The 57,671-nt window shown below is 38.7% G+C and carries 51 protein-coding genes, 17 tRNA genes and 3 rRNA genes (1 of these 71 only partly in view); 13 read left to right on the top strand and 58 right to left on the bottom strand.

Annotation, left to right across the window (positions count from 1 at the left end):
* The 12 genes from NIZ91_03005 to queG all read right to left on the bottom strand — a co-directional run.
* On the bottom strand, positions 1-234 hold the 5' portion of the coding sequence (locus NIZ91_03005) for a VanZ family protein (protein ID USY55652.1). 207 nt of this gene lie to the left of the window's left edge; the window shows 234 of its 441 coding nt (coding positions 1-234); it begins with the start codon at positions 232-234; its stop codon lies off the left edge, out of view.
* Between the two features lie 351 nt (positions 235-585).
* Positions 586-1,698 carry a Ger(x)C family spore germination protein gene (locus tag NIZ91_03000; GenBank protein USY55651.1) on the bottom strand — a complete coding sequence of 371 codons (1,113 nt, stop codon included), beginning with the start codon at positions 1,696-1,698 and terminating at the stop codon, positions 586-588.
* The gene (locus NIZ91_02995) at positions 1,695-2,786 is read right to left on the bottom strand and encodes a spore germination protein (protein USY55650.1); all 1,092 of its coding nucleotides are present in this window, start codon (positions 2,784-2,786) and stop codon (positions 1,695-1,697) included. Before NIZ91_02995 ends, NIZ91_03000 begins: the two co-directional genes overlap by 4 nt.
* A complete protein-coding gene (locus NIZ91_02990) occupies positions 2,779-4,302 on the bottom strand; it encodes a spore germination protein (GenBank protein ID USY55649.1) in 1,524 nt (507 codons plus the stop codon). Before NIZ91_02990 ends, NIZ91_02995 begins: the two co-directional genes overlap by 8 nt.
* A 92-nt stretch (positions 4,303-4,394) precedes the next feature.
* On the bottom strand, positions 4,395-5,243 hold the full coding sequence (asd, locus tag NIZ91_02985) for an archaetidylserine decarboxylase (GenBank protein USY55648.1): 849 nt from the start codon (positions 5,241-5,243) through the stop codon (positions 4,395-4,397).
* 17 nt (positions 5,244-5,260) lie between these two features.
* The gene (locus NIZ91_02980) at positions 5,261-5,818 is read right to left on the bottom strand and encodes a VTT domain-containing protein (protein ID USY57076.1); all 558 of its coding nucleotides are present in this window, start codon (positions 5,816-5,818) and stop codon (positions 5,261-5,263) included.
* A gap of 8 nt (positions 5,819-5,826) precedes the next feature.
* Positions 5,827-6,270, bottom strand: a complete 444-nt coding sequence (locus NIZ91_02975) for a MarR family transcriptional regulator (protein USY55647.1) — start codon at positions 6,268-6,270, stop codon at positions 5,827-5,829.
* Positions 6,271-6,390: 120 nt separating this feature from the next.
* Positions 6,391-7,569 (bottom strand): sporulation protein YhbH, encoded by a 1,179-nt coding sequence (gene yhbH / locus NIZ91_02970; protein ID USY55646.1) that lies wholly within the window; start codon positions 7,567-7,569, stop codon positions 6,391-6,393.
* A gap of 228 nt (positions 7,570-7,797) precedes the next feature.
* Entirely contained in the window at positions 7,798-9,693 is a 1,896-nt protein-coding gene (locus NIZ91_02965) for a PrkA family serine protein kinase (GenBank protein USY55645.1), read from the bottom strand.
* Positions 9,694-10,025: 332 nt separating this feature from the next.
* Positions 10,026-10,526: a tRNA (uridine(34)/cytosine(34)/5-carboxymethylaminomethyluridine(34)-2'-O)-methyltransferase TrmL gene (trmL, locus tag NIZ91_02960; GenBank protein ID USY57075.1), complete on the bottom strand. Its 501-nt coding sequence runs from the start codon at positions 10,524-10,526 to the stop codon at positions 10,026-10,028.
* Between the two features lie 58 nt (positions 10,527-10,584).
* Positions 10,585-11,475 (bottom strand): amidase domain-containing protein, encoded by an 891-nt coding sequence (locus NIZ91_02955; protein USY55644.1) that lies wholly within the window; start codon positions 11,473-11,475, stop codon positions 10,585-10,587.
* Positions 11,476-11,550: 75 nt separating this feature from the next.
* Entirely contained in the window at positions 11,551-12,687 is a 1,137-nt protein-coding gene (gene queG, locus NIZ91_02950) for a tRNA epoxyqueuosine(34) reductase QueG (protein USY55643.1), read from the bottom strand.
* A gap of 110 nt (positions 12,688-12,797) precedes the next feature.
* Here queG and NIZ91_02945 point away from each other — a divergent pair, with 110 nt between their 5' ends.
* Positions 12,798-13,463 carry a phenylalanine--tRNA ligase beta subunit-related protein gene (locus tag NIZ91_02945; protein USY55642.1) on the top strand — a complete coding sequence of 222 codons (666 nt, stop codon included), beginning with the start codon at positions 12,798-12,800 and terminating at the stop codon, positions 13,461-13,463.
* Positions 13,464-13,586: 123 nt separating this feature from the next.
* On the opposite strand, the gene NIZ91_02940 is transcribed toward NIZ91_02945, so the two are convergent.
* The 22 genes from NIZ91_02940 to NIZ91_02835 form a co-directional block, all read right to left on the bottom strand.
* Positions 13,587-13,660: transfer RNA gene (locus tag NIZ91_02940), tRNA-Gly, on the bottom strand.
* Between the two features lie 151 nt (positions 13,661-13,811).
* On the bottom strand, positions 13,812-15,740 hold the full coding sequence (locus NIZ91_02935; protein ID USY55641.1) for a fructose-1,6-bisphosphatase: 1,929 nt from the start codon (positions 15,738-15,740) through the stop codon (positions 13,812-13,814).
* Between the two features lie 258 nt (positions 15,741-15,998).
* A tRNA-Leu gene (locus NIZ91_02930) sits at positions 15,999-16,080 on the bottom strand.
* A gap of 29 nt (positions 16,081-16,109) precedes the next feature.
* Positions 16,110-16,198: transfer RNA gene (locus NIZ91_02925), tRNA-Leu, on the bottom strand.
* Positions 16,199-16,216: 18 nt separating this feature from the next.
* Positions 16,217-16,290: transfer RNA gene (locus tag NIZ91_02920), tRNA-Cys, on the bottom strand.
* A 15-nt stretch (positions 16,291-16,305) separates the two neighbouring features.
* A tRNA-Gly gene (locus NIZ91_02915) sits at positions 16,306-16,380 on the bottom strand.
* Positions 16,381-16,388: 8 nt separating this feature from the next.
* Positions 16,389-16,463: transfer RNA gene (locus tag NIZ91_02910), tRNA-Gln, on the bottom strand.
* Between the two features lie 7 nt (positions 16,464-16,470).
* Positions 16,471-16,546, bottom strand: a tRNA-His gene (locus NIZ91_02905).
* A gap of 9 nt (positions 16,547-16,555) precedes the next feature.
* Positions 16,556-16,629: transfer RNA gene (locus NIZ91_02900), tRNA-Trp, on the bottom strand.
* A gap of 6 nt (positions 16,630-16,635) precedes the next feature.
* Positions 16,636-16,719, bottom strand: a tRNA-Tyr gene (locus NIZ91_02895).
* A 9-nt stretch (positions 16,720-16,728) separates the two neighbouring features.
* A tRNA-Thr gene (locus NIZ91_02890) sits at positions 16,729-16,804 on the bottom strand.
* Positions 16,805-16,818: 14 nt separating this feature from the next.
* Positions 16,819-16,894 (bottom strand) — tRNA-Phe (locus tag NIZ91_02885).
* Between the two features lie 9 nt (positions 16,895-16,903).
* Positions 16,904-16,979 (bottom strand) — tRNA-Asp (locus tag NIZ91_02880).
* A 4-nt stretch (positions 16,980-16,983) separates the two neighbouring features.
* Positions 16,984-17,060, bottom strand: a tRNA-Met gene (locus NIZ91_02875).
* Positions 17,061-17,076: 16 nt separating this feature from the next.
* Positions 17,077-17,152, bottom strand: a tRNA-Val gene (locus NIZ91_02870).
* 18 nt (positions 17,153-17,170) lie between these two features.
* Positions 17,171-17,245, bottom strand: a tRNA-Glu gene (locus NIZ91_02865).
* 14 nt (positions 17,246-17,259) lie between these two features.
* Positions 17,260-17,351 (bottom strand) — tRNA-Ser (locus NIZ91_02860).
* A 3-nt stretch (positions 17,352-17,354) separates the two neighbouring features.
* Positions 17,355-17,429: transfer RNA gene (locus NIZ91_02855), tRNA-Asn, on the bottom strand.
* Between the two features lie 10 nt (positions 17,430-17,439).
* Positions 17,440-17,555 (bottom strand): 5S ribosomal RNA (gene rrf, locus NIZ91_02850).
* Positions 17,556-17,774: 219 nt separating this feature from the next.
* A 23S ribosomal RNA gene (locus NIZ91_02845) occupies positions 17,775-20,709 on the bottom strand.
* A 224-nt stretch (positions 20,710-20,933) separates the two neighbouring features.
* A 16S ribosomal RNA gene (locus NIZ91_02840) occupies positions 20,934-22,486 on the bottom strand.
* Together the 16S, 23S and 5S rRNA genes with 16 tRNA genes alongside form the textbook arrangement of a ribosomal RNA operon.
* Before the next feature lie 277 nt (positions 22,487-22,763).
* Positions 22,764-23,633 carry a nucleotidyltransferase-like protein gene (locus tag NIZ91_02835; protein USY55640.1) on the bottom strand — a complete coding sequence of 290 codons (870 nt, stop codon included), beginning with the start codon at positions 23,631-23,633 and terminating at the stop codon, positions 22,764-22,766.
* 220 nt (positions 23,634-23,853) lie between these two features.
* Between NIZ91_02835 and NIZ91_02830 the strand changes: the two genes are divergently transcribed.
* Positions 23,854-24,225 (top strand): YgzB family protein, encoded by a 372-nt coding sequence (locus NIZ91_02830; GenBank protein USY55639.1) that lies wholly within the window; start codon positions 23,854-23,856, stop codon positions 24,223-24,225.
* A gap of 11 nt (positions 24,226-24,236) precedes the next feature.
* Here NIZ91_02830 and perR read toward each other — a convergent pair whose 3' ends face one another.
* The 6 genes from perR to NIZ91_02800 all read right to left on the bottom strand — a co-directional run bounded on the left by perR (position 24,237) and on the right by NIZ91_02800 (position 28,540).
* Positions 24,237-24,641 carry a peroxide-responsive transcriptional repressor PerR gene (gene perR, locus NIZ91_02825; GenBank protein USY57074.1) on the bottom strand — a complete coding sequence of 135 codons (405 nt, stop codon included), beginning with the start codon at positions 24,639-24,641 and terminating at the stop codon, positions 24,237-24,239.
* A 279-nt stretch (positions 24,642-24,920) separates the two neighbouring features.
* Positions 24,921-25,391 (bottom strand): thioredoxin-dependent thiol peroxidase, encoded by a 471-nt coding sequence (gene bcp, locus NIZ91_02820; GenBank protein USY55638.1) that lies wholly within the window; start codon positions 25,389-25,391, stop codon positions 24,921-24,923.
* 68 nt (positions 25,392-25,459) lie between these two features.
* Positions 25,460-25,861, bottom strand: a complete 402-nt coding sequence (locus NIZ91_02815; protein USY55637.1) for a potassium channel family protein — start codon at positions 25,859-25,861, stop codon at positions 25,460-25,462.
* 92 nt (positions 25,862-25,953) lie between these two features.
* Positions 25,954-26,739 (bottom strand): ABC-2 family transporter protein, encoded by a 786-nt coding sequence (locus tag NIZ91_02810; protein ID USY55636.1) that lies wholly within the window; start codon positions 26,737-26,739, stop codon positions 25,954-25,956.
* A gap of 3 nt (positions 26,740-26,742) precedes the next feature.
* Positions 26,743-27,534 carry an ABC-2 family transporter protein gene (locus NIZ91_02805; protein ID USY55635.1) on the bottom strand — a complete coding sequence of 264 codons (792 nt, stop codon included), beginning with the start codon at positions 27,532-27,534 and terminating at the stop codon, positions 26,743-26,745.
* Complete coding sequence (locus NIZ91_02800) at positions 27,527-28,540, bottom strand: ATP-binding cassette domain-containing protein (GenBank protein USY55634.1); 1,014 nt, start codon at positions 28,538-28,540, stop codon at positions 27,527-27,529. The genes NIZ91_02805 and NIZ91_02800 overlap by 8 nt, the downstream gene beginning before the upstream one ends.
* A 148-nt stretch (positions 28,541-28,688) precedes the next feature.
* Here NIZ91_02800 and NIZ91_02795 point away from each other — a divergent pair, with 148 nt between their 5' ends.
* Both NIZ91_02795 and NIZ91_02790 read left to right on the top strand, forming a co-directional pair.
* Positions 28,689-29,987, top strand: coding sequence for a glutamate-1-semialdehyde 2,1-aminomutase (locus NIZ91_02795; GenBank protein ID USY55633.1), 1,299 nt, complete (start codon positions 28,689-28,691; stop codon positions 29,985-29,987).
* Positions 29,988-30,201: 214 nt separating this feature from the next.
* Positions 30,202-31,290 carry an aromatic acid exporter family protein gene (locus NIZ91_02790; protein ID USY55632.1) on the top strand — a complete coding sequence of 363 codons (1,089 nt, stop codon included), beginning with the start codon at positions 30,202-30,204 and terminating at the stop codon, positions 31,288-31,290.
* Positions 31,291-31,317: 27 nt separating this feature from the next.
* Here NIZ91_02790 and NIZ91_02785 read toward each other — a convergent pair whose 3' ends face one another.
* From NIZ91_02785 to fabL, 5 genes are all read right to left on the bottom strand, one after another.
* The gene (locus tag NIZ91_02785) at positions 31,318-33,066 is read right to left on the bottom strand and encodes an ABC transporter ATP-binding protein/permease (GenBank protein USY55631.1); all 1,749 of its coding nucleotides are present in this window, start codon (positions 33,064-33,066) and stop codon (positions 31,318-31,320) included.
* Positions 33,067-33,225: 159 nt separating this feature from the next.
* Positions 33,226-33,759 (bottom strand): DUF402 domain-containing protein, encoded by a 534-nt coding sequence (locus NIZ91_02780; protein ID USY55630.1) that lies wholly within the window; start codon positions 33,757-33,759, stop codon positions 33,226-33,228.
* Between the two features lie 303 nt (positions 33,760-34,062).
* On the bottom strand, positions 34,063-34,323 hold the full coding sequence (locus NIZ91_02775) for a hypothetical protein (protein ID USY55629.1): 261 nt from the start codon (positions 34,321-34,323) through the stop codon (positions 34,063-34,065).
* 240 nt (positions 34,324-34,563) lie between these two features.
* Positions 34,564-34,740 (bottom strand): gamma-type small acid-soluble spore protein, encoded by a 177-nt coding sequence (locus NIZ91_02770; protein ID USY55628.1) that lies wholly within the window; start codon positions 34,738-34,740, stop codon positions 34,564-34,566.
* 72 nt (positions 34,741-34,812) lie between these two features.
* Positions 34,813-35,562, bottom strand: coding sequence for an enoyl-[acyl-carrier-protein] reductase FabL (fabL, locus tag NIZ91_02765; protein USY55627.1), 750 nt, complete (start codon positions 35,560-35,562; stop codon positions 34,813-34,815).
* Positions 35,563-35,710: 148 nt separating this feature from the next.
* Between fabL and NIZ91_02760 the strand changes: the two genes are divergently transcribed.
* Positions 35,711-35,935 carry a hypothetical protein gene (locus tag NIZ91_02760; GenBank protein USY55626.1) on the top strand — a complete coding sequence of 75 codons (225 nt, stop codon included), beginning with the start codon at positions 35,711-35,713 and terminating at the stop codon, positions 35,933-35,935.
* A 43-nt stretch (positions 35,936-35,978) separates the two neighbouring features.
* On the opposite strand, the gene mutY is transcribed toward NIZ91_02760, so the two are convergent.
* The gene (gene mutY / locus NIZ91_02755) at positions 35,979-37,073 is read right to left on the bottom strand and encodes an A/G-specific adenine glycosylase (protein USY55625.1); all 1,095 of its coding nucleotides are present in this window, start codon (positions 37,071-37,073) and stop codon (positions 35,979-35,981) included.
* A 139-nt stretch (positions 37,074-37,212) separates the two neighbouring features.
* On the opposite strand from mutY, the gene NIZ91_02750 reads away from it, so the two are divergent.
* Positions 37,213-38,193 (top strand): metal-dependent hydrolase, encoded by a 981-nt coding sequence (locus tag NIZ91_02750; GenBank protein USY55624.1) that lies wholly within the window; start codon positions 37,213-37,215, stop codon positions 38,191-38,193.
* A gap of 57 nt (positions 38,194-38,250) precedes the next feature.
* Here NIZ91_02750 and NIZ91_02745 read toward each other — a convergent pair whose 3' ends face one another.
* Entirely contained in the window at positions 38,251-38,520 is a 270-nt protein-coding gene (locus tag NIZ91_02745) for a YfhJ family protein (GenBank protein USY55623.1), read from the bottom strand.
* Between the two features lie 172 nt (positions 38,521-38,692).
* Between NIZ91_02745 and NIZ91_02740 the strand changes: the two genes are divergently transcribed.
* The gene (locus NIZ91_02740; GenBank protein ID USY55622.1) at positions 38,693-38,851 is read left to right on the top strand and encodes a small, acid-soluble spore protein K; all 159 of its coding nucleotides are present in this window, start codon (positions 38,693-38,695) and stop codon (positions 38,849-38,851) included.
* A 44-nt stretch (positions 38,852-38,895) separates the two neighbouring features.
* Here the strand turns inward: NIZ91_02740 and NIZ91_02735 are convergent, their stop codons facing one another.
* Positions 38,896-39,216: a YfhH family protein gene (locus NIZ91_02735; GenBank protein ID USY55621.1), complete on the bottom strand. Its 321-nt coding sequence runs from the start codon at positions 39,214-39,216 to the stop codon at positions 38,896-38,898.
* An 81-nt stretch (positions 39,217-39,297) separates the two neighbouring features.
* Between NIZ91_02735 and NIZ91_02730 the strand changes: the two genes are divergently transcribed.
* On the top strand, positions 39,298-39,957 hold the full coding sequence (locus NIZ91_02730) for an SDR family NAD(P)-dependent oxidoreductase (GenBank protein USY55620.1): 660 nt from the start codon (positions 39,298-39,300) through the stop codon (positions 39,955-39,957).
* Positions 39,958-39,988: 31 nt separating this feature from the next.
* Here NIZ91_02730 and recX read toward each other — a convergent pair whose 3' ends face one another.
* The 6 genes from recX to NIZ91_02700 all read right to left on the bottom strand — a co-directional run bounded on the left by recX (position 39,989) and on the right by NIZ91_02700 (position 46,545).
* Entirely contained in the window at positions 39,989-40,798 is an 810-nt protein-coding gene (recX, locus tag NIZ91_02725; GenBank protein USY55619.1) for a recombination regulator RecX, read from the bottom strand.
* Positions 40,799-40,881: 83 nt separating this feature from the next.
* The gene (locus NIZ91_02720; protein ID USY55618.1) at positions 40,882-42,219 is read right to left on the bottom strand and encodes a GH1 family beta-glucosidase; all 1,338 of its coding nucleotides are present in this window, start codon (positions 42,217-42,219) and stop codon (positions 40,882-40,884) included.
* 12 nt (positions 42,220-42,231) lie between these two features.
* Positions 42,232-43,137, bottom strand: coding sequence for a carbohydrate ABC transporter permease (locus NIZ91_02715; protein USY55617.1), 906 nt, complete (start codon positions 43,135-43,137; stop codon positions 42,232-42,234).
* Positions 43,138-43,140: 3 nt separating this feature from the next.
* Entirely contained in the window at positions 43,141-44,040 is a 900-nt protein-coding gene (locus NIZ91_02710; protein USY55616.1) for a sugar ABC transporter permease, read from the bottom strand.
* A 66-nt stretch (positions 44,041-44,106) separates the two neighbouring features.
* A complete protein-coding gene (locus tag NIZ91_02705) occupies positions 44,107-45,411 on the bottom strand; it encodes an ABC transporter substrate-binding protein (GenBank protein USY55615.1) in 1,305 nt (434 codons plus the stop codon).
* A gap of 108 nt (positions 45,412-45,519) precedes the next feature.
* Complete coding sequence (locus NIZ91_02700) at positions 45,520-46,545, bottom strand: LacI family transcriptional regulator (protein ID USY55614.1); 1,026 nt, start codon at positions 46,543-46,545, stop codon at positions 45,520-45,522.
* A 291-nt stretch (positions 46,546-46,836) separates the two neighbouring features.
* Between NIZ91_02700 and NIZ91_02695 the strand changes: the two genes are divergently transcribed.
* The 4 genes from NIZ91_02695 (at position 46,837) to NIZ91_02680 (ending at position 49,953) form a co-directional block, all read left to right on the top strand.
* Entirely contained in the window at positions 46,837-47,739 is a 903-nt protein-coding gene (locus NIZ91_02695; GenBank protein USY55613.1) for a TIGR01777 family oxidoreductase, read from the top strand.
* A gap of 33 nt (positions 47,740-47,772) precedes the next feature.
* The gene (locus NIZ91_02690) at positions 47,773-48,900 is read left to right on the top strand and encodes an amidohydrolase (GenBank protein USY55612.1); all 1,128 of its coding nucleotides are present in this window, start codon (positions 47,773-47,775) and stop codon (positions 48,898-48,900) included.
* Between the two features lie 252 nt (positions 48,901-49,152).
* The gene (locus NIZ91_02685; protein USY55611.1) at positions 49,153-49,713 is read left to right on the top strand and encodes a GNAT family N-acetyltransferase; all 561 of its coding nucleotides are present in this window, start codon (positions 49,153-49,155) and stop codon (positions 49,711-49,713) included.
* A gap of 111 nt (positions 49,714-49,824) precedes the next feature.
* Positions 49,825-49,953 carry a YfhE family protein gene (locus NIZ91_02680; protein ID USY55610.1) on the top strand — a complete coding sequence of 43 codons (129 nt, stop codon included), beginning with the start codon at positions 49,825-49,827 and terminating at the stop codon, positions 49,951-49,953.
* 418 nt (positions 49,954-50,371) lie between these two features.
* Here NIZ91_02680 and NIZ91_02675 read toward each other — a convergent pair whose 3' ends face one another.
* The 3 genes from NIZ91_02675 to NIZ91_02665 all read right to left on the bottom strand — a co-directional run bounded on the left by NIZ91_02675 (position 50,372) and on the right by NIZ91_02665 (position 55,907).
* Positions 50,372-53,161: a GTPase domain-containing protein gene (locus tag NIZ91_02675; protein USY55609.1), complete on the bottom strand. Its 2,790-nt coding sequence runs from the start codon at positions 53,159-53,161 to the stop codon at positions 50,372-50,374.
* A 193-nt stretch (positions 53,162-53,354) separates the two neighbouring features.
* Positions 53,355-54,869 (bottom strand): BCCT family transporter, encoded by a 1,515-nt coding sequence (locus NIZ91_02670; GenBank protein USY55608.1) that lies wholly within the window; start codon positions 54,867-54,869, stop codon positions 53,355-53,357.
* 429 nt (positions 54,870-55,298) lie between these two features.
* A complete protein-coding gene (locus NIZ91_02665) occupies positions 55,299-55,907 on the bottom strand; it encodes an SAM-dependent methyltransferase (GenBank protein ID USY55607.1) in 609 nt (202 codons plus the stop codon).
* Between the two features lie 159 nt (positions 55,908-56,066).
* On the opposite strand from NIZ91_02665, the gene NIZ91_02660 reads away from it, so the two are divergent.
* A complete protein-coding gene (locus tag NIZ91_02660) occupies positions 56,067-56,987 on the top strand; it encodes a methyl-accepting chemotaxis protein (protein USY55606.1) in 921 nt (306 codons plus the stop codon).
* Between the two features lie 51 nt (positions 56,988-57,038).
* Here NIZ91_02660 and NIZ91_02655 read toward each other — a convergent pair whose 3' ends face one another.
* Entirely contained in the window at positions 57,039-57,668 is a 630-nt protein-coding gene (locus NIZ91_02655) for a nitroreductase family protein (GenBank protein ID USY55605.1), read from the bottom strand.
* Between the last annotated feature and the right edge of the window lie 3 nt (positions 57,669-57,671).

The raw sequence follows: 57,671 nt of genomic DNA, 5'->3' as shown, positions 1-57,671 counted from the left end.
AAACATTCCAATTGGAGCAAACATTACAATATTCCCTATTACGTTCACGAATGCTAGCTCAAGATTTCCACTGGCCCACATGAGCTTAATTGTACTAAATAAGCTTAAGTTCATGGCTTGCCCATATACTTGCTCGTTTTCTTTAATGAGCGTGACGTAAATAAGTGTCACACCATATATAATAAACAAGAAAAGCAATCCTTGTTTTACTTTTTTCTTTGTATTATCCGTCATGTTTTTCCACACCTTCTCTGTCCTTACCGTCTGCTTTTACTTCTATCATATTGTACATGCTATGTATTTATGAAACATTCAGCTTACCTTATCCTATCACGTTACCTCTTTTTCTGGATACCAAACTTTAAAAATAAAAGAGACTGGGACACAATGAAATGATTCCTTCTCAAAGGCGAATCATTACTTTGTTATAATAGCTAGGTTGTAAGCACAAGTTCGTTCCCTTACGCTAGTTTTTTGAATTTGTTTTTGAACCAACAAAAAAATACCCAAGCTATCAAAAGCAGTTAACTCGTGATAGTTGGGGTATATCATTGTTTGAAGCACTTATGTCTCAACCTCTTGTAATTAATTAATGATTCCTCGATGAATCACTTCAACAGTTACGTCTGGTTTAATATCGATTTGAGCATAATCTTTTTTCCATTCTAATTCTTTCCATACATCGGGGTGGTAAGCCATTAGTTCTCTTCCTACCTCTAAGAAATCACAGTTTGCTTTTTGAAGCTTTTCGACAACTTTCTCAGCTTTATTTTGAACATTTTTGTTAATCGTATTTTCAATTTTTTTAATAAGATCATCTGATCCAACTTCTCCATACGTAAACTCAGTAATACTAACTTTTAGTGAAACAGGGACTTTTACTTCTAACTGGTGATTAGAACGTACTTTTATCTTCAGTTTTGATTTTGCTTTTGCCACTTCATAAGAAACAATATATTCTTTTCCATTCATCTTTACCTTATCTGTCATCGTCATATATTTGTTTTTTTTATTTGATAGTAATAATAATGCTTTTGCTTCCTCATCTTTTAACGTTATTCCCGAAAATTTTTCCCCATTAAATAACGCAATTCCCTTTATTTCTACAGACATGTTTTCCTTATTAAATTTTGCATAAGGTAGAGCTAACCCTTTTCCTTCATCAAATAACAATGTACAAATCGTTTGAAGAGTCTCTACTGGTACGAGTGATTGCTTTTCAGCCGTTAAAATAACGCCAGATAAATATTCTCCAATCAGCTCTTCCCCCACTTGCTTCATATTAATAATTTCGTTTGGTTTTCCGTCGATTATTACATATCGAGCGATAAGCGGGCTTTCAGGTGTTCGGTACAATACATCACTTAGCTGGATAATCCCTTTTTTTGCTAAATCGTCCTCAATTAAAAACACACGATTTTTAGCCGTCATTAACGTTCCAGAAAGCTGTTCGTTTAGCTGAACTCGACCGCTTCGAGGCGAACTAGCCGTTGCGTGATATATTTTACTAACAGGCGCTTCTTGGTTTGAAATATAGGAATGTACCGCTATTGCTCCATCAATTCTTCCATCCGGCGCTATCTGATACGACGCTGCAGACATAAAGATCGTATCCTTAAGCATCTTTTGATCCCAACATCCAGTTAATAAAGCTAGCGTACTGCTAAGTAACACCCACATTTTCCACTGTTTCTTCATGTTGTCCTCTTCCTCTTTTTAAATAATGAAAGAATAAAAAGTAAAGTTGGAATGATAAAAATAAAGATATACACCAAGTAATTGGTTATTTTTGACAATACAGCTGTTAAATCATCACTCTTTGAATAGTAAATCGATAAGATAGCAGCACAAAATACAATGATAGGGACAAAGGGTCTATGCGTTTTCTTTTTAAAACACGTCTTCATACCGACACTCGCAATATAAACATACATAATTAAAGACGTAATAACTGAAATAATCCAGAACGCTAAAAATACTAAGTCGATTCGTTCAATGACAGAGTTTTGAGTTGCTTTTAAAATATATAAAACAGGTTCTGGTACAAGCGGCATTTCATCTGGACTAAAAAATAATAAGCAAGCTAATGTGACATAGACATAAATCATGGTTGCTGCAAAGTTGCTAAACACCACCATTTTTAACGTGGTAGTTTTACTCTGGGCTCTTACAAACGGTGCTAAAATTAAGACTGCTTCAAATCCAAGCATGGAAATGGTGCCTTCTTTTGCACCGAGCATAATTTTTTGAATTCCAGCTTCTCCAATAGGAAAGATATACCGGATATCAGCATACTTAAATGCACTTGCCACGAGGAGGATAATTACAATTAATAAAACTGACACCATTACATAGAAGCGTGCAATGTTTACAATATTTTCCTTTGCAAAATAAAGAGCGATAATAGCTAATAACAATACCAATATATAAGCAGGAGTAATATGGTAAACCCACCTTTGTAAAACATTTACATATAAAACCATAATAACGCTTGAAATGACAATATAATATCCTATGTAGCCTATGTTTAATACCTTCCCCAAAAAAGTGCCTAGCAACGTATTTCCCATACTATATACAGTTTCACCCGGTAAGCGGTACGTGAGACCCCAGTGAATAAGAGTAATAACTTGTACAATAGCTCCGCTAATAATGAGCGATAACCATCCATCTGTTTCAGCGATTTTAAATAAGTTATAGGGAAGTGATAAAATTCCAATACCAATCTGTGTCTGAAGGATAATAAAAAATAATTGTGTTGAAGTAATTTTTTTAGCTTCACTCATTTTTTTGCCAATCCCTTAATGCTCGCTGTCTTCTGCGCTTTAGAGGCTTTGGGCCTACCGGACGATCGTTCATATACATTTGATTGACCCGAACAAAGACATCCTTTAAATCTGCCACACGCAATGGAGCAATTGGTATTAAATAAGGTTTCCCTACAGATTCTAGTGTTACCAGATGCATAATAATAAGGGTCAGCACAAAGATAATGCCTAAATAACCGAATAATGCTGCTCCTACCATCATTGGAAAGCTTAAAATCCGTAACGTCGTACTCATTTCATTTGTTGGTACCACAAATGAAGCAATGGCCGTAAGAGCAATAACAATAATCATTATATTGGAAACAAGATTTGCTTCTACAATCGCTGTCCCGATAACTAACCCTCCCACTACGCCAATTGTTTGCGCAATGGACGATGGTAATCGAATTGCTGCTTCTTTTAGAAGCTCTAAAATAAGAACCATAATAAACGCTTCGGCTATCGGCGGAAAAGGCACGTTATCAACAGAGCTTTTCACCGTTAAAATTAAATCAACAGGGATAAGCTCATAGTGGAATGAAATCGTAGCAATATATAACGCTGGTAGACTGATTGCAACAAAAAAACTAAAAATCCTCAACAAGCGAAAGAAAGATCCGTACAAAGAGCGGGTATTATAATCTTCTGGCGATTGATAGAACGTAAAAAAGCAGGAAGGCGCAACAATCGTGGATGAGTTTCCAGCTGTCATAATCGCAATTCGCCCTTCCAATAGATTCCCCATCACTCGATCTGGTCTTTCTGTATTAAGTAGCTGTGGAAAAGGTGAAAACGGTGAATTTTCAAGAGCTTCTTCAATAATACTCCCGCTTTCCACCGCATCCACGTCAATTGATTCTAATCGTCGAAATACTTCTTCATAGTATTCTGGATTTGAAATTCCTTTAAGGTATAAAACAGCTACTCTCGTACGCGAAATCGTACCGACTTCAAGGTATTTAACGATTAAGCTTCCATCTAAAAAGCGCTGGCGCATTAAGTTTATGTTTTTATCTAGATTTTCAACAAACCCTTCGTGAGAACCGCGCACAACTTTTTCATCAATTGCTTGACTAACTTCCCTAGATGCAGGAAGCGTAGCATCAATTATATATAAGGTTGAAACGTCTTCAAGAAATAAAATGGTCCCACCTCGACAAAGCAACGTAATCACTTCATGTAGATCTTGTGATTCGTTCACAGAACCAATCTGAATAACCTCTTTTGGGTCCCCTTTTTTCTCTAGTAGCATTGGTTTAATAACATGTTCGTTTAGTTTTACCGAATCCATAAGCGGCACAAAATACATTAATAGCGCTTTTTTACCGTTAAACGTAAGCCAACGCTCACCTAAATCATTCGTGTAATCCAAGTACTCTTGAAGATACTTTTTATTTTCTTCAATTGTTGTTTTTAGTGGAATGTTGATGGATGCTGGATCTTGTTTTGGCTCACTTTTTTGCTTTTTCTTTTTTGAATGACGTTTAATCAGCATCAAATCCACCTCGGTTCTAAATAGTTATACTTTCAGTGTTTCTATATTTAGAAAGATTATGTAATGTAAACATAAAAAAGAAGATTTGGTTTTTATACCAAATCTTCTGAATCATAGGTTCCAATTGCTTCCCCGTATTTTAATTTCGTTCCATTCTGCAACGTTTTTGCTAACTTTACTCTATCTTTTTCAAATAAAAGAACTACCGTCGAACCAAATTCAAACAGCCCTACCTCTTCACCTTTTTCATAAAAGGCATTATTAACAGATGTTGTATAATATTTTCCATACTTTACATTGGTCGTATGATTTCCATATGGTACTTGGACACTTCCAACAATAAAAGCACCTACTTTCACAAGTGCCACCTGCCCAGCTTTGGTATCTATATATGTGACAAGTCGTTCATTTTTTGTGAATAGCCCAGGAACATGTTCAACACCAATACGATTAACTGGGAACAATCGACCTGGTATATATGTTGCTTTTGTCACTTCTCCGGCAAGTGGCATATGAATTCGATGATAATCGCTAGGACTTAAGTAAATCGTTAAAAAGGTTCCACCGTCAAACTTTTCAGCTTCTTCTTTCGTACACCCAAGCAGCTGCTCTACTCGATAGTCGATGCCTTTTGCTTGAATAAGCGTTCCTTCTTTAATGTCACCATATTCCGCTACCTTTCCATCTACCGGACTAGCAAGCGTATACGGATTAGGTGCTACTTGTCGGGCTTCTGCTTTCAACGTTCGCGTAAAAAATGCCGTGAAATTAGGATAAGAGTCTAGAGGTTGATTCATTTCATCTAAATTAATCCTATAAATTTTACTATATGGTTTAATAATACGCCTACTAATAGAAGAACGTCCAAAAACTCCTACCCCACGCGAAATCGTATTTTGCGGTAATAATTCAATGATCTTCTTTACTACTTGATTAATCATATCCTATAACATTCCTTTCATATGGCAGACCTTGCATAAAGTTTTCGAACTACAAGTATGATAAGTACGCAGCCTATGAAAGAAATCAATACCTTCCCAGTACTTGTCCAGTTCATGACTTGATAAACAGAATAGCCTTCAATAAGAATTGAAGGAAGCTTTCCAATTGAGCTTGCTAAAATAAAAATCCCTAAAGAAGTTTTTCCAATGGCCGCAATAAATGTAACAAGGCCTGAAGGGACAAAAGGTAATAGTCTCAAAGAAAGAATAAGTAGAAAAGCTTCCTTTCCTTTTGCATGTAAAAGTCGTTGAATTTTAGGAGCAGACAAACTCTTATGAGCAGTTAATTTTCGAAAGCCTTTTCGATACAACCAAAACGAAACAACTGCTCCAACGGATTCGCCAATAAACGAAATAATCATTCCTTCCCAAAAACCAAAGACAGCTAAATTAGCTGCTGTTAGAAATACGCTTGGCAAAACACCAGCAATGCTAATGAGTAGGTTCAACAAGATACTCAATACCAATGCGATACTTTCATAGCTTTCAAATAGCTGAATAATAAACTCTTTTATATCCGCATTCATTTAGCGTTTGTTTCTCCCATTACAACTTCATAAAGCTTATTGGCAATCTCTCTTAGCTGCTGTGTTTCTTGCAGAGATAGACGAGAATAGTATTGTTCTATAATGAGTTGGTCAATTCGCTCATACTCATTAAAATACTCCTGTCCTTTAGGCCCAAGCGTTAACAAAATTTCTCGACGATTTTCGGGGTTAAGCTCTCGATGTAGATAATTTTCTTTTTCAAGCTTTGTAATGAGCTGACTAACTGAACTCATGGATAAATGATACTTTTTCGCAATCGTTTGCACATTTACAGGCTGCATTTCATAAACTGACTTCAGAATAATGAACTGCTTCGGCGTAATATCATTATTCAATGAAGAAAAATGCGTGTTCATTAAATGGTTATTGACTTCATTAAATAATGAAATAGCTTCTTTTAAATTATCTGCTTGTTTCATCTCTCCACCTCTAGTTTATCAACTTAAACAGTTTAACTAGATAAAATATATAATAGAGATATCTAGCTGTCAATTAAAAAAAAGCCTCTTCTCGTATAGAAGCGGCTTCTTAAGTGATACCTATGCATATTTGGTTCCTTCTGGCTCTTTTCTAAAAAAGCTTTTCATCGCATGAAATACATCTGCTTTTTGCTTAAGAATAAAATGGCGGAACTGTTCATCCTGAATGTTCTTATACGCAGACATTAAAGTTGAATGACGATTATATTGATTTACTTCTCCATATCCAAACATATTTGAAACCTTCATTAGTTCATTTACAAGCTTAACGCATCTTGCATTATCGGATGTTAAATTGTCGCCATCTGAAAAATGAAATGGATAAATATTATAACGGCTAGGATCGTACTTTTTGTTAATCAATTCAAGCGCTTTACGATAAGCAGATGAACAAATAGTTCCCCCGCTTTCTCCTTTAGAGAAAAAGTCTTCTTCTGAAACAACTTTGGCTTCTGTATGATGGGCAATAAATTCAATTTCAACAGTTTCGTACTTTGTTCGTAAAAAGCGAGTCATCCAAAAGAAAAAGCTTCTCGCCATATACTTTTCCCAAATTCCCATAGATCCACTTGTATCCATCATCGCAAGCACAACAGCTTTTGATTCAGGCTTTGTCACTTCATTCCACGTCTTAAACTTTAAATCTTCAGGAAAAATAGGATGAAATGCAGGCTTTCCGGTCATTGCATTGCGCTTATATGCAGACATCATCGTACGCTTTTTATCAATATTCCCCATCAAGCCAGTGCGTCGAATATCATTAAATTCAATGTGTTCAACAACGATATTATCAGATTCTTTGCGCTGTAAATTCGGCAATTCAAGCTGTGCAAACAGTGCTTCTTGTAGCTCCATAAGCGATACTTCTGCTTCAAAGTAATCTTCTCCTGCTTGATCACCTGCGCCTTGACCTTTACCAGCACCTTTTTTTCCATCACCGCCAGATCCATCTCTGGCTACAACATCTCCTACTTTACTTTCACCATCCCCTTGCCCTACGTGTTTATTCTTATCATAGTTGTAGCGAATTCTGTACTCATCTAATGAACGAATTGGAATCTTAACAACGTCTCTCCCATTTGACATGACAATGTTTTCTTCTGTAATTAAATCCGGTAAGTTATTCTTTATCGCTTCTTGGATTTTTTCTTGGTGTCGCTTCTGATCGTCATGACCTTTACGGTGGAGGGACCAGTCTTCCTTGGAAATCGCAAAACTCTTATCAATCTCTTTACCCACGTATTTCCCCTCCTTGTTCAAGCTGCTTTTGAAAGGTTGTTTATTCTATCCTATGTCTTAAAATGATATACTTGCTAATTAATTTAGCTTCGGCTTTTAAAAAGCCCGGCTGTACACTATCATATGAAAAAGCATCTACTGTGAATGAGATAAATGCCTATTTTGCTAATATAAAAAGATAAAGAAAACATGGCACATATCAGCGGTGCCATGTTTTTTTATCATTCTTTATCGATTCAATAAGCTTCCTACATAGCGTAAAAGTTCATTCGCTGAGACTGAATTGTAGCCGTGCTCATCAATTAAGCGAGCAACCACCTCATTTACTTTTTTCAGCTGCTGTTCGTCTGGCGTTTTCGTCGATGTGGTAATTTTCACTACATCTTTTAAATCTGCAAATAATTTTTTCTGAATAGCTTCACGTAAACGCTCGTGCGAATTATAGTCAAAGCGTTTCCCTTTGCGAGCATATGCAGAAATACGGATTAAAATTTCTTCACGGAACGCTTTCTTCGCATTTTCCGAAATACCAATTTGCTCTTCAATTGAGCGCATTAACTTTTCATCTGGATTCATTTCTTCGCCTGTTAACGGATCGCGCAACTTGTTTTTATTGCAGTACGCTTCAACGTTATCCAAGTAGTTATCCATAAGCGTTTTCGCTGATTCTTCATATGAATATACAAATGCTTTTTGAACTTCTTTTTTCGCGATTTCATCATATTCTTTACGTGCTAATGAAATGTAGTTTAAATAGCGTTCACGATCTTCAGCTGAAATGGATGCATGCTGATCTAATCCCTCTTTTAGCGAACGCAATACATCTAATGCATTAATTGATTTAATATCTTTTCGAATAATGGTTGATGAAATTCGGTTAATGACATAACGCGGATCAATTCCACTCATGCCTTCATCCGAATGTTCTTTCTTCAACTCTTCCACGTCTGCATCATTATAGCCTTCAACAGATTGGCCATCATATAATCTCATTTTCTTTAATAAATCAATATCGCCTTTTTTCGGTTCTTTTAGTCTGGTTAGCGTTGTAAAGATGGAAGCAATGCGCAGCGTATGTGGTGCGATATGCACGTCGGATACGTCACTTTCTCGAATCATTTTTTCGTAGATTTTCTCTTCTTCACTAACCTTTAAGTTATATGGAACCGGCATAACAATAATACGTGAATGCAAGGCTTCATTTTTCTTATTCGAGATAAAGGAGCGATACTCCGTTTCATTTGTATGTGCGACGATTAATTCATCTGCACTAATTAAAGCAAATCGTCCTGCTTTAAAGTTCCCTTCTTGGGTAAGAGATAGTAGATGCCATAAAAACTTTTCATCACACTTTAACATCTCTTGGAACTCCATCATTCCTCGGTTGGCTTTATTTAGCTCTCCGTCAAATCGATATGCCCGTGGATCTGATTCTGATCCGTATTCGGCAATAGTTGAAAAGTCAATGCTTCCTGTTAAGTCAGCAATATCCTGAGACTTTGGATCAGATGGACTGAATGTACCAATCCCCGTACGCTTATCTTCAGAGAAGAAGATTCTTTCTACAATGACGTCTTCAATTCTGCCGCCATATTCTTCTTCTAATCTCATTGTATTTAAAGGTGATAAGTTGCCTTCAACTCGAATGCCGTACTCTTCATAGAAGTCTCGACGCAGATGATGTGGAATTAAATGAAGCGGATCTTCATGCATTGGGCATCCTTTGATGGCATAAACAGCTCCACGATCCGTTAACGAATACGCTTCTAACCCTCTTTTTAGCATTGTAACAAGCGTTGATTTCCCGCCACTAACTGGCCCCATAAGTAATAAAATACGCTTCCGGACATCTAACCGTTTCGCTGCAGGATGGAAGTACTCTTCAACCAGCCTTTCAAGCGATTCTTCTAGACCAAACATTTGTTCACTGAAAAATTTATATTGCTTTTTCCCATTGACATCTTCAATTCCTGCATCTTTAATCATATTGTAGACCCTTGAATGCGCTGGCTGAGCAATTAAAGGCTCATCTTTAATTAGTTTTAAATATTCTTCAAATGTACCTTCCCATTTAAGTCGATTCTCTGCTTCACGGTATTTTTCAATTTTCTTTAATATATCCATTAAAGGACCTCCCCTACTAGTTCTGGTGCTAGTGAACAAGATTAATACAATCTATGCAGTAAAATGTTTGAACATGCTTTTTAAATTAAGAAATTCAGAATTTTGTCTACATTAAAGATTCACAGTATCCCGTGAATTAGCTATAATAATTAGTAGGAGCATGAAAGAAAAATAAAGGAGGCTCTATCGATGAGGTTACTATTAGTTTTAGGTGTATCACTTGCTTTTTTATCAGCAATTTTTACGGCTGGTTACAATGACAAGCCTGGAGTAAAGCGCAAATAGGATTAACCTACATAGAACAGTCATCCTTGTAAAAAAAAGAAATCCCCTTAATCAAGGGGATTTTCTCTTAATAAGTCGCCATATTCTTGTTGTCGTAGTGCTTCATAAATTAAAATAGCTGCCGTATTTGATAAATTTAAAGAACGAACGTTTTTCGTCATTGGCAAACGCAAACATCTATCCATATTCGCTTCAATAATTTCATCAGGTAAGCCACTTGTTTCGCGCCCAAACACAAAGAAGTGATCGTTTTCCACATTGCTATAGTCAAATGATGAATGCGGCTTCTTTCCGAATTTGGTAATGAAGTAAAATGCTGCTTCTGGATACTTTTCAAAAATTTCTTCTAGCGAATCATGATAGACAACCTCAACATAGTCCCAATAATCTAAGCCTGCGCGCTTTAACATTTTATCATCCGTAGAGAAGCCTAGTGGACGAACTAAATGTAAAGTTGTGTTCGTTGCTGCACAAGTTCTCGCAATATTACCAGTGTTAGCTGGAATTTCTGGTTGATATAAAACAACATGTAGTCCCAAAATAGTCACCTCTAAATACAAATCTATTCATCATTATACCATTAACTTTTCAAAACAAAAGAGCTATTTATTGATCGGTAATGTGGAAGAAAGCATACTTTATATTTGGCGTATAGGCCGTCGAATCCTCATAAGCCCAATAGCGCATGCGGCTATTATACGTATTAGCATTAACTAAAGGCATCCCGTCCGCATCCTTTGCCACCACAATTGTCGTGTGGTTCCACCTGCCATCGCCTTCAAAATCATAGCAAATGACATCTCCCATTGCTAGCTCTTTAACTGAGCTTTTTTTAATGGCCCGCAGTCCTTGTTTTGAGCTTTGAAGATAACTATGCATCGAATGTGCCACTGCCCAGCTATAGCTCCAATTATCTTTACTAAGCCACCAGCCTTTGCTTCGATTATGTTGCCCCCTCATTGGTGCTTTTCCTGCTCGTAAACACTGAGAGATATAATTCGTACAGTTTACCTCGAAGTATTTATAAGCTGGATTAGGCGTATTCCAATATGTTTCTGCATACTGTACTGCTGCTAGACGATTATAATATCCATTTCGATTAGCTACCTCTTCCTTATCATCAATAATGAATTCTAAATCATCTATTTCATCTATATGAATAGGAAGCAATTTATCATGAATAAGCGTATCTTTATAAAATAATGCGCATCGCTCTTCTATGTCTTCTTCTACATAAAATAAATCATCTTGCTTACATAGAAATCGTTTGTGTACGTGATACGTAACAGTTGTTTCCTCGTTTTCGTTCTGAACATTATGAATAGCTCCTTTAACCGTACACTTCACAACTTCTACTTTTCTTTTTCTCAGTAAAGACTGCTTAAGCTCGTATTCATGTTCAATAAAAGGCTTAAAGTCCTCGCTGATTACTTGATTCACGTAGCCGTTTGCTTTGGCTTTCATCAATGTATATAGAACATTTTTCTTTGCTAGCATCTGTTCACCACTTTTCTCTGCTTTTACTATACGCTATGATGAACAGCTTACCTTTTAACACAACAATTTCAACTTCTATGACTTTACTAAAAGGGCAATGCCTTTTTCAAATTCTTGCTTTGCTTCTTCATCTGACTCTTTTTCTTTTAATTGTTCCAGCAGAGGCAACACTTCGTCGTTGCCAATTTTCCCTAATGCCCAAGCTGCTGTTCCTCTTATTACAGGGCGCACATCTTCTTTCATTACTTTAATCAAATCAGGTATAGCCGTTTCATCTTTAAAATGAGCAAGTGCGATAATTGCATTACGTTGAATTGGTTTTTTTCCACGCCAAGAGCCTGATACATGACCATATTTTTCTTTAAACTCACGATTGCTCATTGTTAACAATGGCTTTAATTTCGGCTTTGCGATTTCAGGATCTGGTTCCATTTCGGGATGAAAGTGAAAGTCTTTTCCTTTATTTTCAGGACATACCGTTTGACACGTATCACAACCGTATAGGCGATTGCCAATTTTGTCTCGAAATTCATCTGCCAAAAAACCTTTTGTTTGAGTTAAAAAAGCAATACAGCGCTGAGAGTTAAGCTGTCCTCCTGTGACTAATGCACCTGTTGGACATACCTCAACACATTTATTACAAGTACCACACTGATCTTCAATTGGCTGATCTGGTTCAAATGGTATATTCGTAACAATTTCACCTAAATAGACGTATGAACCAAACTCGGGCGTAATAATCGCGCAATTCTTTCCACTCCAGCCTATCCCAGCTCGCTCAGCAACGGCACGGTCAGATAGCTCGCCCGTGTCCACCATAGATTTCACTTCAACTCCTTGAACCTTTTCTTTTAAGAATGACTCAAGTTTTTGGAGCCTATCTCGTAAAATGGTATGATAATCTTGTCCCCAAGAAGCACGACAAAAAATGCCTCTTCGGTCTTCTTTTGTACTTCTTGGTGCACCAGGCATTTTAGAAGGATATGCAAGAGCAATGGCAATGATTGACTTCGCTTTTGGAACCAGGAGCGTTGGATTCGTGCGTTTCTCAATATCAGGTTCTTCAAACCCTGAAGCGTAGCCTAATTCTTGTTGTTTTAATAAGCGATCTTTTAACGTCTCAAATGTTGACGCACTAGCAAAACCAATTTTATCAATACCTATCTCTTTACTATAGGCAATTACTTCTTTTTTTAACTGTTGAAAATCCATTTATGCTATTCTCCTTTTAAAATTCAATGCGTAGAATTGCTTTTATTATCATTTTCACTGGAACAATTCTACTCTATACATAACTTACAAATGAAAAGGTGGTATTTTATATGAACGTTATTATTTCATCAGAAATCAAAGAAAAAAATAATGATATTAAACTAGGTATTATTCAGTATCAAAATATTGAAGTAAGCGAAGCTCCACAAATGTTAAAAGGCAGATTACGACTCTTTCAAGAATCAATTTATTTTGATTTACAAGATAAAGCCATCACTTCTTTTGAAGGAATTAAAGAATGGAGAAGCGTGTTTAAGGAGTTTGGAACGGACCCAAGCAAATATCGTCCCTCAATTGAAGCATTATTTCGTCGAATTCAAAAACAAACGTACTTGCCGACCATTAATTCAGCTGTAGACTTAAATAACTTCTTTTCTCTTCAATACGAAGTACCTTTAGGCATTTACGATAAAAGCTGTTTAAAAGGAAACATTTCGTTACGTCTTGGGAATGAAGATGAAAGCTATCGTGCAATTAATGGTCGAGAAGTATCTCTGCATAATAAAATTGTATTATCAGATGAAAAAGGTCCATTCGGAAGCCCTTATGTGGACTCCAATCGAGCTCCCGTTTCTGAACAGACGTCTGAAGCACTTCAAATCATCTTCTTAAAACCTTCTCTATCCAATGAAAGCTCTTTAAAACTAACTGATTCTCTGAGCACTATGTTTACACAAATTCATGGTGGAGAAGCTTCCTATTCGCTTATCAACTAATCACAAAGACGTTTATCTATAGTAGATAAACGTCTTTTTTCATTCACTATAACCTTAAAAATATAAAAAACGCAACACCTTGTTTTTGGTAAACAAGATACTGCGTTGTGATCACAATATGTATGGAGCGGGTGATGAGAATCGAACTCACGACATCAGCTTGGAAGGCTGAGGTTTTACCATTAAACTACACCCGCAGATAAAGTTGTATTATCTCTTAACAACATTAATTATAATACCTTTCGACATGAATTGCAACCCTTCTATTAAATTTATGTGAAGATATTAACGAACTATTAATTTTCTATAAAAAATGTGCTTTGCAAGCCATCTTGCAAAGCACATTTCTTAGCTATATTGATAATCTCTTAAAGCTTTTAAAACTGAAATTTCTTCTAATATCTGTTCACCTACATTTGTTTCTTTTACCATTTTTCTTTCTAACTCTTTATCAACCAGTCGCTTAACGGATAGTACATCAGCTTCGTCCAATAAGATATCTTTTTTAGAGTTAAAGTGCTTATGAGCAACTAACTGCATGCCGTAAGAATTAGACAATAACGTATATCCTGCAATTCCAGTTTGTGATTGATATGCTTTTGAAAATCCACCATCAATGACAATCATTCTGCCATTTGCTTTAACAGGATTTTCACCCTCTATTTCTTTCACAGGCGTGTGACCATTAATAATATGACCATGGTCTGGATTTAACCCAAAATCAGCTAATATTCGACGACACATATCCTCTTTTTCACGAAGGTAATAATATGGATTTTTCTTTTCTTTATGCGTTGCTTTCTCTTTAATAAAATAGCGCTCAAACGTCGTCATCGCTCGTTTTCCAAATAACGATGAATATTCACCTGTCCATAAATACCAAACCATATCAGTTGCTAAATCATCCGTCTGATCCGGATGGGCGAAAGCAGAGCGTAAATATTGCTCAAACACATCTAACAGCTGACGACCAGAATAAGACTTGCCTTCAATCGTCATCTTTTCCATATTTCCTTCTTCATCTAAAGGAATACACCCATGGATAAGTAAGTTACCGTTATATTTTAGATAAAGATTTCCTTTATTCATAAGAAAGTTCATATGTCTTGCTAGCTTTTCAGAATGTTGAACTGAAAACAATAATTTCTCAATAACCTGCTCCTCTTCCTCTAAGAGTTCTTGTGGATTTTCAGAGTTCACAGTTGCAAAACATCCGTTTTCAATAGGATACGTTTTATCTCCAAGTGTAATTTCATTTGTTTCATAGTTAACTTTTTCAAGCAATAGTCGCTCTGACATATTAAAATACGGGCGTCTTTTAATAATTGGCATTTCAAGTTTAAACTGAATCATTGCGATAGCCTGATGAATTTTTGTAATCTGTAAACGCTCATGTTCAGATAGTTGCGAACCTACATTTTCTTTTGGGCGGAAAGCAGGATTATCATCATAATATTTTTCTGCTAAGTTTAGAAGCGGTCGTAAGTTAATACCATACGCATCTTCAATAATATTTAAGTTATTGTAACGTGCACAAATACGAACAATATTGGCTAAGCATACTTTCGAACCTGCAAAAGCTCCAATCCAAAGAACGTCATGGTTTCCCCACTGAATATCGACAGAATGATAGTTAATAAGAGTTTCCATGATTTTATCAGGCTCGGGACCACGATCATAAATATCTCCAACGACATGCAAATGATCGACAACCAAACGCTGAATTGTATAGGCCAGTCCCGAGATAAGTTTATCAGCTTGTCCTAACGAAATGATTTGCTGCACAATTTTATGATAATAATGCTCTTTATTCGTGAATTCATCTGTTTTATATAAAAGCTCTTCAATGATATAAGCAAACTGCTCCGGTAGGGCTTTACGTACCTTTGAACGTGTATACTTCGATGATGCATACAACACTAAATCAAGCATGCGATTAATCATTGTCGTATACCAATCACGTAGCTCTTGCTTGCGAGTAAAGTTTGCCTTGATAATCTTCAGCTTCTCTTCTGGATAGTAAACAAGCGTCGCAAATTCATTGATTTCTTGTTGAGATAAAGTATCCTTAAATAAATCTTTAATCTTTTCTTTTACGTTTCCTGACCCATTTCGTAATACGTGCTGAAAGGCCTGATACTCGCCGTGTAAATCACTTACAAAGTGCTCTGTTCCTTTTGGTAAATTAAGAATTGCTTCTAGATTAATAATTTCCGTGACAACTTTCTCTTCCGTATCGTACTTCTTAGCCAGTAAATCTAAATAATTTACGTTCAAAACTATGTATCCCCTTTCACACTAACTTATCACCTCAGCAGCGAAATATGCTTACTGCATGAGTCTTTAATCTTTAGTACTTATTGTACACCTCTTCAGACTCGACTTCTAGAGAGATGAATTACATTTTGTTAACTAATTTACAAATTTTATTTAACCTGCCATAACATTTAAGCGGTTGAGTAAATAAAGAAAACAAAAAAGACTTCAACAGAGATGTTGAAGTCTTGACTTTATTACCGTTTATGTAAAAACTAATACCAGTGGTCGGGGTCGAACCGACACTCCCGAAGGAACACGATTTTGAGTCGTGCGCGTCTGCCAATTCCGCCACACTGGCAAAATAAAAAAAGGCAGAAATAATATAAATGGTGCCGAGGGCCGGACTTGAACCGGCACGGTAGTCACCTACCGCAGGATTTTAAGTCCTGTGTGTCTGCCAATTCCACCACCCCGGCAGGACTTATTGTGAATAATGGAGGCGGCAACCGGATTTGAACCGGTGATAAAGGTTTTGCAGACCTCTGCCTTACCACTTGGCTATGCCGCCACTTTATTCAAAATATGGAGCGGAAGACGAGGTTCGAACTCGCGACCCCCACCTTGGCAAGGTGGTGTTCTACCACTGAACTACTTCCGCATATTATATGGCTGGGCTAGCTGGATTCGAACCAACGCATGACGGAGTCAAAGTCCGTTGCCTTACCGCTTGGCTATAGCCCAATAAAAATGGGGCGACTGATGGGAATCGAACCCACGAATGTCGGAACCACAATCCGATGCGTTAACCACTTCGCCACAATCGCCGTGTTAATTGGCAGGGGTAGTAGGAATCGAACCCACACTGACGGTTTTGGAGACCGTAGTTCTACCTTTAAACTATACCCCTATAAGATGGTGGAGGGGGGCAGATTCGAACTGCCGAACCCGAAGGAGCGGATTTACAGTCCGCCGCGTTTAGCCACTTCGCTACCCCTCCAGAAAAACATGGTGCCGGCAAGAGGACTTGAACCCCCAACCTACTGATTACAAGTCAGTTGCTCTACCAGTTGAGCTACACCGGCATGTTTTCATAAGATGGTGGCTCGGGACGGAATCGAACCGCCGACACAAGGATTTTCAGTCCTTTGCTCTACCAACTGAGCTACCGAGCCTTCTTATAATGGCGGTCCCGACGGGAATCGAACCCGCGATCTCCTGCGTGACAGGCAGGCATGTTAACCGCTACACCACGGGACCACTTTGGTTGCGGGGACAGGATTTGAACCTGCGACCTTCGGGTTATGAGCCCGACGAGCTACCAGACTGCTCCACCCCGCGATGATAAGAATGTAAATGGTGGAGGATGACGGGATCGAACCGCCGACCCCCTGCTTGTAAGGCAGGTGCTCTCCCAGCTGAGCTAATCCTCCAACTATGTATAAGAATAATGGTGACCCGTACGGGATTCGAACCCGTGTTACCGCCGTGAAAGGGCGGTGTCTTAACCACTTGACCAACGGGCCATTTAATAAGTAAATGGCGGAGAGCAAGGGATTTGAACCCTTGAGACAGCGTTAACCGCCTACACGATTTCCAATCGTGCTCCTTCGGCCACTCGGACAGCTCTCCAAATGGCTCCACAGGTAGGACTCGAACCTACGACCGATCGGTTAACAGCCGATTGCTCTACCACTGAGCTACTGTGGAATCTTATAAAGCCTGGCAACGTCCTACTCTCACAGGGACAAAGTCCCAACTACCATCGGCGCTAGAGAACTTAACTTCCGTGTTCGGCATGGGAACGGGTGTGACCTCTCTGCTATCGCCACCAGACATATTATATTATACAACATTTTCGAAAGAAATCAAGACTTTTTTGAGTTTTTATTCTTTCAAAACTAGATAACATTTTGCTGAGTACTAAGTTTACTGTCTAGCTACGGCTCCTAATTGTTCGGTCGTTTCACTTCTGTTATTGAAACCAAAAAGCGGTTTCCCTATCAGAAGCTCCAACGCCTTTCACAATTGAACAGTCGCCTTCGCTTTTCTAATTTGGTTAAGTCCTCGATCGATTAGTATCAGTCAGCTACACACGTCGCCGTGCTTCCACCTCTGACCTATCAACCTGATCATCTTTCAGGGATCTTACTAGCTTGCGCTATGGGAAATCTCATCTTGAGGGGGGCTTCATGCTTAGATGCTTTCAGCACTTATCCCGTCCACACATAGCTACCCAGCGATGCCTTTGGCAAGACAACTGGTACACCAGCGGTGTGTCCATCCCGGTCCTCTCGTACTAAGGACAGCTCCTCTCAAATTTCCTACGCCCACGACGGATAGGGACCGAACTGTCTCACGACGTTCTGAACCCAGCTCGCGTACCGCTTTAATGGGCGAACAGCCCAACCCTTGGGACCGACTACAGCCCCAGGATGCGATGAGCCGACATCGAGGTGCCAAACCTCCCCGTCGATGTGGACTCTTGGGGGAGATAAGCCTGTTATCCCCGGGGTAGCTTTTATCCGTTGAGCGATGGCCCTTCCATGCGGAACCACCGGATCACTAAGCCCGACTTTCGTCCCTGCTCGACTTGTAGGTCTCGCAGTCAAGCTCCCTTGTGCCTTTACACTCTACGAATGATTTCCAACCATTCTGAGGGAACCTTTGGGCGCCTCCGTTACTCTTTAGGAGGCGACCGCCCCAGTCAAACTGCCCACCTGACACTGTCTCCCAGCCCGATCAGGGCTGCGGGTTAGAATTTCAATACAACCAGGGTAGTATCCCACCGACGCCTCCACCGAAGCTAGCGCTCCGGCTTCTCAGGCTCCTACCTATCCTGTACAAGCTGTACCAAAATTCAATATCAGGCTACAGTAAAGCTCCACGGGGTCTTTCCGTCCTGTCGCGGGTAACCTGCATCTTCACAGGTACTATAATTTCACCGAGTCTCTCGTTGAGACAGTGCCCAGATCGTTACGCCTTTCGTGCGGGTCGGAACTTACCCGACAAGGAATTTCGCTACCTTAGGACCGTTATAGTTACGGCCGCCGTTTACTGGGGCTTCGATTCAGAGCTTCTCCCAAAGGATAACCCCTCCTCTTAACCTTCCAGCACCGGGCAGGCGTCAGCCCCTATACTTCGCCTTGCGGCTTCGCAGAGACCTGTGTTTTTGCTAAACAGTCGCCTGGGCCTATTCACTGCGGCTCTCTCGGGCTATACACCCTACCAGAGCACCCCTTCTCCCGAAGTTACGGGGTCATTTTGCCGAGTTCCTTAACGAGAGTTCTCTCGATCACCTTAGGATTCTCTCCTCGCCTACCTGTGTCGGTTTGCGGTACGGGCACCTCCCGCCTCGCTAGAGGCTTTTCTTGGCAGTGTGGAATCAGGAACTTCGGTACTATATTTCCCTCGTCATCACAGCTCAGCCTTATGATGAGCGGATTTGCCTACTCATCAGCCTAACTGCTTGAACGCGCATATCCAGCAGCGCGCTTACCCTATCCTCCTGCGTCCCCCCATTACTCAAACGGCGGGGAGGTGGTACAGGAATATCAACCTGTTGGCCATCGCCTACGCTTTTCAGCCTCGGCTTAGGTCCCGACTAACCCTGAGCGGACGAGCCTTCCTCAGGAAACCTTAGGCATTCGGTGGACAAGATTCTCACTTGTCTTTCGCTACTCATACCGGCATTCTCACTTCTAAGCGCTCCACCAGTCCTTACGGTCTAGCTTCGCAGCACTTAGAACGCTCTCCTACCACTGACATCAAAGATGTCAATCCACAGCTTCGGTGATACGTTTAGCCCCGGTACATTTTCGGCGCAGAGTCACTCGACCAGTGAGCTATTACGCACTCTTTAAATGGTGGCTGCTTCTAAGCCAACATCCTGGTTGTCTAAGCAACTCCACATCCTTTTCCACTTAACGTATACTTGGGGACCTTAGCTGGTGGTCTGGGCTGTTTCCCTTTTGACTACGGATCTTATCACTCGCAGTCTGACTCCCACGGATAAGTCTTTGGCATTCGGAGTTTGACTGAATTCGGTAACCCGTTGGGGGCCCCTAGTCCAATCAGTGCTCTACCTCCAAGACTCTCACTACGTGAGGCTAGCCCTAAAGCTATTTCGGAGAGAACCAGCTATCTCCAGGTTCGATTGGAATTTCTCCGCTACCCACACCTCATCCCCGCACTTTTCAACGTGCGTGGGTTCGGGCCTCCATTCAGTGTTACCTGAACTTCACCCTGGACATGGGTAGATCACCTGGTTTCGGGTCTACAACCACATACTAAACGCCCTATTCAGACTCGCTTTCGCTACGGCTCCGTCTCTTCAACTTAACCTTGCATGGGATCGTAACTCGCCGGTTCATTCTACAAAAGGCACGCCATCACCCATTAACGGGCTCTGACTACTTGTAGGCACACGGTTTCAGGATCTCTTTCACTCCCCTTCCGGGGTGCTTTTCACCTTTCCCTCACGGTACTGGTTCACTATCGGTCACTAGGGAGTATTTAGCCTTGGGAGATGGTCCTCCCAGCTTCCGACGGAATTTCACGTGTTCCGCCGTACTCAGGATCCACTCAAGAGGGAACGAAGTTTCAACTACAGGGTTGTTACCTTCTTTGACGGGCCTTTCCAGACCTCTTCATTTACCTCGTTCCTTTGTAACTCCGTATAGAGTGTCCTACAACCCCAAGAGGCAAGCCTCTTGGTTTGGGCTAATTCCGTTTCGCTCGCCGCTACTCAGGAAATCGCATTTGCTTTCTCTTCCTCCGGGTACTTAGATGTTTCAGTTCCCCGGGTCTGCCTTCAATATCCTATGTATTCAGATAAAGATACTGCTCCATTACGAACAGTGGGTTTCCCCATTCGGAAATCTCCGGATCAAAGCTTACTTACAGCTCCCCGAAGCATATCGGTGTTAGTCCCGTCCTTCATCGGCTCCTAGTGCCAAGGCATTCACCGTGCGCCCTTTCTAACTTAACCATTAGCGAATAAATGGTGCAACTTGCGTTGCGTTATTTATTGGTTTGATTAAAGAAAAGTTTCACTTTTCCTCAGCTATTACTGTTATCTAGTTTTCAAAGAACAATCGCACTCAAAATTCTTCTTATTAGATAAGAAGAAAGTGATGTACTTTCTATTAATGAGAGATTGAACTCTCAAAACTGAACAAAGCTTCAAAACGTACGTCTTGTAAAAATCCTTAGAAAGGAGGTGATCCAGCCGCACCTTCCGATACGGCTACCTTGTTACGACTTCACCCCAATCATCTGTCCCACCTTAGGCGGCTGGCTCCATAAAGGTTACCCCACCGACTTCGGGTGTTACAAACTCTCGTGGTGTGACGGGCGGTGTGTACAAGGCCCGGGAACGTATTCACCGCGGCATGCTGATCCGCGATTACTAGCGATTCCAGCTTCATGTAGGCGAGTTGCAGCCTACAATCCGAACTGAGAATGGTTTTATGGGATTGGCTTGACCTCGCGGTCTTGCAGCCCTTTGTACCATCCATTGTAGCACGTGTGTAGCCCAGGTCATAAGGGGCATGATGATTTGACGTCATCCCCACCTTCCTCCGGTTTGTCACCGGCAGTCACCTTAGAGTGCCCAACTTAATGCTGGCAACTAAGATCAAGGGTTGCGCTCGTTGCGGGACTTAACCCAACATCTCACGACACGAGCTGACGACAACCATGCACCACCTGTCACTCTGTCCCCCGAAGGGGAACGCTCTATCTCTAGAGTTGTCAGAGGATGTCAAGACCTGGTAAGGTTCTTCGCGTTGCTTCGAATTAAACCACATGCTCCACCGCTTGTGCGGGCCCCCGTCAATTCCTTTGAGTTTCAGTCTTGCGACCGTACTCCCCAGGCGGAGTGCTTAATGCGTTAGCTGCAGCACTAAAGGGCGGAAACCCTCTAACACTTAGCACTCATCGTTTACGGCGTGGACTACCAGGGTATCTAATCCTGTTTGCTCCCCACGCTTTCGCGCCTCAGCGTCAGTTACAGACCAAAAAGCCGCCTTCGCCACTGGTGTTCCTCCACATCTCTACGCATTTCACCGCTACACGTGGAATTCCGCTTTTCTCTTCTGCACTCAAGTTCCCCAGTTTCCAATGACCCTCCACGGTTGAGCCGTGGGCTTTCACATCAGACTTAAGAAACCGCCTGCGCGCGCTTTACGCCCAATAATTCCGGATAACGCTTGCCACCTACGTATTACCGCGGCTGCTGGCACGTAGTTAGCCGTGGCTTTCTGGTTAGGTACCGTCAAGGTACAAGCAGTTACTCTTGTACTTGTTCTTCCCTAACAACAGAGTTTTACGACCCGAAAGCCTTCATCACTCACGCGGCGTTGCTCCGTCAGACTTTCGTCCATTGCGGAAGATTCCCTACTGCTGCCTCCCGTAGGAGTCTGGGCCGTGTCTCAGTCCCAGTGTGGCCGATCACCCTCTCAGGTCGGCTATGCATCGTTGCCTTGGTGAGCCGTTACCTCACCAACTAGCTAATGCACCGCGGGCCCATCTGTAAGTGATAGCCGAAACCATCTTTCAATTTTCTCTTATGCAAGAGAAAATGTTATCCGGTATTAGCTCCGGTTTCCCGGAGTTATCCCAGTCTTACAGGCAGGTTGCCCACGTGTTACTCACCCGTCCGCCGCTAACGTCATAGAAGCAAGCTTCTAATCAGTTCGCTCGACTTGCATGTATTAGGCACGCCGCCAGCGTTCATCCTGAGCCAGGATCAAACTCTCCGAAGAAATGTTTGACTTGCTCATAAAAGTTTAAAAAATTAACGTTGACGTTTGTCGCTTTGTTCAGTTTTCAAAGTTCAACCGTCGCCCTTAAGCGACTTTCTTATCTTATCAAGCAGTTAACGTTTTGTCAACAACTTTTTTAAGATTATTTTTCAAGTTTTTCATAAACTTGGTATCGCTCATCGGCGACGTATATAAATTTAACATGCATTTTCATGAACGTCAACAGGTTTTTTAAAAAAAAGATAAAAAAACATTTGTTTTTTTATCTTTTCCTTCATTACCCCTTATTAATAGCATAATGGCGGTGATATAAACTCTTTCCTTTTGTTTCTATTTTATGAACGACTACAATCTCTTTTTGGATGAGAAATTCGAGTAAGATTCCTAGATCAATTGCGTATGGGTTAACTTGCTGATGTGAAATGAGCTCATTAAACGTCCACTCTTCTTTTTCACTCATAATTGTTAATAGATGTGTAGAACCTATTTCAACCTTTTTATTCACATAAAGCTCACTAGCTAAGAACAATAGCTCAAGCTTTTTGTTTATTTCTTCTTGGCTGCCGACAAGCTCTTCATATAAACGATAAATAGAAGGCTCAATTTTTTTCACTTGATTCCAAACAGTAACCTCTGGATAAAATCCATTTTCTAGTACGGAAAGACGCGCTAAATGATGCAAAGCATGAACCACATGATTGAATGCATCTAGATAATGATTTGACGTATAAAAATCTTTACCTTCTTTAAAACGGCGAATAAGCTTAGCAAACTCAATACCTATCCTCTTCACTCGATCTTCGCGGGGGAAATCGAGCAGTCTCTTTTTCAAATTTGCTACGTATTCGTTACGATCAAACAGTACTTTTCCATTCAACACCCAATCCACAGTGCGTCGGTTGGTACCCATCATAATCCATTCGCTGATTTGCTGTTCTGAAGCTACATAAAGAGCTGCTCTTTGTTCTTTATACTCATATTGCTTAACAAACACAGGTAGCTCATTGTTACTTGTAATAATAAATAGTATGGCATCTAGATCATCTGTAACTGGTGAATCTGTTTTCCTTTTTTCTATCAATAAAATGCCTAACGTTTCTTTTTTACTTGCACGCTCTTGGTATAGCGGGCGTAAAATATCTTCCATTCTACAAGCTCCTCACTATCATAATTAAAGATATTGGTCTAATCTTCTTTTATATTGAAACACATTTAGTGTGAATGTTCGTGACGGATTTCCTCACAGATTATTATAACAAATTCTCTCTTGTATTCCTTCCCTAAACAGTTCTATCAGTTAATTCAACCTAAAAGACTTATTTTTCTTACAATTATGCTATATTTATAAAATGGGAGGGAGATTTTTCATGGGAATTAAATACTCAAGTAAAATCAATAAAATCAGGACATTTGCATTAAGCTTAATTTTTATTGGCTTCATCGTGATGTATGGAGGAATCTTTTTTAAATCTTCCATGTGGCTTATGACCATTTTTATGCTATTGGGGTTACTATGTATTGTCGCTAGTACCGTTGTTTATTTTTGGATTGGCATGCTTTCTACTAAAGCTGTCCAGGTCACATGTCCAACCTGCAATAAACATACAAAAATGCTTGGAAGAGTAGACTTATGTATGCACTGTAATGAGCCTTTGACTTTAGACCCAGCACTTGACGGGAAGGAATTTAACGAAAAGTATAATAGGAAAGACACAAAGAAAGCTGATAGTATATCATAACTATCAGCTTTTTAATGTGCTTTTTTAGTTGTACAATCCGAACAAGTACCATAAATCTCCATACGATGGTGACTAATATCAAACCCGGTAATGTGCGCTGCAAGTGCTTCTACTTCATCTAATCCTGGATAATGGAAGTCAACGATTTTCCCACACTCTTCGCATATTACGTGGTAATGCTCTGTCGTAATATAATCAAAACGACTTGAAGCATCTCCGTAAGTTAGCTCTTTTACAATTCCTACTTCTTTAAATACGCGTAGATTATTATAAACGGTTGCCACACTCATATTAGGAAATTTATCCTCCAATGCTTTATAAATATCATCAGCAGTTGGATGTGTCATTGAATTGATTAAATACTCTAAAATAGCATGACGTTGCGGTGTAATGCGAACGCCAGTTTCTTTCAGCATTTCAAGCGCTTCTTGTAAATGATTTGACACGTCATGCACCTCTCTTCTATAAGCATTCTTACTTTATAATTCTTACAATTAGTGTAACTCTTACTGCTTCACTTTGTCAATCTCATTAGCGATTCCTACTATATATTATTTTTAAACAGCTTCTCGTTCATTCCGCAAAAAAAAACGCGACTATCTAAGTCGCGTTTTATATCGTAACACCTGAGGAGGTATGCCCTACACTGTTATCATACGCACAACAAAAGATTTTGCTATAGACGAATGCCTTAATTATACTAAATTCTCTTTAATAAAGTGCAAAGCTTCTGCTACGTGGTCTTTCACACGCACTTTACGATACTCTTTCGCAATTTCACCGTCTTTGTTAATAATGAACGTCGAACGCTCGATGCCCATGTACTCTTTTCCAAAGTTCTTTTTTAACTTCCATACGCCATATGCCTCGGCAACTTGGTGATCTTCGTCGGCTAATAATAAAAATGGTAGTCCGTGTTTATCAATAAACTTTTGATGTTTGTCGATTGGATCTGGACTTACGCCCAAGATAACGGCATCTAAATCTGCAAATTCTTGATGAGCATCTCTGAAATCACACGCTTCCGTCGTACAGCCAGGCGTCATATCTTTGGGATAAAAGTAAAGTACAATATTTTGACCTTTATAGTCAGATAAACCTACCTCTTCTCCATTGTTAGCTGCTAGTTTAAAATCTGGTGCTACTTCACCTACAGTTACTGTCATCTTATATCGCTCCTTTAATACAGTTCTCTTTTAGTATAGGGTAACCAATTTCGCGATTTAAGACAACTTTAAGCTTTCTCGTTTCGACTTACAGTACGAATCACAAAAACAGCTGGCATCATATATCCAATTAACGCTTCAATAGTCGCAAACATCTTTCCAATGCCAACGGGATACATATCGCCATACCCTACAGAAAACAGGGTAATGGCACTAAAATACATACTGTTAAACAATGTATAAAAATAGTGTTCTTGATGGTAAAACCCTCCGCTAATTACTTCTATATTACTCATTTCACAAACTGTGTAGATTAAGCTAAAGCCAAGTAAAACCGTTAAATATGAATAAAGTAAAACAAAAAAGTGCCCAAGTGAGAAGAAATGAAATTCACCCAGCTCTCTTTCAAACAAAAATTTCATACTTCCTACCATTAGAAACACAATGACTAGAATCAACGAAACCGTCATACAGATACTCCTTTAAGTAAAAAAGTTCTTGTATTACTATACGTTGTCCCTTCCCTACTCATTACTATTCAATAACACAAAAAAAGCAGGCATCAATTGCCTGCTCCTCGATACCTTTTCACACCAACATTCCATAGGACAATAGCTAGAGTAAAAAAGATAATTCCCATAACCGGGGTTAAAAATGCATAACCGTACCATTCTTCTCTACCTAAGAAATAAGCCGCTGGGTATACACCAACAAAAGCGAACGGTAAAATCCATGTTAGTACATAACGAATGACATTATTATAGATATCAACAGGATAGCGCCCATAATTTCCAATGTTATACATTGTTGGCATAATAGACGTCCGAGCGTCTGACCAAAAGCCGATGCTTGCAAGTGCAATAAAAATTCCTGCATATACTAACGCTCCGCCAAGCACAAATAGAATGAAGATGAAAAAGTCATACCAAGCAAACGAAAGATTTAAAATGGAGCCTGCATAAATCATCACAGCTACCCCAGTGATTGCTCCAAACAAAGACTCTAATTCCATTCTTTCTAAAATAACTTGAAACAAGCTGTGGATAGGCCTAGTTAAGATGCGATCCATTTCACCTTTAACAATATAGCGCTCATTAAAGTCCCAAATATTAAAAAATGAAGAAAAGACTGCAAAAGGTACTAAGAAAAATCCATAAATAAAGATAATTTCTTCTCGGGACCAACCGTTTAAAAATTGCGTATGACCAAATACAACTAAAATAAAGATTAAGTTTACTGCTTGAAACAGCAAATCAGATAAAAGTTCCACTACCATGTCAGCTCGATATTGGAGCCTAGTTTTCATGTATTGGCTGATGTATTGAAAGAACATAGAAAAATAAAACATTTTTCACCCTCCTTGGATAACCATCTTTTTCTTTGCAAAATTCCATAGAAAGACGATGGGAACAAATAAAAGCAATGACCAAATGAGCTGTGTTATCAATGCAGCTACCACTTCACTCCTCGTGAAGCCTTCTGTAAAGATCATGCTTGGAATATAGCTGATTGCTTGAAAAGGCAGATAACCCATTAAGTCTTGTGCCCAAAGAGGATAAAAGCTAATCGGTAATAAAAGTCCTGAAAACAAATCAATGACAACGCGCTTTGCTCGAATTAATCCATCATTATTAAACAAGAAAAATGTCGTAATTCCAGTTAATAAGTTAATTTGAGTATTTACAATAAAGCTAAAGATAATTGAAAAACTAAAATAAATCCATGTCTGTACGTGACCTGATAAATCGATAGGGAATAAAAACCATACAATCACCATTCCAGGAATTGAAAAGAATAAAAGCCTAAAAATCCCTTCTCCAAGCCCCTGCATCATTTTCATTCCAAGATAGTTATAAGGCTTAATTAATTCAACTGCTACTTTCCCATCTTTAATTTCCATGGCCATCTCACGATCAATGTTGTTAAAATAAAAAGCACGTGCCATCCAGGAAACAGCTACATATGTCGTCATCTGAGTCATTGACAGCCCTTGAATATTTTCTTTCCCTCCATAAATTGCAGACCATAAAAAATAATAAGCTCCAATATTAATGGCATAAATTAAAATACCGCTGTAGTAATTTGTTCGATACGCAAGCATCATTAAAAAGCGAATGCGTATCATTTCAATATACTTATCCATTCACAACACCTTCTTCATAGATGTTACGAATAACTTCTTCAGTTGAAATTTCGTGAATACTCAAATCAGCAATTTCATATTTAGCAGCGACCTTAGCAATCAGCTGCGACATACTATCCCCTTTGTTTTCAAGATTAGCAACCCAGCTGTTGAGGCGGTCTCCCCTTACCCACGTAACAGGCAATCCCTGTGTAATTAAATGCAACTGCTCTTGGAGTGGTTCTTTTGTGAATTCAAATATAACCTGTTTCATATCTCCCCAGTTAGAGCGTAGCTTTTGTAGCGAACCATCATAAATAATGTTTCCTTCATCCAACATCACAACACGTTCACATAAGGCTTCAATGTCAGCTAAATCATGCGTTGTTAATAGGATTGTTGTATTGTATTTTTCGTTAATTTCTTTTAGAAACTGACGAATTTTGAGTTTCACTAACACATCTAATCCAATAGTTGGCTCATCTAAAAAAAGTAGCGGTGGGTTATGAATAAGCGCTGCCGCCAATTCACATCGCATTCGTTGACCAAGAGATAGCTTTCTCACCGGCTTATCTAATAATGGACCAATATCCAGGGTTCGAATAACGTGCTCCATATGATTGTTATAATCTTCATCTGATACTTTATATACTTTTTTTAATAGACGGAACGACTCTTGCACCGCAATATCCCACCAAAGCTGTGAGCGCTGGCCAAATACTACCCCAATGGTACGGGTAAACTGTTCACGCTCTTTGTGAGGATTCATTCCGTTCACTTGAATTTCACCGTCAGTTGGTGTTAAAATCCCCGTCAGCATTTTAATGGTTGTCGATTTTCCTGCTCCATTCTCTCCGATGTATCCAACCATCTCACCTTGTTTGACTGTAAACGAAATATCATTTACAGCTCTTAGCACTTTATAATTTCGTGTAAATAAATCACGAAACGCACCCTTTAAGCCGGAGCGACTCGAATAAGCCTTAAATTCTTTTCGCAATCCCTTTACCTCAATTGCATTTTTCATCTCGTTTCCTCCATCTATTTAACTAGTTTTATCTACTTATTTAAATTGCTCATGCACAGTTTTCTATCATACACCTTCTACAATGTTTTTCAAGAAACAAATAAGTTTGATAGAATAGAACGTGGAATTATACTTTAGGAGGCATATTATGCAGTTTACGAAATCAGAACAGCTTCACGGAGAAGCACTTCAACATATTGTCGGCGGTGTAAACAGTCCGTCTCGTTCATATAAAGCAGTAGGTGGCGGTTCACCAGTTGCAATGGAAAAAGCAAAGGGTGCTTATTTTTGGGATGTTGATGGGAATAAATATATTGATTATTTAGCAGCATACGGCCCAATCATCACTGGTCATGCTCACCCTCATATCACAAAGGCAATTACCCACGCAGCGGAAACAGGAGTATTATACGGTACTCCGACTGCTCATGAAGTAAAATTTGCAAAGATGTTAAAAGAAGCGATGCCTGCCATGGATAAAGTCCGCTTTGTCAACTCTGGAACCGAAGCTGTAATGACAACGATCCGCGTAGCGCGAGCATATACAGGCCGCGACAAAATTATTAAATTTGCTGGTTGCTACCATGGACACTCAGACCTTGTGCTTGTAGCAGCAGGATCTGGTCCTTCAACACTCGGCACACCAGACTCAGCAGGCGTACCAAAAAGCATTGCTAACGAAGTTATTACCGTTCCATTTAATGACATTGAACCATTTAAAGAAGCTTTAGAAAAATGGGGAGACCAAATTGCTGGTGTTCTTGTCGAGCCAATCGTAGGGAATTTTGGAATTGTTGAGCCACACCCAGGCTTTTTAGAACAAGTAAATGAACTAACACATGCAGCAGGTGCACTTGTTATTTATGATGAAGTCATCACTGCTTTCCGATTCATGTATGGGGGTGCCCAAGACTTACTTGGCGTGACACCAGACTTAACAGCATTAGGAAAAATTATCGGTGGAGGCCTTCCAATTGGAGCATACGGCGGTAAACAAGAAATTATGGAAAAAGTTGCTCCCCTAGGTCCCGCTTACCAAGCTGGAACAATGGCTGGAAATCCTGCTTCCATGCTTTCTGGAATTGCGTGTTTAGAAATCTTAAAAGAAGAAGGCGTATACGACAAGATGGACAAGCTTGGTGCGATGCTTGAAGAAGGTATTTTAAAACATGCTCGTACATATAAAATGCCAATTACTATCAACCGTTTAAAAGGTGCGTTAACACTTTATTTCACAACAGAAACAGTCACTAACTACGAACAAGCTGAAAATACAGACGGTGAATTGTTTGCAAAATTCTTCAAGCTCATGCTTCATCAAGGTATCAATTTAGCTCCTTCTAAATATGAAGCTTGGTTCTTAACAACAGAACATACAGAAAAAGATATTCGCATGACGTTAAAAGCTGTAGAAAAAACTTTTGAGCAACTAAGCAAAGAATTATAAGTCTTTATTTTCTTGTAAACTACTCGAACGTAAAAATACTTGTCGAAAAATCCCGTTATTTAACGGGATTTTTCTTATTCCTTCCTCTTGATATCCACATGCAAACCTTGTATAGTATGTTATTGTTTATATAATTCGAGATGGGTTATGTATACTATAAAGAAGCTTTTATTGATTTTATCAAAATCTTATGTACAGAAAGGACTATGAAAGCATGAAACTTGGTGCCCGCATTTTAAAAACGGGAATTGCCATTACACTTTCATTGTTAGTCGCTGAATTGCTCAATCTGCCATCACCTACATTCGCGGCAATCGCAGCAGTTTTTGCTATTCAGCCTTCAATTTATCGCTCGTATTTGACAGTGTTAGAGCAAATTCAAGCTAATGTCATCGGAGCGTTACTAGCAGTTGGGTTTGGACTTTTATTCGGCACACATCCGTTTATTATCGGTTTAACGGCTGTTATGGTAATTACGCTTAATTTAAAGCTAAAAATCGGCAATACAATTGGCCTTGCGCTGGTAACCGTTATTGCTATTATGGAAAGCCCTAGCGATGATTTTGTGCAGTTTGCAGTTATCCGCTTTGCAACCGTCTTATTAGGTGTCTTTTCAGCATTTATTGTAAACTTAATCTTTTTACCACCAAAGTATGAAACAAAGCTTTATTATAAAATCGTTGGTACAACTGAAGAAATTATTAAGTGGATTCGTATGAATATTTATCATGCTTCTGAATATACGCTCTTAAAAGAAGACATTGAGAAAATCAAAGATCAACTAACAAAAGCGAATCAACTTTTTGATTTCTATAAAGAAGAGCGAACGTATTCAAAGAGAAAAGTATTCGTAAAGTCTCGAAAACTTGTGCTTTTTCGCCAAATGATTACAACAACATCCCATGCTCTTAAAACATTAAAGCAGTTGCATCGTCTTGAAAATGATATTCAGCACATGCCACAGTCGTTTCAGAACCTCATTAAATCTGAAATGGAATGCTTACTGATGTATCACGAGCAGGCCCTGTTAAAATTTATTGGTAAACTAAAAGTTCAATTAACAACATCCGTACCAACAGAAGCGTATACAAAAAAGCGCGCATTAATTGATGCATTTATGAAATATAAGCTTCTTGAAGATGACGAAGATAATAAGATGCTTTATCACTTATTCCCTCTCATCGCAAGTATCATTGAATACAGTGAAGAGCTAGAGCATTTAGACCGCTTAATCGATAGCTTCCACAATTACCACAAGGAAGACAATGCACTTGAAATTAATCATGAGCGAGAACAAGATTAAAAAAAGCCAGGTATCCCTACCTGGCTTTTAATTTTGTCCCAACTGCTGTACAGTAAACAAATCATAGTAATATCCTTTTTTCTTCATTAGCTCTCCATGAGAGCCTTGTTCGATTACTTTTCCATCCTGAACGAGTACAATTTCATCTACATGTGTAATCGTTGACAAGCGATGCGCCACGATAAACGTCGTTCGTTCCTTAGCAAGCTTTTCAAGGGTTTCTTGAATATAATGTTCGCTTTCTAAGTCCAGTGCAGATGTGGCTTCATCAAAAATTAAAATCGGTGGATTTTTCAAGAATACGCGAGCAATGGAAACCCGTTGCTTTTGCCCGCCTGAAAGCTTCATTCCTCTTTCTCCCACTTTCGTATCATAACCATGGGGCAACTTCATGATAAAGTCATGCGCGTTAGCAGCTTTCGCAGCTGCTACAACGTCTTCATCTGTGGCACCCGGTTTTCCTAATAAAATATTGTTGCGAATAGTATCACTAAATAGTACTGTATCCTGCAAGACAATTCCTATCTGATCACGGAGATTTTTTGTTTGATAATCTTTTACGTTTACACCATCAATTAAAATCTCTCCAGAAGATACATCGTAAAAGCGTGGAATAAGACTGATGATGGTTGACTTACCGCCGCCACTCATTCCTACGAACGCTACGGATTTACCTTGTTCAACATCCAAGTTAATATCATGCAGGATATATTCATCTTCTTCATACGCAAATGAAACGTTATTAAACTTGACTGCTCCCTTAATCTCTAGCGAATCTTTTGCATTGGGTGAATCGACAATATCATACTGCTCATCAATAAATTCAAACATTCGGTCCATAGAAGCAACGGATTGTGTTAACGTTGTTGACGAATTCACAAGTCGACGCAGCGGATTATATAATCGGTCAATATAACCTATAAACGCTACCATGGTACCAATCGATAAACTTCCGTTAATAACCTGATAACCAGCAAATGCAATAACAATTAATGGGGCTAAGTCCGTAATTGTATTTACCACTGCAAATGTCTTAGCATTCCAATTCGTATGATCGATTGCTTTTTGTAAAAAATTACGGTTCTGGTCATCGAACTGCGCTTGTTCATGATTTTCAATCGCAAAGCTTCGAATAACTGAAATCCCCTGTACCCGCTCATGTAAATGTCCTTGTACTTCAGCTAGTGCTTGGGAGCGTACACGAGTTAACTGACGGAGCCTACCATAAAAATATCTAACGGATAGCGCGTATAATGGTAGTAAAATGATAGATACCAACGTTAGCTGTACATTCATTGTAAACATAATAATAATAGCAATCACTATGGTGAACATATCAAGCCAAACGTTCATTAAACCCGTAATGACGAAATTTTTCGTTTGCTCTACATCGTTAATAACACGGGAGATGATTTCACCTACGCGCGTATTAGAATAATAACGAAGGCTAAGCTTTTGAATGTGATCAAACAGTTGATTTCGAATATCATACAATACTTTACTTGATACCCACTGCGCATAATATTGACGATAATATTCAACCGGAGGGCGTAAAATTAAAAAGACAAAGAAAGAACCACCCATGATCATCAACAACTGCTTTATTTTTTCACTGTCTGATAATGTATCTGAACCAATAACATCGTCAAGTACGTATTTTAACAGCAGTGGGATTAATAGTGGAATCGAAAACTTTATCACACCAATTAAAACTGTTCCAACAATTTGCCACTTATATGGCTTTACAAATTCCATATATCGCTTGATGCTTCCCACTTGTTCTCTCCTCCTTCTTAGCTATGTCTACTAAGTTTCTTTTATAATGTAACATTCCGTACACTTTCATATACGGCTTTTACACTTCATTATTCAACATAAAAAAGCATCATATAGGTCAAATTTCTAGATCCTATAATGACGCTTATATCCGTGCGCTTATGCATGTCGATATGTTAAAAAACGCTCATACCACGTATCGATAAACTCTGGTGCAAACGGTCCCTTGCGTTGGCGAATCCAGGTCTTTAAATGCTCAACATGAGTATGTAAAATACGATCTACCGCTTCTGGGTAATTCATCTCTTTGCGATGTTTTTCGTACTCATCTTCATCTAGAAGCGTATAGGTCATATCTGGGTATACTTTAATATCTAAATCATAGTCAATGTACTTCAGCGCTTCTTCGTCATGCGTAAATGGTGAACTAATATTGCAATAATAATAAATGCCATCTTCACGAATCATTCCAATCACGTTAAACCAATACTGTGAATGGAAATAGCAGATGGCTGGCTCTCTTGTAATCCACGTTCTACCGTCTGACTCTGTTACGACCGTTCGATCGTTTCCTCCAATCATCAGGCTACTTGTCGATTTTAAAACCGTCGTCTGATCCCACACACGATGCAGCTTGCCATCATGCTTATAACTGTGTATTTGAATTGTTTCTCCTTCCATTGGAAATCCCATCTCCACTCCCTACTTTCATTTTGACTATCACAATTACCTCACGTACGCTTTTAAGTGGTCACAGCCTATTCTTATATGTTATTACTCCTGTTAGTTAAAACCATTGATGCTCTTATCAAAGCGGTAACATATCTGCTTTTTAAACAGTGACCTTGTTTCGTATATACCTTGTCCTCTCCTATTTATTATAACGGTTTCTCTTCTATTTTAAAACAAATGTGATATGGTTCTTGTTGAATAAAAAAGCTGTACCTCTCTTTTTAGTAAGGAAACATCCTTTAAAAAGAGAGGTACAGCTTTCCTTTAACGAGATACGGGATAGTGGGAATCTTTTTTATATGAAGAGATAATCTCTTCTGTTTGTACCTCGAAAGTTTGCTGAATTTCTTTGAGCTTTTGCTTCATCTCGCTAATTTCGTTGCGAATACAATCCAGCTTTGCTTCTGCCTGTAGTTTAATGAGCTCTTCTTCAATTTGTTGACAGCGTTCTATTTCTGATTGTAAAAACAAAAGTTGGTCCATCGTTTCTAATTGTTGAGACACTAATTTTGTAAATTGCTCCATGTCTTAATCCTCCTTATAGTAAACAGGTCGTTCACTTCTTTCATTTCAGGTAGGTAACACATTTATAAAGCAGAATCTGTTGAAATTGAAATTAGAACGCTCTTAGGTATAAGTCCACTTTTAACATTCTGTTCTTTCACCTTTAATTCCTTTGACGAGATATGTAAAGTTTCGAGAGCTTTTGTCAAATTAAAAAGCGAAGCCACGGTCCTTCATAAGAACCTTGGCTTCGCTTTACCATTAACCTTGGTATTTACCAGAGTTTTGGTTTTTCTTTGCTTCAGCTTGTGCGTTTTGTTGCTTCACGTGTTGTGCATCTGTTTCGCTAGCAAACTCAGCACCGTATTGGTTGTTTGCAGCTTGTGCGTTTTGTTGCTTTACGTGTTGCGCGTTTGTTTTGTTTGGTTGTTTTGCCATTGTAATCACCTCCACAAAAATTAATATGTCCAGGTGATTAAAGCGATATACACTCTTTTTTATTTTAGCTCATTACATTAATAAAGAACGGCCGCCGTCTACGATAAGCGTTTGACCACAAATCATATTGGCTTTATCCGATACTAAAAATTGAACCGCATCGACCATATCATTCGGTTCAACCATACGACCTGTCGGCGTGTGTTGACGTGCATCATCCAACAGTTCATTACGGTTTGGAAAATGTTTTAACGCTTCAGTATCAACAGCTCCACCAGATACTGCATTCACAATAATGTTTTTCGGAGCTAGCTCGACTGCAAGGTAGCGAGTTAGTGCTTCAACAGCAGCTTTTGAAACTCCTACTGTTGTGTAGTTTTCTAAATAGCGAATGGAGCCCAGTGAACTGATTGTTACAATTTTACCTCCACCGACCTTTTCCATTCTTTTTGCCGCTTCTTGTGCACAGAATAAATAGCCTTTGCTGTTAATATCCATCGTCCAGTCCCAATGTGTTTCTTCAAGTTCCATTATAGGTCGTAAAACACCAGATGCTGCGTTGCTAATAAATACATCCAAGCGTCCAAACGCTTCATCAATTTGCTCAAACATCTCTTTAATTTTTTCAACTTTACCCACGTTTGCTTTTACAACCAGCACTTCACGCCCAAGTGCTTTTACTTCTTCTGCTACTTCTAATGCTGCGCTTTTACTACGTGCATAGTTTAAGACGATATTATATCCATCCTTTGCAAGTCTTAGTGCAATTTCTTTTCCGATTCCACGGCTGCTTCCTGTTACAAGTGCTACTTTTTGTTCCATAATATCTACTCCTTATGTATCGTTCTGTTCATATTGTACTTATATTTCTGTATAAGAAACAAGGGGAGATGAAAAAATAAGTCTGCCTAGATTCATTTGCGCATGATGCAAGAACGAGGCTTAATTAATGATAAGAAGGTGATGAAGCATGTACGTAGGTCGTGATATGACTGAATTATCAATGATGGCAAAGACCGAATGGCGAGATAGCGAACTCGCATATTTTCATCATTCCCTCCAGCAAATCATGCCTTATTTAAATACTGAAGGCCAAGGTATTCATCGTCAAATTGTAAAAGAAATTGAAAATCGTGGCGGTCTGCATCGAAATGAAGCTGATTACACGCACTCTACCAGCGTAGTATATGATTAAACACAACCATAAAGAGACTGTGAACAACCACAGTCTCTTTTCATTAATTAATTTTATGATATTCCTTTAGAATTTTTTGATGAGACACTGGAAACGCATATTCTTCTATTTCTTTAACCGATACTAACTTTATATCATCCTGGTTAGAAATATGCCCTGTGAACACCCCTTTATATACGTTAATGTTCCACACAATATGGGAGAAGACATGCTGAATGACAGTAAATGGCGAATCTAGCATTACTTCTATATCATAATTTGCTTCAATAAAGGATGTAAGCTGGTTTTGCTCTTGACCAATGGTAAGATCCACTTCTACATTGGGAAATTCCCACAAGTTTGCAAGTAAACCTTTATTAGGCCGCTTGTGGATGAGGAAATTACCTTGTTCATCTGTAATAACAGCTGCTGCTATTTGCACAGTTCTTGGTGGCTTTTTCTTTGACTTAACCGGTAACTCCTGCTGAACACCCTGCTCAAATGCTCGACAATGTTCACGAACAGGGCATAAAAGACAGGACGGAGAAGTTGGCGTACATACAATAGCGCCTAATTCCATTAAGCCCTGATTAAAAAACGACGGGTTATCTTTTGAAATAATTTCATGAATGATCTCTTCAAAAATTTTACGAGTCTTTGGCTTTGCAATGTCGTCCCAAATTGATAAAATACGGGATAATACTCGCATAACGTTTCCATCAACAGCCGGCTGAGGTACCCCATATGCAATACTAAGGATAGCACCAGTGGTATAGGGCCCTACGCCCTTTAATTTCGAGATTTCATCCGGCGTATTGGGCACTTTTCCATCATATTGTTCATGCACTTCACGGACAGCTGCTTGTAAATTTCGCGCTCGTGAATAATAACCTAGCCCTTCCCATGCTTTTAATACATCGTCTTCAGGCGCATAGGCTAAGTCTACAATCGTTGGAAATTTCTCAATAAAATTATTAAAGTATGGAATCACTGTATCAACTCGGGTTTGTTGTAGCATAATTTCAGAAACCCATACTTTATAAGGATCTTGATCTTTTCTCCATGGTAAAATGCGCTGTTCTGTCTCAAACCATGAGATAAGATCGTGCTGAAATTGTTCTATTTGAAAATCTTTCACAATATCTTTACTTTGTTTCACGTTATATCCTCCGAGGTATGAACTATACATATACAATGTATTTGTATTGAAATGTTGTTCTTTTTCTATTCATGTTATACTCTAAACACACTTGCTTCTATCTGAAAAGTAAGGTTAAGCAAATAAGGAGGTTGCTTTAATGGATACTGGTACACATATTGCAATGGGAATCGCCATCGGTGCACTTGCTACTTTAGATCCTGTTGTCGCATCAAGCAGTGTCACCACAGAAGCCGTAATGATTGGCGTCATTGCCGGTTCATTAGCACCTGATTTAGATACAATTTTAAAACTTAAAAATAATGCTCACTACATTCGAAACCACCGTGGAATTACGCATTCAATTCCGGCAGTGGCGCTTTGGCCCTTGCTTATTATTGTAATTGTTTCGCTGTTTTTTCCAAACGCTAATTTATTCCACTTATGGATTTGGACCTTTGCAGCTGTTATTATTCACGTTTTTGTTGATGTATTCAATGCTTACGGCACACAAGCTTTAAGACCTTTTACTGATAAATGGATTGCGCTTGGTGTTATTAATACGTTTGATTACTTTATCTTTTCTGTCCATGTTGTTGCCATCTTAATTTGGTTCTTAGGGATGAGTCCTGGCCCAACCTTTATTACCATGTACAGTATTATTGCTTTGTACTACGTGTGGCGCTTTTACATGCGACACCAAATCGCTAAGAAAATACGTCAGAAATTTCCGGACGTAGTGAAAATGAATATCTCGCCAACAATTCGCTTTACGCACTGGCATCTAGCCATCACAACAAAAGAAAGCTTTCACGTTGGACGCGCAGTTGGCCCAAAAATCTTTATTTACGATACCTTTAAAAAGGTTCCCATTCCTGAGTCTGACGTAATTGATGTTGCTAAACGAGATGAAAACTTAGCTGCGTTCTTATCCTTTTCTCCAATTTATCGTTGGGAAGTTGACGAATACAGCGATCATATTGAAGTTCGCTTCATTGACCTTCGCTATCGCAGCAAAGATTACTATCCATTTGTAGCAGTTGTTCAGCTTGATTACGATTTAAATATTATTTGTTCATATACGGGCTGGATTTTCAGTGAGAAGAAGCTTCGTAAAAAGCTTGATTATCTTCCTCACTAATCAATTCGAGCACCTAAAGCCCCCTAAGCTAGAGCCAGGGGGCTTTTCATTTGTAAATTAGTGCTTTAAATAATCATCATTATTTAATAAATGCTTATACTTTGGGTTTTTAACAGCCACTTCATGAAGCTTATCCCCGTAATGGTTAATATACATTTTAACCACCTGCTCAGCTGCTTCTTTTCCTTTATATTCATAGCCGGCTTTTGCATACGTTGACTCGAAATCTTCCCAAAATAATTCAACCCACGTTCTTGCTTGTGCATAAGAAAGCGTATCATTTTTTGCAAGTAATTGATTGGTGAGCCTTTCAAAAATATCTTCCATACAAACACCTCTGTTACCAAATTATTTATGAGTAAATGATTGGTTTCGACTTACACTAAGTCAAGGGAAGTATAGCTTTCCCTGACTTACACTAAGTCAAGGGAAGTATAGCTTTCCCTGACTTACTATATCATACACACAACAAATTCTTTTGTAAAAGGGGCGGTCTTGAATGCGTAATAAAGAAAAAAACTTTCCAAACCAATCAAACAATAAATTAGAAGGCGAACCGCGCGCTAAAGCTGAATTCGCTTCAAAACGTGCTGACGGTACTATCAATACAAACCCACAGGAGCGCATGCATGCCTCCAACCAACGTACGAACGGCTAACAAAATAAAAGCACGAATTGATCACCATCAATTCGTGCTTTGTTCTATGAATTGCTTTTAAGCATTGAGATTGGTAATGCTTCTTCTTTGTCAGATGAGCCTAAACGGAACCCCCAAGCAAATACTCCATTCATGTAATCAATCTTAAAATATTGACCAGGAGCTCCTTCTATTTCATATACTTCACCAGGTTTATATGAAGATGGATCCAACAAGTACGACTTAGCCATCACGATTTTTCTTTCTAATACGGCATATTCATTAATCATTCCTAATTGTTCAGCTTTTCGTGCTTTATCATTTAGCACGCTAATCTCTTGCTGAATCTCATACGTACTCATTTCACTATACCTTTTGTCTGACACGCTGCTTCCCCCTTTTGTTCCTTTCTTTTTATTATAACAAAAGGTATAACTAAAAGGAGAGGAATATAAGGAGGCGCTTACATGAAAACAATCTTAATTACGGGTGGAGCAACAGGTCTTGGAAACGAGCTTGCTAAGCTATATGTCCAAAATGGCGACCAGGTCATTTTATTAGGAAGAAATGAAGACAGACTGAATAAAGCACAAGAAGCGCTAGGTACAAGCTGCATTGCCACTGTTTCAGCGGACTTGACTAATTACGAAGAGCTTACACAAAAGATGGATAACCTTTTGTCTTTGCACTCCGTTGACGTTTTAATTAACAACGCAGGTATGGGACATTTTGGGCCACTTACAAGCTACACAAAAGAGATGATTGATGAAGTAATTAATACAAACGTTAAAGGGACAATCTATCTCACACAATCCCTACTGCCTCATCTACAAACGCGTGAACAAGCCACCATTTTAACTATTATTTCAACCGCGGGTCTACGAGGTAAGAAAAACGAATCTGTTTATGTCGCAAGTAAATTTGCTCTAAGAGGATTTGTTGAAAGTTTAAAAGTAGAATATGAACATACTTCTGTTTCATGTACTGCTGCTTATATGGGAGGAATGGATACACCTTTTTGGGATAACAGTGATCATATCGCGGATAAAAGCCGCTTAAAACATCCAAGTGAAGTAGCTAGCATTATTTTCAACCAGCGCATGACAAAGGAAGACATTATGGTCTAACATCCACAAAAGCCTTGCTCTCAGCAAGGCTTTATTCTTCTTTCAAGGATGAAATAAACGCTTCAATTTGATCAATTGAAAAGCCTTTTCGGTAAAGATTTTGCTTCATTTTTTGCTCATACTCCCAGCCGCTATACTTCGCGTATTTACGATGAGCCTTCATGCCTTGCTGTGTAAGAGCTTGCCATTCTTCATCACTATCTTTCTCAACATCTACGTGCTGCATGGCTTCGTTAATAATGTTAAAAGAATAGCCTTTGTTCACTAAAAACTGTTCAATTTTTTGCTTCATGACTACTTCTGAGTACTTTTTATATTTCCCCTTCAGCTTTGCAATGAGTTTCATTACTGTTTCAATTTGTTCTTCCTTTGAGAAGTATTCAAGCGTAGAGTGAATGATATCTGATCGAATACCCTTTTCTTGGAGTTCTCGTTTAATAACGCTCGGCCCTTTTGGCGTAGTGTTAACCTGCGTAAGCACGTAGGCTTTGGCAAACTCTTCATCATTTAAATACATGTGAGAATGTAACCTTTGAATTACCTGCTGAGCAATCATATCGCCTACTTCTTTTTTCTTCAAATAATCTCTTACCTCTTTTTCAGAGCGCATTCGATACGATAGATACGTTACCGCTAAGTTATAAGCTTTCTTTTCCTCATCTGCAAATTGAATTTCTGCTAGTTCAAATTCATCCAATACTCGTCCTTTTTTTAAGTCATACTGAATGAGAACATTGGCATCAACACCAAAAGCAAATTCTTCGCCTTTTCCTTGATCTATATAAACATTAAATCTCTCTGCGCTATTCTTTTGCGTTGTGATTTTCGTAATAACTGTCATTTTTTCACCTCATCCAATTTAACAAAAAAATTCTTCTTGGCTCATCATATCATACTGAACCAAGAAGAACGTATCCGTTGCTTTTAAATTAAGATGCTGCGATTACTTTTAATAATTTCAGCATAGCGATATGCACTATCTTTCCAGATTCGCTCTTGAGAGTCAAAGTCTACATAGAGGATTCCAAATCGTTTATCGTAGCCAAAGCTCCATTCAAAGTTATCCATTAATGACCATAAATAATAACCTTCAATGCCCATTCCTTCTTCATTAAGTTCATGTACAGCCTGCAAATGTTGCTCCACGTACTCCACACGGCCTGCATCATGAACGCGGCCATTTTCGACAACATCATCAAACGCCGCTCCATTTTCCGTAATATAAATTGGAAGGTCGGTGTACTCTTTTCGTAAGCGATGGATTAAATCTTTAAACTCTTTCGGTGAGATATCCCAGCCCATCCCTGTTTTTGGATAGTCAGAATATGCTCCTTGGTACATAAAATCAGAAGCCGCGTTAAACTCAACTAGCGCACGGCTATAGAAATTAATTCCAAAAAAGTCGCACGGAATTGAAATTATATCTAAATCACCAGCTTGGATAAAATCATAGGAGTGAACGTATTTTGAAAAAACATTCATCATATCAACAGGGTACTGTCCTTTAAAAACTGGGTCCAAAAACCATCTGTTTGAATAGCCATCTGCATTATTTGCCGCTAGCTGATCATTTAAAGAGCTTGTATTCCCATATACAGGTGATAAATTTAGCGTAATTCCAATCGGTGTATTTGATTGTATTTCTTCTTTTAACACGCGTACGGCTTGACCATGAGATACTAAAATATGATGAGCTGCTTTTAGTGCTTCTTCCATGTTTTGATGCCCTGGTGCATGAACACCTTGATGATAACCGAGAAAAGCTGCGCACCATGGCTCATTATGAGTAATCCAAGAGTCGATATCCGCATCTAATTCTTGGAAGCATACGCGTGCATAATCCATAAACCATTGAACAGATTCTCGATTCGTCCATCCTCCTTCTTCATGGGCCCACACCGGCAAATCCCAATGATAAAGCGTTACGGCTGGCTTAATGTTTTCTGTACGTAGTTTTTTAATCAAACGTTTGTAGAACTCCATTCCCTGCTTGTTAAACACGCCTTTCTTTGGAAAAATTCGTGGCCAAGAAATTGAAAAGCGGTATGTATCGACTCCTAGCTTTTTAATTTGATCCACATCTTCTTCAAAGCGGTGATAGTGGTCACAAGCTACATTACCGTTATGCCCCTTATGTACTTTTCCTGGTATATCACAAAACACGTCCCAGATAGAAGCTGTTCTTCCGTCTTCTAAATATGCCCCTTCAATTTGATAAGCAGATGTTGCCGTTCCAAACGTAAATCCTTTGTGAAATTTCATCCGATAATCCCCCTATTCTTTAATAGACCCTGCTGAAATGCTGTTAACAATGTATTTTGATAGAAATAAAAATGCGACCATAATTGGTACAACAGATATCGCAATACCTAAATAAAGTGAACCTAGGTTCTGAGCAACTTGAGAACCTTTCAAAAAGCCCATGAGCACTGGTAAAGTAAACTTTTCTGGAGAGAATAACACAACCAATGGTGTAATATAGTTGTTCCATGATCCAATGAACGTAAAGATAGACATCGTCGCAATTGCTGGCATCATGATCGGCATGGCTACTCGATGAAAAATGGTTAGCTCGCTCGCTCCATCAATTCGTGATGCTTCAATTAAGCTCGGATGAAGCGTCGTTTGAATGTATTGTTTTAAAAAGAACACTACAAACGGGCTTGCAACGGCCGGGACAATGAGTGGAATAAACGTATCTAGAATTCCAAGATTTTTACTTAGCTCATAAAAGCCAATTAAACCAAGCTGTCCAGGTACCATCATCATGACAAGCATGAAGACAAACAAGAAATTTTTCCCTTTAAACGTATAAAAAGCAAATCCATAAGCAGTTAAAGCTGAGAAGTATCCTGATAGCACAGTGACAAGGACTGAAATAATTAAGCTATTTTTAAATCCTGTCCATATGTTGATATATTGCAGCATCGTTTCATAGTTTTCCATTAATGAAGAGCCTGGAAGAAGTTGAAATCCAGTCAAGATTTCTTCATTTGATCGCGTAGCATTAATCATCATCATAAAGAATGGAATAAAACAAATGACCGCTAAAAGGATAAGCGCTGCGTAAATAAACAACTTGATTGCTTTTGCTTTTCCAGATCCGGGGGCTTTAACTGAAACCTTAGTCTCTAACGATTGACTTTGCTTACTTTTATTCACCACAGGTCGTTCTATCATTGATTACACCTGCTTTTCCTTTTTATTTTGGCTACCGTACATTCCTTTGAAGACAAAAATAGAGAAAATAACGGTAATGATAAATAATCCGTAGGCAACTGCTGATGCATAGCCGTAGTTATTGTATTTAAAAGCTTGATTATATAAATAGAGCACCATCGTATTTAGAGCACCATCTGGAGAACCAACTCCATCCGTTAGTAACATTGGTAAATCAAATAGCTGTAGGCCACCAATAAGAGACGTAATCATGATATATAGTAAAATTGGCTTTAATAATGGTAGCGTGATTTTCGTAAACGTTTGCCAGCGGTTAGCTCCATCAATTAGAGCGGCTTCATAGTAATCTCGTGAAATACCAGACACCCCTGCCATCACGACGATAAATGAATGCCCAAACCACATCCACGTTAAAATAAGAGACACCGAAAGCTGAGCCGTTGTCGGGTTATTAAGCCAGTTAATGGGCTCAGAGATAATTCCCAAACTCATTAATACCATATTTAATGACCCATGCTGCCAATCTAGTAAAATACCAAATAAAAGCGCAACGGAACTGATTGTGATTAAATTTGGCAAGTAAAAAATGGAACGAAAGAATGCCAACCCTTTCATTTTGACGCGCATATCGGAGAATATTGCTGCTAGCAGTAGCGCGATTCCAATTTGTAAAACAAAGTTTACTCCCCAAATTTTCCATGTATTAAAAAAAGCTTCCACAAAGTATTGATCCGTAAATAAGCGCGTATAGTTGGTTAATCCAACAACATCAGGAGTTCCGCTGCCGGTGTAGTTTGTAAAGCTATAATAAAACGTCAGTCCTACGGGGTAGATGCTGAAGATTAAAAAAACAATCCAAAAGGGGGCTATAAAAAGATATCCATATCGATTTACTTTGTTCATCCCTCTACCTTCTTTCTCAATTTTTAAAGGGGGCGACACCCAGCGCCAAGTGTCACCCCTATTTAATTAGCTCTTTGGCACAGTAATATCTGGGTATGCGTTTTTTACTTTTTCATAAAATTCTTTAATAGCTTCATTCTTCGATTTTTTACCTTCTACATATTCTCTGACAGCGTTACCAAAAAGAGTATCAATTTGCTGGTCATATTTTGTTACAATCCCTGCATCAATCTCTTCTGATTGTTTCAAGAAAAATTCATAGTTGTTTTGTCCACCTAAAAATTCGTCGCTGAAATCGCTTTTAATTTGATCCGTTACTGGAAGGTAAGATAATACATCTCCTGTCTCCTTTGCCCAGTCCGTTAGAAACTTATCTTCTTGCGTCATCATTTTGACAAACTTATATGCTAGCTCTTTGTTTTCAGATTTACTGTACACTCCAAGCCAAGTGCCCCCCCAAAAATAAGGCGTTGGTCCATTAGTAACGGCCCAATCTCCAGCTGAATCTTTTACGTTAGGCTTTAATACGCTGTGCAGTCCCCAAGTTGGCAGTACATATGAGAATACTTCCGTTTCAATTTGCTGACCGTTTTCTTTTACTTTTACCTTCTTATCCATTGATTCCAGCCAAGATGGTGACCATTCAGGTGCTAATGCCGTATAGTTCTTTGCACGTAACTCCTTTGCATAATCCATATATTCGATGCGCTCTTTTGTAAGCTTTAATTCGTTGTCTTTATTCACCCATGGCTGAGGATTTGTCCCTTGAGCAAACCAGCGCAGCGCACCTTCATCTGGGAACATACGATACCCTTTTTCTTTCATTTTCTCTGCTACTTTAAACAAGTTTTCCATTGAATTTAACATGCTTCCTACCTGATTTGGATCATCCGTGCCAAGCACTTCTTTTGCAATACTACGCTTATAGTAAATCCCTCCAGGTGTTGTTTGCCAAGAAACAGCGCGTACATTACCCTCTTTGTCTTTTCCTAAATCAAACGTGTAAGGTACATATTTGTCTTCCATCTTATCTACGTTGTAAGGATCCTGGGATAAGTTTTCCCAATACCCAGCGTCCACCCATTGTTTTAAAAACGCAATTTCTCCTGTAAATACATCAGGTGCTCCTACTCCACTTTCGAGTACAGGCTTCAGCTTTGTTGGATAATCTGCGATTGGTACGATTGTTAGTTCTACTTTCACACCATTCTTTTCTTCAAATGTTTTGATTGGCTTTTTTAATTCATCAGTGAATGACCAAATTCGTAAATCCACATCTTTATCGCCCGATGCCTTATTACCGCTCGAACAAGCACCCAGCACGCCGCAAAGTAACACCATGACCATGAAAAAAATCCCCTGCTTTTTCATCTCTTTCTCCTCCTTCTCTATCACATAAAGTCTTCGCGAAAGCGGTTTCGGAAATAAGTTAAAAATAAGTAAATCGAAACCGCTTTCGATTTACTGTAAAAAATAATATTAGCTATTATTTTTTTCTTTTAATGCTAGACAGCTTTCTCGACAGACAAGCTCAACTGGAATGATGTTAGATGAAATTACCTTTTTCTTTTGAGTAATTTGTTCAATTAAGATTTGTGCAGCTTGCTCTCCCATTAAATCCGTATCTTGCCTAATCGTTGTCAATTTCGGGGTAATATACTGCGCCATATCAATATCATCAAACCCAATAATTGAGATATCCTCTGGTACTCCAAGCCCTCGCTCTTTTATGGCTTCGATTGCTCCAATTGCCATATGATCACCAGCTGTAAATACTGCTGTTGGCTGAACCTCTAAATCTAAAAGCTTATTCATTGCTAGCTTTCCTTCTTCAATTGAAAAGAAACCACCGTCTACTAAATAACCGTCTCGAATTGATAAGCCCATTTCTTGCATTGCCTTCTTGTATCCTTCTGCCCTTGCTTCTCCCACAGCATTTATAAAGCTTCCTGCAATGTGAGCAATTCTTTTATGACCGAGCGAATGTAAATATTGAACGGCTAGCTTTCCTCCTTCCACATTATCGGAATACACCGTACTGCATGGTGCTTCCATCATATCAATAACAACAATAGGAAGCTTGCTATTAATTAAATCTTGAATTTGAGAATCATCAGCTCGTGAACAAAATACAATAATCCCATCTACGCCACGGTACATAAAATGTTCCAAATAACTAACATCACGATTGCGCAAATTTCGTGAAGCAAAGATGAGGTCGTATCCTTCACGCTCTGCATGCTTTCTAAAACTTTCAATCACAGCGTTAAAGAACGGATGCTTCATACCAACGCCGTTTTCTTCAGCAAACACAACGCCAATCATATAAGATTTTTTTGTAGAAAGCGATTGAGCATTGGAATTAGGTAAATAGCCCATCTCAGCTGCAGCGCGTAAAATTTCTTGCTTCGTTTTTTCACTAACGTCTGAATAGTTATTTAAAGCTTTTGATACGGTTGTACTTGAAAAACCTGTTTTCTTTGCAACATCATAAATTGTAACCATTGTTTTCTCCTCTTTTACGAAAGCGCTTTCGATAGCGTCATTATAACGTATTCATTTTATATAGACAATACTTATTTTAAAATTTTCAAAAAATAAAATCAACTACTAAACATTTCTTTGAATGTTTTATAAAGTTTTCTGTATATGGTTTTATAAAAAGAAATGTTTTTCTCTACAAAAGAAAGGGTTTTATAACTATAAGTACTAATATAAGAACAATGATTGAAACCATTATTTTGGTAAACAATAGAACTAGTATTAGATGGTATTTATCAAAAAGGAGGAATGAAAATGAAAGTTGTGATTGCTGGCGGTACAGGTTTTGTGGGAAAAGCACTCGTACAAGATTTATTAAAAAAACAGCATGAGGTGTACGTGTTAACTCGGAACGCCAATAAACCCTCTCACGATCCTAACCTTCATTATGTAGAATGGCTAAAAGAAAATGCTAGCCCTGAAAACGTTATTCAGAAAGCTGATGCCTTTATTAATCTAGCAGGTGTTTCGTTAAATAGCGGTAGATGGACAGAAGAACGAAAACAAGCGATTGTCCAAAGTCGAATTTCTTCTACTCGTGAAATCATTCGAATTATGGAGAGCTTAGAGGTAAAACCTTCTGCTTATATTAACGCAAGCGCTGTAGGTTATTACGGAACAGCCGAGCAAGATACTTTCACAGAAACGTCTCCATCCGTTGGGCATGACTTTTTAGCTGAGACGGTTAAAGTATGGGAAGCAGAAGCATCAAAAGCTGAGGATTTAGGAATTCGCACTGTATTTACGCGCTTTGGTGTTATCTTAGGAAAAGACGGTGGTGCATTGTCAATGATTGCCTTGCCTTATCGCTTTTTTGCTGGAGGAACAGTTGGCTCAGGAAATCAGTGGCTTTCATGGGTCCACATTAAAGACGTTGTCGAAATAATTCAGTTTGCAATAGTGAATCAAGACATTCAAGGACCTGTTAACGTCACAGCCCCTACCCCTGTCCAAATGAAAGAGTTTGGCCAAACTGTTGGCGCAGTTTTGCACCGTCCTCACTGGCTTCCTGCCCCTAGTTTTGGCTTGAAACTCATGCTTGGCGAGATGAGTATGATTATTTTAGAAGGGCAGCGCGTAATTCCTGAAAAAATGATTCAACACAACTACCATTTTACATATACTAAATTAGAAGATGCATTACAAGATTTATTATAACGGTGTATGAATGTATCAGATAAGGAGTTTGCTATGAAAGCGACATTATTTAAAAATGCTACAGTTTATCCAATTACATCACAGGCAATACCTAACTGCGACGTACTTGTTGCTAATGGAAAAATCAAAGATGTTGGGCCGAACTTACAGCCTCCTCTGCAAGTGGAAGTCGTTGATTGTAAAAACCAATACTTATTTCCAGGATTTATTGATGTTCATACACACCTTGGACTTTATGACGAAGGCACGGGTTGGGCTGGTAACGATGCAAATGAAACCATCGAACCTCTCACTCCACATATTCGAGCACTGGATAGCGTACACCCGCTTGATTCTGCATTTAAAGATGCGGTTCAGTACGGCATTACAACCGCTCATATTATGCCAGGAAGCGCAAACGTAATTGGCGGCACAACTTCTGTAATTAAAACTACTGGTACCAACATTTCAAACATGCTCATCCAAGAAACTGCTGGCTTGAAAATCGCGCTTGGTGAAAACCCTAAACGCATTCACAGTCATGGCAATAAAGAATCAATCACTCGCATGGGTATTATGGGAATGCTTCGCGAAGCATTCTATGAAGCAAAACACTGTGACAATACCGATAGTTTACGAATTAAGCCTCTTGTGCAGGCTTTACGACGTGAAATTCCTGTTCGAATTCATGCTCATCGTGCAGACGATATTTTATCTGCTTTACGTTTTGCAGATGAATTTAATTTAGATATCCGTATTGAGCACTGCACGGAAGGTCATTTGATTGCTCACGAATTAGCTGCTAGAAACCTAAAGGTTTGCGTTGGACCTACGTTAACAAGACGCTCAAAGATTGAGCTCAAAAATAAAAGCTGGGAAACTTATCAAGCACTCTGGAATCAAGGTGTCGAAGTGTCCATTACAACTGACCACCCCTACACGCCTATCCAATATTTAAACATCTGTGCTTCCATTGCCGTAAGAGAAGGGTTAGATGAACAAAAAGCACTTGAAGGTATTACCATTGCAGCAGCCAGAAACCTGCGCGTTGATCACCGCGTGGGCAGCATTGAACGTAATAAAGACGCTGATTTAGTACTGTGGAATTATCACCCTTTTCACTACCTAGCTAAGCCGTTGGTAACAATGATTAATGGAAAGATATTATTTAAAAAAAATTAACAAAATAACTATTTTCTTTTTCAAGTTTTTTTAGTATGATACGTACAGAAACATATGAAGAAAACAAATTTATACACATCACTTGTTAACATTTGAAATCGTTGACTTGTAATGGGAAGGCAAATGGTGCGCCACCAGGTAACTGGTTCTAGTGGGTTCGATTCCCACCCCGAAATTTTTTTTACTACTAAAAAATTTCGAGGGTGGGGACTTGAAGGTCCTTTGTATGCCCTCATTCAGGAGGGAAAAGTTATGTTAAGAAAACGTGACCTACAAGACTGTCAATCTCTTTATGACCTAATGACGCATCCAGATGTCTTCCCTTTTGTTCGTCATAAAGCGTATTCTCAAGAAGAGTTTTTGTTCGTGACGAAGCAAACAATGGAAGCAGAAGAGCACGGGGAAGTAATCTCACGTACAATTTTGGACGAATGGGGTAACCCAATCGGCACTATTAACCTATTTGACGTGGAAGACCAAGCTGGCTTTTTAGGTACTTGGTTAGGCAAACCATATCATGGTAAGGGATATAATCAGCTTGCTAAAGAAGCATTCTTTAACGAACTCTTTTTTGAACTAGAGATTGAGCGCGTATTTATGCGAATTCGAAAAGTAAATATCCGCTCGCTGAAAGCAGCTGAAAAGCTACCTTATGCAGTCCTTGCTAATGAAACAAGAAAAAGCTTATACGATGAGATCAACCGAAATGAAGAAGTATATGACTTATATGAAATCCCAAAGGATTTATATACACTTTACTATATGCGCCACGAGCAAGAAGTTCATGAAGATCACCAGTTAAAAGAAGCGTAGAGAGCAAATCCATCTCCATGGATAGCTCTTTTTTTATGTTTGACTATTGGTTTAAAAAGTACCAAAGTTGGTGAAACTTAGTACAGAAATGAACTACTTGGAGGGATTTTAATGGCTGATAAAAAGCGTCATGAAAAAACGAAAAGTACACTACGAAGCGCACAAGAAGTAACGTATTCTCATGAATTTAAGTTAGCAGACCAAGCTGGTGGCTATACTAAAAAGCAATCTAGGCATTAACCTCTTAGCAAGAGAAGGCAGCTTATACAGGTGCCTTCTTTTTATATGCGGTTATTTTTTAACAATAATAAATTGCTATGTCAGTAAGAAGACATTCCACATATAAACTCTCATTATGCACAGTAAAAGATATACACATAACTTACTAACATATATGTGGATAATGTGCATAAGTCGTTAATAACTCCATTTAACAACCGCTATGACCTGGTATAACAATGTGAATATTTTATAGGAATTTTCAGAATTATTGTTGATAATGTGTATAACTCTGTTAATATCCTCATTTTGTATGCACTTTCATTATTTTTCTACTGTGGATAACTATTATGCTAAACATCCTTACCTCCTCTACTTTTTTACTTTCTTACAATATTATGACCTGCATAATAAAAAGGCAGGTTTCCCTGCCTTTTTGTTATGCATATGACTCAGAATGATTAACATTAGTAGACTTAATTTCTTCATAGGTTACGTTTTCTTTCGCCTGGAGCATGATCTCATATTGACGAAGACGTAATTGGAATACAGAAAGTGGGTCACTATACACCGTCAGACTTTCCTTCATCTCATTAAGTGCATCCTTACTGCAATCAATTGTTTCATGAGATTCTTCAACTGCTCCGTGCAGCTCTTGGATAGGTGGCTCAAAGAAAAGATGAATATCCACTTCCAGAGACTTCTCAAATAAATCAAATTGTAGGAAAAACTTATTTAGTACAGATGCCGTAACATCTTCATACTCTTCATTTTCAATATACTTTTTGTACTGATTATAAAGCATCGTTTTATTTTGCGAGAACGAGCCAAAAATCTTTCCTGCACTTTTTAAGAGAAATTGCGCTGGATTCACGCGTAAGAAGATGTTTTCTTCTTCTAACTGCATGCGCGTTGTCATTCGATTGATATCACGTTTCCAATCATCCAGTACTTTAAAATCACACTGGAGCAAAAAGCGTTCTTTTTCATACATTTCATTGAAGCTATTCCCCATATCTTCAATGTAAGATTGCATGTCTTGAAAATGATCATTGCACTGCTTCATCCACTCATGCAGTGACGCTCTAAACTCTGGTAAAAGTTCCTTTTCAATATACTCTTGAATTTTCTCGTTCATCTTCTTGTTTAGTTCCAGGTGTATTCGACGGAAATCACTCTCTTCGCTTAGCATACTAGAACACTCACGCAGCAACTTAGGAAGGTTATTCGTTAACGCTTGCTTCATTTGATCTTTAATCCCTTGATACACGTTTACCAGCTCGTGAACAGCTTCGCTTTCTTTATCTTCTAGCGTATTAATAAAACCGTTAACGCGAACAAGCATATCTTCATTCCAGTGAATAGCTTGCACGTATCCACTCTCCTGCTCCGCACGCTGTTTTAATAAATCAGAAAGCGTTTTGCGAATAAACGTTAATAAATTGCTAATGCGACGCTCCTGGTTATCTTGGCGGCTAGTGAATCGGAAATTTTCTTTCATAAATCGAGCTATGCTACCTCGCTCATCTAGCTCGTATACCGAAGCATACGGTAGAATGCTTGCTTCTGGAAAGTCAGCGTGAATAAAAGCAGACGTTTCTTCAACAAAACGCTCCATTTCGCGCTCATCTTCCAGTGCATTTATTTTGTTTAATACGAAGTGAATAGGAAGCTCTGGTGCTTGCTTTTTCACGACTAACAACATATCTCGCTCTTTTTCTGTAAAAGGCTGATTTGCATCCAGCACAAATAGTAACCCGTCTGCAATAGGAATATACTCAAACATATACTGAGCTTCATCCATTTGCCCTTTAAAGCCTGGAATATCAATGATACTGTAGTGCTGATCTTGTAAAAAGCGATTTGGCACTCGAACTTCTAAGCACGTATCAGCTTCGCTTACTTCCTTCAACTTACTAAAAGAATGCCACTCTGTACTCGTATTGATTTCTTTTGACGAACGCTGATTCACTTTAAATTCTTCATCATGGGAGACTAAGATTGGTACATTATTCCCGCCTGCTACATGCTCGTTTAATATAGCATTAACAATTGAGGCTTTATCACTTTGCACCGCACCCGCCACCATAACGTATTTCGTTTTTAAATCTGCAAATGAACTGGCTAGCCAATTAAACTTATAACCCACTTCAAGTCCATGACGTCTTCCCCACTTCGTAATATTTTCACCGAGTTCAAGGAAGTACGTTAAGCCATCTATATCACTTGATGATTCAAAAACGAGACGCTCTGCTTCTTGTAAAGCAGGTGAAGCAATTGATGATGTAAACTGCTCATTCCATGCCAAGATAGCAGCCGAAGGAAATAAAGAGCGTGCTTGACTCGTAACTTTTAACCAGTTAGCAAGCAAATGTGGCACAACGTCATGAAGATCACGCATTGCGTATTGGCCATTAATCAGCTCTCTATACGTCTCTTCATACAGGCGAGAAATTTCTTGCCAGTATTCATATAAACCTACTTCTACATTTAAGAAAATGTTATTAATAGTTTTGACCCAAGCTAGGTATGAGTCTTGACCAACGTAGCTCTTCCACAAGCCACAAACCAGCTGCTTAAAATGTAGCTGATCGACTTTATAGAAGGTAATAAGGGCCTGATAAAAATAATCGGGTGCGAATGATTTTGTATAACCTTTATCGACATATTTCTTTAATGTATCAAACCATTTTAACGATTCAGTACGAATTGCTTCGTCCACAGCCAGCTCTACGGCGCTTGTCCAGTCGCTCTGCTCTTCGTAAAATTCTCGTGCTAACGCGGTAACGTTCGGATAACTAGGCTGAGTTGATACAAGTTTTTTTATTATTTCATAAGATCGCTCCGAATTTTGCTGCTCTTTATATAACGAGAATAGCTTTAACCCAACTTCTGCTGTGAGCGTGCTAGATTCCGAATCGATAGCGGTGTACACCTCTTCAGCAATCGATAAGAGTCCAAGCTCATAGTAAGCATCCCCAATATTTTTCTTTGCCCATAACTCAAGTTCTCCACTTACATTTTCCCACTTATAAATAGCTGCCTCAAAGTCTTTGTTATGAAAATAGACTTCCCCTTGGGAAAAACGAATAAATGATAGTTCATAAAACTCTTGCTTTTGCTCTTCCAAAAGCGCTTCACCTAACGCCATAATTGGATTAGATAAATTTTCTTCTGAAAGCAAGGTTTCATAGTACTCCTTCTGAATTAAATGCCTTTCAATTGTCATTCATCTATTCCTCCATCTATGTATAGAAATTCAACATTTCCAATGATTTCTTCCTATTATTTTAACAGAAATCTCCGTAAGAAAAATTTCATTTGCATGTCAATTGCTGAATTGTAACCTTTTTTTCAATTAACCTATCAACCTGATAATAAAAAAAGCATAGTGATGATCATTCACTATGCTTTTTTACTAGTTATGATGTTTTTTTCTTTTTAATTTGACCAATGCCAAGCGCTTTTGCCTCTTTGTTTAAATCCTTTAATAGACTAGCCGTCATTAAAGCCATTACGGCAGAGAACGGTAGCGCTGCTATAATCATGGTATTTTGTAACGCTTGAAGTCCGCCAGAGTATAAAAGCACTAGCGCAATAACTGTAAGCGTAATTCCCCAAACAAGCTTAACGCTGTTTGCTGGGTTTTGTGAACCATTTGTTGTCATCATTCCAAGCACAAACGTACCTGAGTCTGCTGATGTAATAAAGAATGTAGCAACAAGAATAATCGCTAAAATTGACATAAGGGTTGCTAGCGGATAGTTTGCAAAAACACCAAACAGAGATTCTTCTGTTGCCAGCTTTGAAATTTGTGCAATACCATTACGTTCTAACGTTAACGCAGATCCTCCAAATACAGAGAACCACAGGAAACCAATTAGAGAAGGTACCATTAACACAAAGATAACGAACTCACGAATTGTACGACCTTTTGATACGCGTGCAATAAAGATTCCAACAAACGGTGACCATGCAATCCACCAAGCCCAATAGAAAATCGTCCAGCCGTTAATCCACTGACGGCCTTCTTCATTTAATGGTGCAATACGGAAGCTCATGTTCACTAATGTTTGCAAATACTTCCCAAGTGTATCCGTAAAGATATTTAGCGTAAATAGCGTTGGACCTAATATAAACATTAATGCAAATAAAGCAAATGCTAAAATCATATTCGTATTACTTAAAATCTTAATACCTTTTCCTAATCCCGTTAAAGCTGAGATAATAAATAACACTGTCACCACAAGAATAATAATGAATTGCGTGACAATATTGGATGGTACATCAAACAAATAAGATAAACCACCGTTAATTTGAACCGCACCAAACCCAAGCGTTGTCGCTACACCAATGACAGTGGCAATAACTGCAATAACGTCAATAATTTTACCAAGTACGCCATCTGCATATTTCCCTAAAATTGGCTTCAATGTTGCGCTGATTAATCCACGCTCTCCTTTTCGAAACGTAAAGTATGCTAGACACATCGCAACAATACCATAAATAGCCCACGCATGAATTCCCCAGTGGAAGAACGTAAAGCGCATTGCGTCTTGCAGACCTGCGTCTGTCCCTACTCCTCCTGTTGGAGAGCTGATCGCATAATGACTAATAGGTTCAGCTGTGCCCCAGAACACAAGACCGATTCCCATTCCTGCACTAAAAAGCATGGCAAGCCAGGTTGGGCGTGAAAACTCAGGCTTGTCCTCCTGTTTCCCGAGTTTAATTCGACCAATCGGACTTACTAATAAATACAAACAAACCAATACAAACAAAGACACCACAATTAAATAATACCAACCAAATGAATCAGTAATAAAACCTTGAATGGCTCCCGTTACGCTTTCAAGCGTTTTAGGTGCACTCACACCAAAAATAACTAATAATGCCATGATGGCAATCGAAACATAAAAAACTGTTGAAACTTTTTTCATTTGAAATTAAAAACTCCCATCTTTGATAAATTCGCAGAGGGCTTTACTTCAATTGGAGAACACAAACAATATGCAAAACCAAATAGAAAACAATATTTTTTTATGAAGCAATAATAACTAACCCTTAAAGATTGCGTTAAGACGTACTTAAGCTACATCATTTTTACTTAGCTAATATTCCTCATGTAACACTAAGCAACCAAGACCTACCTGCACTTTACATATACAGGAAGGTTTGTTGACTTGGAATTTATAGAACTGGTTGTATGGTGAAGAAGTTTATACTTGCTTTTTCGTGGGCATGCTTTTTAGCATTACGTTCTCTAGGTAATAAGGGGGATTGGTGTATTGCCATAGTATATAGTAACATATCTCTACAAGAATGTCTGTTTTTTAAGCATATTCGTTTACACCTTGCCTGTGCACCCTTTAATATTTGAGTTCGTACACTAAAAATCTTTCGAGTGAATTTCGTAGTGATAAACCTTGAATTTCAATTTCTTCTTTCAGCTGGAATGGCGTGCGCCGAGTTAAAAAATCCGTGTAATCCTCTGAGCTATAGTAAAGAATAATAGTTACGGGCCGATAGCTGTTTCCCACTGAATCTAAGATATTCCCAACGACTTTCATAAAAATCTGAATGGAAAACGGGTTAAAAAAGTAAAAGACAGTATCTCGAATATCAATCTCATATTCTTCTGCTAAGCAGCATTGAAAAGACAGCTCAGCTCGGCGGTGGTGATATTTCTTCAAGTAACTTTGCTTATTGAGAAGCGCTTCTTTATAAAATTCTTCATTCATCTCAACACCCACTACAGATGCTTGATAACGATAATGTAGATAAAAATTTAATCGCCCTTTTCCACACCCAAAGTCGACAACTCGATCCGAAGAGCTTAGCGATACCTTCGCAAATAACTGGTCAAGACCTTTGTATGGTGTAGGCTCATAGCGATGATAATGCAGTGAATCGTAAAAGCCTTTTTGATTTCCAATTGTTTGTATATTTAACAACTCGTCATAAAAATGATCCGTCATGTTAATACTCCTTTTTATTTGCCCCATACATTAATACCTACTTTCTTATTCTTTCAAACCTCATTCTCCTGATTTAAAATAATTTTATTTCAAATAGCTTGATTTTGAGTAAAAATAGTCGAAATAGTAAAGAGAGTTTGTTTAAAAGGAGCGCATGTAATGATAAATATAAATACTAGCACACAGGTGCTGAAACAAGATTCAGTCCTCGCTGCGCTAGAAAAGTCTTTAGCGATGATTGAATTCGATTTAAACGGCAATGTCCTTTGGGTTAACCAGCTTTTTGCTCAAACACTTGGATACGGGTGCGATGAAATGATTGGAATGAACCACCGTTCTTTTTGCACACCTTCATTTTATAACAGTATGGAATATGCCCAGCTTTGGCACAACCTACGATTAGGTAAAGCGTTTCAAGAAAAGATTCAACGAATCACAAAGCACGGAGAGCTTTTATGGCTAGAAGCAACTTATACTCCAGTCTTAACTGAACGGAATGAGGTAGAAGCTGTTATTAAAGTTGCTACAAATATCACAAAGCGTGAACAAACTACATCTCATCTTGTTAATGATCTAGACTTCATGTCTGAAAGCTTAAAGAAAAAAGCGGAAGAAGGAATTACTACAGTTCAGCACATGTCTGCTTGCATTCAGCATATTGTCGAAGATGTGAAAAAAAATATGGATATACTGTCTGAGCTTCAAACCCAAACAGACTCTATTCGTGGTATGGTCAAAACGATTCAAGATATCGCGAGCCAAACGAACTTACTCGCATTAAACGCAGCCATTCAAGCAGCTCATGCTGGTGAACATGGAAAAGGATTCGATGTAGTTGCAAAAGAAGTGCGCCATTTAGCTACCCGAGCAAACGAATCAGCAAAAGAGGTTCACAATAAAGTAGAAGAAATAACATCGGTTGTACACACCATTTTAAACGAGACGAACGCTTCTGAAAAAGCAATTAAATTAAGTAGAGAACAAATTGAAAAAGCAATTGCTAAATTTGTCTCAATTGATGAAGATGCTGAGTACTTGGAAACACAAACTAAAGCGCTAACAAAACTGTTAGAAGCATAAGGACGTTTTATACTAAAAAAAGCCTGAGAACTATCTCAGGCTTTTCCACTATTATTTCCACTCTGCTACGCGATTGATTGGTAAACGAACTGATGGATGACCTTCATCAGCTGCTTTACCGATTGAAATAAGCATCACTGGTACATGTCGTTCTTTATCCATTCCGAACACTTCTGTTACCTTCTCTTTTTCATATCCACCAATTGGGTTTGTATCATATCCGTAGGCACGTGCTGCTAGCATGATTTGCATAGATACAAGCCCACCGTCAATTAAGACAACATCTTTCATATCTTCAGTTGAAATTGTTTCAAAGTATGAAGAAAATGCTTGTTTAATATTGTCTTTTACGTCTTTTGGCATATAGCCTACTTCTACTGCCTTGTCATAAATTTCATCGAAGTATTCAACGTTTTGAATATCTCCAAATACCGCAATAACAGCTGCAGATGTTTCAACTTGAGTACTGTTAAACTTCGCAAGCTCTGCAAGCTGTGCTTTTGCTTCATCGCTTTCAATTACTAAAAAGCGCCATGGCTGCATGTTAACTGAAGATGGTGCAGTTGTTGCCACAGTTAGAATTTCTTCCATTTCCTCGCGACTGATTTTTACAGTTGGATCGTAGCGTTTAATTGAACGTCGCTCTTTTAAAATTTTATTGAAGTCATTTGTTGTTTGCATGTT

The organism is Bacillus sp. 1780r2a1, assembly GCA_024134725.1.
Classification (GTDB): Bacteria; Bacillota; Bacilli; order Bacillales; family Bacillaceae_H; genus Priestia; species Priestia aryabhattai_A.
The sequence above is the reverse complement of the archived record's forward strand: the minus strand, read 5'-3'. Positions and strand labels throughout refer to the sequence as shown.

Bases quoted from the DNA above. Each gene is read 5' to 3' on its own strand.
- NIZ91_03000 (USY55651.1), bottom strand. From the start codon at position 1,698: ATGAAGAAACAGTGGAAAATGTGGGTGTTACTTAGCAGTACGCTAGCT.
- NIZ91_02995 (USY55650.1), bottom strand. From the start codon at position 2,786: ATGAGTGAAGCTAAAAAAATTACTTCAACACAATTATTTTTTATTATC.
- NIZ91_02990 (USY55649.1), bottom strand. From the start codon at position 4,302: ATGCTGATTAAACGTCATTCAAAAAAGAAAAAGCAAAAAAGTGAGCCA.
- asd (USY55648.1), bottom strand. From the start codon at position 5,243: ATGATTAATCAAGTAGTAAAGAAGATCATTGAATTATTACCGCAAAAT.
- NIZ91_02975 (USY55647.1), bottom strand. From the start codon at position 6,270: ATGAAACAAGCAGATAATTTAAAAGAAGCTATTTCATTATTTAATGAA.
- NIZ91_02965 (USY55645.1), bottom strand. From the start codon at position 9,693: ATGGATATATTAAAGAAAATTGAAAAATACCGTGAAGCAGAGAATCGA.
- NIZ91_02955 (USY55644.1), bottom strand. From the start codon at position 11,475: ATGCTAGCAAAGAAAAATGTTCTATATACATTGATGAAAGCCAAAGCA.
- queG (USY55643.1), bottom strand. From the start codon at position 12,687: ATGGATTTTCAACAGTTAAAAAAAGAAGTAATTGCCTATAGTAAAGAG.
- NIZ91_02945 (USY55642.1), top strand. From the start codon at position 12,798: ATGAACGTTATTATTTCATCAGAAATCAAAGAAAAAAATAATGATATT.
- NIZ91_02835 (USY55640.1), bottom strand. From the start codon at position 23,633: ATGGAAGATATTTTACGCCCGCTATACCAAGAGCGTGCAAGTAAAAAA.
- NIZ91_02830 (USY55639.1), top strand. From the start codon at position 23,854: ATGGGAATTAAATACTCAAGTAAAATCAATAAAATCAGGACATTTGCA.
- perR (USY57074.1), bottom strand. From the start codon at position 24,641: ATGCTGAAAGAAACTGGCGTTCGCATTACACCGCAACGTCATGCTATT.
- bcp (USY55638.1), bottom strand. From the start codon at position 25,391: ATGACAGTAACTGTAGGTGAAGTAGCACCAGATTTTAAACTAGCAGCT.
- NIZ91_02815 (USY55637.1), bottom strand. From the start codon at position 25,861: ATGACGGTTTCGTTGATTCTAGTCATTGTGTTTCTAATGGTAGGAAGT.
- NIZ91_02810 (USY55636.1), bottom strand. From the start codon at position 26,739: ATGTTTTATTTTTCTATGTTCTTTCAATACATCAGCCAATACATGAAA.
- NIZ91_02805 (USY55635.1), bottom strand. From the start codon at position 27,534: ATGGATAAGTATATTGAAATGATACGCATTCGCTTTTTAATGATGCTT.
- NIZ91_02800 (USY55634.1), bottom strand. From the start codon at position 28,540: ATGAAAAATGCAATTGAGGTAAAGGGATTGCGAAAAGAATTTAAGGCT.
- NIZ91_02795 (USY55633.1), top strand. From the start codon at position 28,689: ATGCAGTTTACGAAATCAGAACAGCTTCACGGAGAAGCACTTCAACAT.
- NIZ91_02790 (USY55632.1), top strand. From the start codon at position 30,202: ATGAAACTTGGTGCCCGCATTTTAAAAACGGGAATTGCCATTACACTT.
- NIZ91_02780 (USY55630.1), bottom strand. From the start codon at position 33,759: ATGGGATTTCCAATGGAAGGAGAAACAATTCAAATACACAGTTATAAG.
- NIZ91_02775 (USY55629.1), bottom strand. From the start codon at position 34,323: ATGGAGCAATTTACAAAATTAGTGTCTCAACAATTAGAAACGATGGAC.
- NIZ91_02770 (USY55628.1), bottom strand. From the start codon at position 34,740: ATGGCAAAACAACCAAACAAAACAAACGCGCAACACGTAAAGCAACAA.
- fabL (USY55627.1), bottom strand. From the start codon at position 35,562: ATGGAACAAAAAGTAGCACTTGTAACAGGAAGCAGCCGTGGAATCGGA.
- NIZ91_02760 (USY55626.1), top strand. From the start codon at position 35,711: ATGTACGTAGGTCGTGATATGACTGAATTATCAATGATGGCAAAGACC.
- NIZ91_02750 (USY55624.1), top strand. From the start codon at position 37,213: ATGGATACTGGTACACATATTGCAATGGGAATCGCCATCGGTGCACTT.
- NIZ91_02745 (USY55623.1), bottom strand. From the start codon at position 38,520: ATGGAAGATATTTTTGAAAGGCTCACCAATCAATTACTTGCAAAAAAT.
- NIZ91_02740 (USY55622.1), top strand. From the start codon at position 38,693: ATGCGTAATAAAGAAAAAAACTTTCCAAACCAATCAAACAATAAATTA.
- NIZ91_02730 (USY55620.1), top strand. From the start codon at position 39,298: ATGAAAACAATCTTAATTACGGGTGGAGCAACAGGTCTTGGAAACGAG.
- recX (USY55619.1), bottom strand. From the start codon at position 40,798: ATGACAGTTATTACGAAAATCACAACGCAAAAGAATAGCGCAGAGAGA.
- NIZ91_02720 (USY55618.1), bottom strand. From the start codon at position 42,219: ATGAAATTTCACAAAGGATTTACGTTTGGAACGGCAACATCTGCTTAT.
- NIZ91_02715 (USY55617.1), bottom strand. From the start codon at position 43,137: ATGATAGAACGACCTGTGGTGAATAAAAGTAAGCAAAGTCAATCGTTA.
- NIZ91_02710 (USY55616.1), bottom strand. From the start codon at position 44,040: ATGAACAAAGTAAATCGATATGGATATCTTTTTATAGCCCCCTTTTGG.
- NIZ91_02705 (USY55615.1), bottom strand. From the start codon at position 45,411: ATGAAAAAGCAGGGGATTTTTTTCATGGTCATGGTGTTACTTTGCGGC.
- NIZ91_02700 (USY55614.1), bottom strand. From the start codon at position 46,545: ATGGTTACAATTTATGATGTTGCAAAGAAAACAGGTTTTTCAAGTACA.
- NIZ91_02695 (USY55613.1), top strand. From the start codon at position 46,837: ATGAAAGTTGTGATTGCTGGCGGTACAGGTTTTGTGGGAAAAGCACTC.
- NIZ91_02690 (USY55612.1), top strand. From the start codon at position 47,773: ATGAAAGCGACATTATTTAAAAATGCTACAGTTTATCCAATTACATCA.
- NIZ91_02685 (USY55611.1), top strand. From the start codon at position 49,153: ATGTTAAGAAAACGTGACCTACAAGACTGTCAATCTCTTTATGACCTA.
- NIZ91_02680 (USY55610.1), top strand. From the start codon at position 49,825: ATGGCTGATAAAAAGCGTCATGAAAAAACGAAAAGTACACTACGAAGC.
- NIZ91_02675 (USY55609.1), bottom strand. From the start codon at position 53,161: ATGACAATTGAAAGGCATTTAATTCAGAAGGAGTACTATGAAACCTTG.
- NIZ91_02670 (USY55608.1), bottom strand. From the start codon at position 54,869: ATGAAAAAAGTTTCAACAGTTTTTTATGTTTCGATTGCCATCATGGCA.
- NIZ91_02665 (USY55607.1), bottom strand. From the start codon at position 55,907: ATGACGGATCATTTTTATGACGAGTTGTTAAATATACAAACAATTGGA.
- NIZ91_02660 (USY55606.1), top strand. From the start codon at position 56,067: ATGATAAATATAAATACTAGCACACAGGTGCTGAAACAAGATTCAGTC.
- NIZ91_02655 (USY55605.1), bottom strand. From the start codon at position 57,668: ATGCAAACAACAAATGACTTCAATAAAATTTTAAAAGAGCGACGTTCA.